Origin of the sequence: Blautia sp. JLR.GB0024 (assembly GCF_037000545.1) — a bacterium.
Taxonomy (GTDB): domain Bacteria; phylum Bacillota; class Clostridia; order Lachnospirales; family Lachnospiraceae; genus Blautia; species Blautia celeris.
Genome location: NZ_JBANBF010000002.1, coordinates 692058 through 749728 on the forward strand (window position 1 = coordinate 692058; position 57671 = coordinate 749728).

The following is a 57671-nucleotide window of genomic DNA, read 5'->3' on the forward strand; positions in this document are numbered from 1 at the left end:
TTTCTGATGTTTTCTCTTTTCGTTTTCATAAATAACCTCTTTTCTAAAGGAAAAACCGCTGATTTACGGCTAAATCCAGTCACATTTTATCACACTTATGAGTAAATACAAAGCAGAAATAAATATTTTTTCAAAAAAAATAAAAAAAGTTGTTCTAAAAAAAGTATAGCCAGAATAAATATGATATAGACAAAATACAAGTCAGAGGAAGGGGTAAATAATTCAATGGCAGATAAAATAATTGAAAACAATCAGGTATCCATCATGGGAGCCATCGCATCGGAGTTCGAGAAAAGTCACGAGGTATATGGGGAAGGATTTTACATGGTGGATGTGCTGGTCAAGCGTTTGAGCGGTTCCGAGGACAAAATACCGCTTATGGTTTCCGAGAGACTGGTGGATGTGACACAGAGCTATATCGGCGAGTACATACAAGTGCAGGGTCAGTTCCGCTCCTACAACAGGCATGAGGAGAAGAAAAACCGGCTGGTTCTCTCTGTGTTCGTGCGGGAACTGACCTTTGTGGAGGAAGAGGACGAATCCATAGAGACCAATCTCATCGAACTCAACGGATATATCTGTAAGCCTCCGGTCCACCGCATGACTCCGCTGGGCAGGGAAATTGCAGACATCCTGCTGGCTGTCAACCGGCCTTACGGAAAATCCGACTACATACCGTGTATCTGCTGGGGCAGAAACGCCAATTTCGCCAAATCCTTCGAGGTGGGCGGACGCCTGCATATCTGGGGCAGGATCCAGAGCAGGGAATATATTAAGAAGCTGAGTGAGACAGACACAGAAAAGCGGATTGCCTACGAGGTGTCCGTAAGCAAGCTGGAGTATGGGGAGACATACAGCTAAAACGGCAGAATGACTGCCTCCGAAATAAAAGAAGCCTGAGATTCCAATATTGCATTATTTGGCCATGTGTAGTAATATATACACAACTCTTAAATAAAGCGTCATAGAATCCGCAAGAGGTGTAATGTATGGAAAATGAAGGATTAGTGCAGATATACTGTGGACCCGGCAAGGGCAAAACCAGTGTGGCCATCGGGCAGGCAATACGCGCTGTCGGCCACGGGAAGACTGCCATTGTCATTCAGTGCCTGAAAGGAAGAGCAACTTCCGAACTGGATTACCTTTCTGTTCTGGAACCGAATGTAAGACTGTTCCGGTTTGAGAAGAAGGATAAGTATTACGAAGACCTGACCGACGAAGAGAAGCAGGAAGAGAACTGCAATATCAGGAATGGCCTTAACTATGCCAGAAAGGTATTGGTTACGCAGGAATGCGACATGCTGATTCTGGACGAAATTCTGGGAGCAGTGGAATTCGGTATTATAACCGAGGAAGAGGTGGAGGAACTGATTCGGACCAAGGATGAGGAGACAGAGCTGATCCTGACCGGAAATGTGGTTCCGGACCGTCTGAGGGAGGCAGCCGACAGGGTGGTTTCTCTGGAGGTTATAAAATAAAGGCTGCGCAGGCAGCCCAAAAGTTGCAGTTGACACAGGAAGAAAAAGCAGGAATGCAGACATAAGGAGGAGAAAAATGGCTATTTTTACAGGTGCAGGTGTGGCGATCGTTACACCTATGAAAGAAAATGGTGATGTAAATTTTGAAAAACTGGGAGAAATCCTGGAGGAACAGATTCAAGAGGGAACGGATTCCATTGTAATCTGCGGAACTACAGGAGAGTCTTCCACACTCACCCATGAAGAACATCTGGAGACCATTAAATACACAATCGACAAAGTGAATAAGAGGATCCCGGTAATCGCAGGAACCGGCTCCAACTGTACGGAGACAGCAATCTACTTATCCACAGAAGCTGAAAAGTATGGTGCAGACGGAGTTCTTCTTGTAACTCCTTACTATAATAAGGCTACTCAGAAGGGCCTCATTGAACATTACACGAAAATTGCCAATTCTATCAAGATTCCGGTGATCCTCTACAATGTGCCGAGCCGTACCGGCATTAATATCCAGCCTAAGACGGTTGCATATCTGGTGGAACATGTGGAGAATATTGTAGGTATCAAGGAAGCTTCCGGCGACATCGCGCAGGTTGCTGAGATGGCTGCCCTGACAAGAGGAAAGCTTGATATCTATTCCGGAAACGACAACCAGATCGTACCGCTTCTTTCCCTGGGCGGAAAAGGTGTTATCTCTGTGCTTTCCAACGTTGCACCGAGATTCACACATGATATGGTAGCAAAATATTTGAACGGAGACATAAAGGAGAGCTGTGATATGCAGCTTGATGCCATGCCTTTGATCAACGCTCTGTTCTCGGAAGTTAACCCGATCCCTGTAAAAGCCGCCATGAACCTTATGGGCATGGAGGTAGGTCCGCTTCGCTCACCGCTGACTGAGATGGAGGAGGCCAACAAGGAAAAACTGAAAGAGGAAATGGTAAAGTTTGGTCTGAAGCTGGCATAAACCAAACCATATCCGATTCGTAAAAAGACGGTAACTGTGAAGACCTGTGAAATCATTACGAAAGAGGAAAAAAAGATGATCAGAATAATTATGAGCGGCTGCAACGGCCATATGGGTCAGGTCATATCCGGACTTGTGAAGGATGACCCGGAGGCAGAGATTGTGGCAGGCATTGACCTTGTAGATAACCGTGACAACGGATATCCGGTGTTCACGAATATAAATGACTGTGATGTGCAGGCGGATGCCATGATCGATTTTTCTTCCGCCAAAGCCACGGAAGCTGTCCTGGCCTACTGTACGGCTAAGAAGCTGCCTCTGGTTCTGTGCACCACAGGGCTTAGCGAAGAGCAGCTTGCACAGGTGGCGAAGGCTTCCGAGAGCACAGCAGTGCTTCGCTCTGCCAATATGTCCCTGGGTATCAATACGCTTCTGAAGCTGGTGCAGGAGGCCGCAAAGGTTCTGGCCGGTGCCGGCTTTGATATGGAGATTGTAGAGAAGCATCACAACCAGAAGGTAGACGCGCCCAGCGGGACAGCGCTGGCACTGGCAGACAGCCTGAATGAGGCTATGGACAACCAGTACCACTATGTATATGACAGGAGCCAGACGCGCGAGAAGCGTGACGCTAAGGAAATCGGTCTGTCTGCTGTCCGCGGAGGCAGCATCGTGGGAGAACACGAGGTGATCTTCGCAGGTCCGGATGAGGTGATCGAATTCAAGCACACAGCCTATTCAAAAGCCGTATTCGGCAAAGGCGCTGTTGAGGCTGCCAAGTTCCTGAAGGGAAAAGGCCCGGGCATGTACAACATGAGCAATGTGATCAATGGATGATTTATAACGGCAGGTGTATACTGCCGCTGTTGTGGACGCATTTTTAAAATTAAATTTTGAACCGCCGTAAGACTGTACAGATGCAGTGTTGTTTTACGGCGGTTTTTCCATTTTCTCCGGTATATGCGCGCATACATAAATTCTCACGGAAACGCACATATTAATCGTGACAGTAAAAGGTGCGAGGTGCCTTTTATCGTTAAGTACAAAGAGGAAAAGGAGAAACAACCATGCGTAAGATGAAGAAACTTTTATTAAGTGTCCTTCTGGCAGGTGTACTGTGCATGACAGCCGGCTGCGGTGCCACAGACAATGGCGGCAGCAACGCAGCCACAGAGGACAGCAAAGCCGGTGACAACAAAGCCGGTGACAATAACGCCGGTGACAACAAAGCCGGTGACAACAAGGCAGACGACAACAAGAACGGAAACAAGGACGCCAATACCAATGATAACGGCGCAGCCAATGACACAGGTACAGGAAGCGGAGAGGCCGGCACAGGCGACGGCATGGTAGGCGACCTGGGAGAAGACATCAAAGACGGTGTGGAAGACCTGGGCGATGATGTGAGAAACGGAGCAGAGGATGTAGGCGATGCAGTGGAAAATAACGCTGGCAATGCCACAGACAACAATACCGGAAATAATACCAACAATACGACCACAAACACTCCGTAATCTTTGTATGCGGCAGATACACCGGGAAACCGGGTATCTGCCACTACATATAGTATATGGAAAAGTAAGGAAACAATACTCTATACAAAAAACTTATAAAGGTTAAAATTTTCTAAAAACTGTTGAACAAACGCGGGAATATTGATATAATAAGAATACATTACAGGAGTAAAGGTCCTGTAAAATACACGTTAAAGGGGTTGGACATCATGAAGTTTATTATAAGCGGAAGAAACATCGATATTACGGACGGATTAAGAAGTGCGGTAGAGGACAAGCTTGGAAAGCTGGAAAAATTCTTCACAGATGACACCGAGATTCATGTAACACTGAGCGTAGAAAAAGAACGTCAGAAAATTGAGGTGACTATTCCAGTAAAAGGTAATATCATCCGCTCTGAACAGGTGAGCAACGATATGTATGTCTCCATCGACCTGGTAGAAGAAATCATCGAAAGACAGTTACGTAAATATAGGAAAAAAATCATCGACAAAAAACAAAACGCAGGAACCTTCCAGCAGGCATTTATCGAGAAGGATTTTGAAGATGAGAACACCAATGAGATTAAGATCATCCGTACCAAGAAATTCGGATTCAAACCCATGTATCCGGAAGACGCATGTGTACAGATGGAACTTCTGGGACACAACTTCTTCGTATTTTTGAATGCTGAGACGGAAGAAGTGAATGTTGTCTATAAGAGAAAAGGAAATACTTACGGACTGATCGAGCCGGATTTTAGTGAATGATCAGTAAGTAATAAAAAGGCTTCGGAGAAATCCGAAGCCTTTTTTGACGGAAACATTGGTAAGATTATTTTGAAATATTAAATTCAGCCGTCTCCTGAGCGGTCTTAAGTTCATCATCCAATGAAGCGTTCTCCTGTATGACATTTGAAAGAGCAGTGCACATGGCATCCCTGGCATCGTAGTAGAAGGGGCTGGTTACACTGGATGGGATCTCAGAGGAATATTCAACAATTTTTTTGTAAATAGCATCATTGCCAAAAAAGTCAACAGGCTGTTCATAAATTGATGAATCCCCGGCAGGCAGCCATGTAGACAGAGCGCCTTTGGACAGGATGTCATCGTAAAGTTCCTGACTTCCTGCAAAAGTAGATTTAAAGAAATCCTGAGCCAGTTTTTTGTTTTGACATTGGGAGGTGATCGCCCATGTTGAACCGCCGTTGCTGGAATAATTAGTTGCGTTTGGTGCGCTGTCAAGGCGCGGAAGGTTGGTTACAGCCCATTTTCCTGACTGGTCTTCTTTGGCTTCAACGGAAGCTATGATCCAGCAGCCATTCATGGCGCTTGCAACAGTGCCGTTGTTGATGGAGGCAATATACTGGTCCCAGCCGGGCATTTCTTCCAGGGTTTTGTCCTTTACCATCTGTACATAGATTGACATACATTCTTTTAGGACATCATTCTGATCCAGATTCGGGCTTCCATCTTCCAGGAAGAGCGAGGCTCCGCAGGACTGCAGCATCATCATAATGATATCAGGAGTTGCGGATTTTGCCGTAAGCATAGGCTGTCCCGTCTTCTCTTTTACTATTTTAGCTTTTTCCATATAATCAGACCATGTAATATCTGTAAAATCTTCCACTGTGAATCCGGCCTGTTCCAGATAATCCGTGCGTATGCAGTTAACAGCAGTTCCGCTGTCAAAAGGGATTCCCATATTTTTTCCGTTTACTATGGAGTAAGAGGTCTTGGCTGCGGAAAACTGGGAGAAATCAATACCTGAGTCTGTTAAATCGGTAAAAATTTCGGGATAATTCTGTGCGAATTTCTGAAAAGAGGCATCCTGAATCAGGAATATGTCCGGCAGAGCGTCCAGCTCCCCTGCGTTAGCAATAGTGGTAAGTTTTGTCTCAATATCCTGGGACTCAATTTCTGTAATATCCACATGAAAACCCTCGTGTCCGTCTGCTGCGTATAATTCGGCGGCTTTGTTGATGGCGTAAATGTTAAAGTTGGGGTCCCATGTCCAGACTGTCAATGTATTGTCAGCAGAAATATCGGAAGACGTGTCTTCCGGGGTATCACTATTTGAAGTGTTTTCTTCCGGGGCGGATGACGGAGCCGGTTTTTTGCCGCAGGATGATGCTGAAAAAACCATAAGACCGGTGAGTATGACTGCGATTATTTTTCTTTTCATTGTAAAAACCTCCTATCTCTACAACAAATATCCGTTTTAAGTTATTCTGCCTCCATAACCTCTTCTAGGATCATGCACTGGCGGGGAGACATGGAAACCAGGCCTGACTTTCTGCATTCGCTTATGATGTCATAATAGAATCTATCCAGATTTACATTTACGGCTTCATTATTGTGATTCATGAGGAATGTATACTTTTTTCCTTCTTTGGCGCGGAAGGCTATTTCCACATTTTCAGGCAGGCTGTATATTGGAATGTTCAGACTGCAGCAGATGTCTGTCAGCAGTTTCCGGATAAATGCATGCTCCGGACTTGTACCAATGTAATAGGCATGTCCGTCACCATAAGCGTTGACGGTCACACATGGTGTGTCACGGTAAAAATCATCTCCGTAAAGACCAATAACGCTTGCCGTTTCCAGGCGGATGAGGTCACAGATTTCTCCGCATTCGTATCTGGAACCATCATTTAAAACGATACTGTTTTTCATATCAGGGTACATACCGTCTATCTCTTCAACCCAAAGACCAAGAATATCGCGGAAAGCACCCGGGTAGCCGCCCAGTATTACATTGTCCGTTCTGTCTGTAATACCGCTCAGGAAAGTGGTGATAAAGGTACCGCCTGTGTTTACATAGTCTTTTACTTTTTCTGAAAATGCAGGGGAACACATATAAAAACACGGTGCGGCGATCAGATCATATTTCTTGTCCATGCAGGTAGATTCACAGACGATATCTACGGATATACCCATTTCGTAAAACGCGCGGTAATATTTCAAAACCTGGTCATAATATTTCAGATGGCAGTTATGGATCGCTGACCCCTCGATGGCCCACCAGTTTTCCCAGTCAAACAGGATTGCAGCTCTGGCATCCGGCATAGCGCCCTCCACAGTATCTTTCAACCGTTCAAATTGTTCACCAAGAAGAATCAGTTCGGCTCCCATTCTGGTGTCCAGTCTTCCGCTGTGGGGAACCATGGCGCCGTGAAACTTTTCTACACCGCCTCTTGATTGTCTCCACTGGAAGAATAGGTTGCTGTCAGCGCCGTGGGCCGTACTCTGCCAGCAGATATCGGCAACTTCTCCGGGACGCTTCACAGGGCCGTAATCTTCCCAGGAGATATTGCCCGGATTTTGTTCCATCATATAAAAGGGCTGTGATTTCATGGAGCGCATCAGGTCGTGGATAAAGGCTGGTTTATACATGGGAGTATGGATCGTGGGATAGTTATCCCAGGAAATTACATCAATCGCTTTGGAAACTTCCCAGTAATCATAAGTCTTTACCAAATCAGAAAAATTGTTGGTGACGGGGAGGCTGGAGTACTTCCGTATCTCTTTTTTCTCATTTTCAATACAGGAACGGACACTGCTGCTCATAAAACGCATGTAATCAATGTACTGTCCCTGGAAACAGGCCACATCCCGCCCTGCCAGCTGGTTCTTTTTAATATCTGTGAGATAGCTGGGGGGAAGTATTTGGGAAAAATCAGTATATGTATGTCCCCAAAATGCAGTATTCCATGCAGTGTTGACAGCATCAATGTCCTCATATTTCCTTTTAAGCCAGTTGCGGAATTCCTCTGCGCAGGCCGGACAGTAGCAGTAAAAATGGTATTCGTTATTGATGTGCCACAGTTTTACGGCAGGGTGATGCCCATAACGTTTTGCTAATTCACCGGCGATCCTGGCAGAATATTTTCTGTATACGCTGCTGTTGGGACAGATCTTTTCACGGGACCCACCCTGGACTCTGCGTCCTTCAATATCCACATGCATAATATCAGGATATTTTTGTTCCAGCCAGTAAGGCATTGCTGTTGTGGGGGTTGCAAGAATAACATCAATATGTTCCTGGTATAATCTGTCAAGAATTCGATCCATCCATTCAAATTGAAATACACCGTCTTCCGGTTCCAGCTTCGGCCATGCAAAGACACCCAATGTAACGCAGTTTACATGCATTTCTTTCATGAAACGGATATCTTCCTCTATCGTTTCGGGTTCCCATTGTTCTGGATTATAGTCTCCTCCATACCACATAATTTTCTCCTCCTTTTTACGATGAAATATGATTCTTTGGTGTACCATTTATTAATTGGTATACTAAAATGATAATACCAATGAGGATAAAAATCAACCAAATATTTATAAAATATGTACCAATAGTGTGGGCAAAAAATTGTTTAATTGTAACATATAACAGTCAAAACAGAATGTGCTGTTGCTTAATATGGTACATTATTGGTATAATACTAAATAAATGACCATGTTTTGGAAATGATAGATGGAAAATGAATAAGGAGACCTTAGATGATCGATAAAGATAAAAACAAACCAATTTATAAACAATTAGTGGATGAGATTCTGGAAGATATTAAACAGGGAAGATTAAATCCTGAGGATAAACTGCCTACAGAAAGGGAATTGGCCGAACGACTGGGGATTTCCAGGGGAACAGTTAAAAAAGCATATAAGGAACTGGCTGATAACGGAGTGATCGAAGTAATACAGGGAAGCGGCTCGTATATCCATAATAATACAATAATGACTGGGAATGAGAAAAGGATGGCCGCAATTGAGCTGCTGGATGACCTTCTTGATACACTGGAAGACTGGAATTTTTCAATTTCGGAAATCCTCAATCTGATGAATATAAGCCTTGCAAAGAGGGAGGGAGGAAACGGAGGACTGCGTGTGGCAGTGATTGACTGTAATGCGGAGTCACTGGAAATCTTCAAAAAGCAGCTTCTTTACATACCGGATATCAGCATATCGGCTTTTTTAGTGGAGACAATTCTGCTGGATGATAACCCGCAGGCACTGCTGTCCAGTTATGATTTGATTCTAACGACAACCACACATTATGAACAGGTGGCGGAGCACATTGGAGAACAGAAAAATATTCTGGTGAAGGTCGCCGTAGCACCCAGCAGAGATACCATCGTGAATATTTCCAGACTGGATCCTTCTTCATCCGTTGGTATTTTCTGCAGAACCAATAAGTTTGCACAGATTATTACAGATCAGCTTGCTTATTTCCTGCCAAAACTGAAATCTGTCAGCACCCACTTTGAGAACACCTTGTCCGTGGAGGCAGACGGCATGCTGCTGGGACAATATGATGCCATTGTCATTAATCCTGATTCCATATTGCTGGAACAGCGGATAACAGACGGGCTGCTGGAACAGTATATTGCGAAAGGCGGAAAGGTCATACCGTTCCACTATTTGATTGACAATGGCAGTCTGATTTATCTGGAGGAGCGGATAACGGCAGTCCTGAAAGAAAAGCATTTGGGCCGGGACATGGAGCAGTCCCATTGAGCACCCGCTTTTTTTTGTTGTTTTCAAAGAAAGAAAGTGTTACAATGTAAAGTAATGTGGAATAATATCCACGAAAATAGGTTTCCCTAATTTACGGAAAATCTGTTGCAGTCTGAAAATTGGAAAATTAGGAGCATAAAACATGAGTTTAGTTCAAAAAATGTTTGGAACCCACAGCGAGAGGGAATTAAAGCGTATTACTTCCACTGTGGACAAAATCGAAGCTCTGCGCCCCACCATGCAGGCGTTAAGTGACGACGAGCTGCGCGGTAAGACCAGAGAATATAAAAAACGTCTGGAAGAGGGAGAGACACTGGATGACCTGCTGCCGGAAGCATTTGCCACGGTGAGAGAAGCTGCAAAACGTGTGCTGAACATGGAGCACTACAGAGTGCAGCTCATCGGCGGTATCATTCTTCATCAGGGCCGTATAGCCGAGATGAAGACCGGTGAAGGTAAGACCCTTGTCTCCACACTTCCCGCATATTTGAATGCGCTGGAAGGCAAAGGCGTACACATTGTAACCGTCAACGATTACCTGGCACACCGTGATGCGGAGTGGATGGGCAAGGTGCATGAGTTCCTGGGACTGACCGTAGGTGTGGTTCTGAACTCCATGAAAAATGACGAGAGACGTACCCAGTATGCATGTGATATCACGTATGTGACCAACAACGAGCTGGGATTTGACTACCTTCGTGACAATATGGTGATCTACAAAGAACAGCTTGTACAGAGAGATCTGCACTATGCCATCATCGATGAGGTTGACTCCGTGCTGATTGATGAGGCCAGAACACCTCTTATTATTTCCGGACAGAGCGGAAAGTCTACCCGTCTCTACGAAGTCTGTGATATTCTGGCAAAACAGCTGGAGCGCGGTGAGGCCAGCGGGGAAATGACGAAGATGACAGCCATCATGGGTGAGGAGATCATCGAGACCGGAGACTTCATTGTCAATGAGAAGGACAAGATCGTCAACCTGACTGAGCAGGGTGTCCACAAAGTGGAGAAATTCTTCAGCATTGAAAACCTGGCTGACCCGGAGAACCTGGAGATCCAGCATAATATTATTCTTGCACTTCGTGCCCACAACCTTATGTTCCGCGACCAGGACTATGTGGTAAAAGATGACGAGGTCCTGATCGTAGATGAGTTCACAGGACGTATCATGCCGGGACGCCGTTATTCAGACGGTCTTCACCAGGCGATTGAAGCGAAAGAGCATGTGAAGGTGAGAAGAGAGAGCAAGACACTTGCCACTATTACCTTCCAGAACTTCTTTAATAAATACAACAAAAAATCCGGTATGACCGGTACTGCCCTCACGGAGGAAAAAGAGTTCCGTGACATTTACGGCATGGACGTTATTGAGATCCCCACCAACAGACCGGTGGCCCGTATCGACAATGACGATGCTGTTTATATGACTAAGAAAGAAAAATTCAATGCCGTTGTGGAGGCCATCAAGGAAGCCCATGCCAAAAAGCAGCCGGTGCTTGTGGGTACCATCACAATCGAGACCTCCGAGCTTTTAAGCCGCATGCTGAAACGCGAAGGCATCCAGCACCAGGTATTGAACGCCAAGTTCCATGAGATGGAGGCTGAGATCGTAGCCCATGCCGGTGAGGCGGGTACGGTTACCATTGCCACCAATATGGCCGGCCGTGGTACGGATATTAAGCTGGACGATGTGTCCAGAGAGGCAGGCGGTCTGAAGATCATCGGTACAGAGCGCCATGAGTCAAGACGAATTGACAACCAGTTACGAGGCCGTTCCGGACGTCAGGGAGACCCGGGTGAATCCCGCTTTTACATTTCCCTGGAAGATGATTTGATGCGTCTGTTCGGTTCCGAGAAGCTGATGTCCGTGTTCAAATCCCTGGGCGTTGCGGAAAATGAACAGATTGAGCACAAAATGCTCTCCAGTGCCATCGAGAAAGCACAGAAGAAGATCGAGGGCAACAACTACGGAATCCGTAAGAACCTGCTGGAATATGACCAGGTTAACAACGAGCAGCGTGAGATTATTTACAAAGAGAGACGCCGGGTTCTGGACGGAGAAAACATGAGGGAATCCATCTACAAGATGATCACCGATACCGTGGAACACGCGGTTGACATGTGTATCTCCGATGACCTGGATTCTGAAGAATGGGATCTGGGAGAACTGGACAGCGTTCTTCTTCCCACAATTCCGCTGGAGCCGATCACAAAAGAGAAAGTAAAAGGTCTGAAGAAGAACCAGTTAAAACAGAATCTCAAAGAAGAGGCAGTCAAGCTCTACGAGGAGAAAGAGGCAGAGTTCCCGGAACCGGAGCAGCTTCGTGAACTGGAGCGTGTCATCCTTCTGAAGGTGATCGACCAGAAATGGATGGACCACATTGATGATATGGACCAGCTCCGCCAGGGTATCGGCCTGCAGGCATACGGCCAGCGCGATCCAAAGGTAGAGTACAAGATGCAGGCTTATGAAATGTTTGACACCATGATTTCCGCTATTCAGGAGACCACCCTGCGTCTGCTGTACCACGTAAGGATCGAGCAGAAAGTGGAGAGAGAGCAGGTTGCCCAGGTGACAGGTACCAACAAGGACGAATCAGGTCCTAAGAAACCGGTGCAGCGCGCAGAGAAAAAGGTATATCCAAATGATCCCTGCCCCTGCGGAAGCGGTAAGAAATACAAACAGTGCTGCGGCAGAAAGCCGGTTTAAACAGTACGCACAAAAGACCACAGTAAGATACGGGGCTGTTACATCCGGAAATTATCCGGGTTGCAACGGCCCCGGTATATGTCAGCACACGGGTATGTATGAAATACATCCTATGTGAGCAGGAAGGTGAGAAAATGGGACAGATGGTGGATTTCACCATGGAGCGCGAGGGTCTGGTAAAACCCGGCGACCGCGTAGAGCTGAAGGAAGACAGGGCCAGCACCATGTCGGGTATGATGTATTATTATACCATCAAGGATGCCATTGCCATGTCCAGTAATCTGAAACGGCCGCTCACAAAGCTTGCAGGCACTGTGCGCAGGGTCGAACAGCAGGTATCCATTTACATGGTGACTGTGGAGATCGACGAAGAATAAAATCTAAAAAAATATTCACAGAAAGAGGTGAAGCTAAATGGTAGAATTAGACCAGTTCAAATATACTTTGAACAACTACACAGGACCATTAGTGGAAGTGAGGGATTCACTTTAACCTGGCTAATAAGGAAAAGCGGGTTGAAGAATTAGAGAGGGAAATGGAGGCACCGGATTTCTGGGATAACCCGGAGCGGTCCCAGAAGATGATGAAGGAGCTGAGCACCCTCAAAGAAGATATAGAGATTTATAACAAGCTCCAGAACCAGAAGGAAGAGATCGAGTTGATGATCGAGATGGGATACGAGGAGAACGATGCCTCTGTCATCCCTGATATCCAGGAAATGCTGGATGAATTTATCACAGATTTTGAAAATATCCGTGTGAAAACACTGCTGTCCGGAGAATATGACAAGGACAATGCTATTGTCACCCTTCACGCAGGTGCAGGCGGAACCGAGTCCTGTGACTGGGCCAGCATGCTGTACCGTATGTATATGAAGTGGGCTGACCGTCACGGTTTCAGTACAGAAGTGCTGGACTATTTGGACGGCGACGAGGCCGGGATCAAGTCCGTAACCTTCCAGGTCAACGGCGAAAATGCTTACGGTTATTTGAAGTCCGAGAAGGGCGTACACCGCCTTGTCCGTATCTCACCCTTCAATGCGGCAGGAAAACGGCAGACTTCCTTTGTGTCCTGCGATGTGATGCCGGATATTGAGGAGGATGTGGACGTTGAGATCAAGGATGATGATCTGAGGATAGACACCTACCGCTCCAGCGGTGCAGGCGGACAGCATATCAATAAGACCTCTTCCGCCATACGAATCACCCACCTTCCCACAGGAATCGTGGTGCAGTGCCAGAATGAGCGGTCACAGTTCCAGAATAAAGACAAGGCTATGCAGATGCTGAAAGCAAAGCTGTATCTCCTGAAGCAGCAGGAGCAGGAACAGAAGCTCTCCGGCATCCAGGGTGAACTGTCTGATATCGGCTGGGGCAGCCAGATTCGTTCCTATGTCATGCAGCCGTACACCATGGTAAAAGACCACCGTACAAACGAGGAATCCGGCAATGTGGATGCGGTTATGAATGGTGCCATTGATAACTTTATCAATGCTTATTTGAAGTGGATTGCCTTGGGAAATAAGAAAAACAGTTGATAAAATTGCCTGAATGTGCTAATATCTTTTGGAGACATACAAATGTATTTCAAGAACAAACAAAGGGGAAGAAAATGTCGGACAATAAAAGGTATTTTGTAGTAACAGAAAAAGCAGTGCCGGAAGTCCTCCTGAAAGTAGTGGAAGCCAAGAAACTACTGGAATCCAAGAGGTCTGTTACGGTGCAGGAAGCAGTGGAAGCTGTGGGTATCAGCAGAAGTTCCTTTTATAAATATAAGGATGATATCTTTCCTTTTAAAGAGAAAACCAAAGGACAGAACATTACATTCATACTTCAGATGGATGACGAACCCGGGCTGCTCTCTGCGGTCCTGAAGACCATTGCCCAGTATCACGGCAACATTCTGACCGTTCACCAGAGTATTCCGATCAACGGGATTGCCAGTCTGACCATCAGCGTGGAAATCCTGCCCACACAGGGGGATGCGGAGACCATGGTGGATGAAATAGAGCACATTGAGGGCGTACATTATCTGAAAATCTTAGGCAGGGAGTAGAAGCATGATACAGATAGCAGTATTAGGATACGGAACCGTAGGTTCAGGAGTAGTGGAAGTTATCAACACCAATCATGAGAGCATCAACAAAAAGGCCGGCGAGGAGATCAACATCAAATACGTGCTGGATCTCAGAGAATTCCCGGGAGACCCGGTGGAAGATGTTCTTGTGCATGATTATGAGACGATCATCAATGACCCGGAAGTACAGATCATCGTTGAGGTTATGGGAGGCGTGGAGCCTGCTTATACCTTTACAAAGCGTGCGCTGGAGGCAGGAAAATGTGTCTGCACCTCCAACAAGGAGCTGGTTGCAAGACACGGACTGGAGCTTCTGGAAATCGCCAGAGAAAAGGACATCAACTATTTGTTTGAGGCAAGCTGCGGCGGCGGGATCCCCATTATCCGTCCACTGAACTCTTCTCTGACAGCGGACGAGATTGACGAGATTTCCGGTATTTTAAATGGAACCACCAACTATATCCTCACCAAAATGGCAGAGGAGAATGCTGACTTTGAGGATGTGCTGAAAGAAGCGCAGGAGAAAGGATATGCAGAGCGCAATCCGGAAGCGGATGTGGAAGGCTATGACGCCTGCAGGAAGATTGCGATTCTCTCCTCACTGGCATTCGGATGCCATGTGGATTACGAGGACATTTATACAGAGGGAATCACCAGAATCACTGTGGAGGATGTAAAATATGCCAAAGGTCTTGGTATGAGCATCAAGCTTCTGGCAACCAGCAAGAGGGAAGACGGCAGATTCTATGCCATGGTAAGCCCGGTGCTTGTAGGCCAGGACAGTCCGCTCTACAGCGTAAACGGTGTATTCAACGCCATCTTCATACACGGCAATGTGCTGGGTGACGCCATGTTCTACGGCAGCGGCGCAGGCAAGCTCCCCACTGCAAGTGCAGTGGTGGGCGATGTGGTTGACTGTGCAAAGCATCTGCACAGAAATATCATGATGAGCTGGAGCAGCAAACGTCTGGAACTGATGGACATCAAGGATGTGGAGCATCCCTTCTTTGTCCGCATCAAGGGCAGCATGACAGGCGATATCGGCAGCGTGGAAGAAGTATTCGGAAAAGTGAAGACTGTGGGCGTGCCTGACGTTGCAGGTGAATTCGGTTTTGTCACGGCTCCCATGAGCGAGGCGGAATTCGAAGAAAAGGCTGCCGGGCTTCCGGATATCATCACAAGAATCCGTATGCGTGCATAGAGGTGTTAAAAATGAAATACGTTTTAATGTTAGGTGACGGTATGGCAGATGAGCCCCTGGAGGAACTGGGCGGCAGGACACCTCTGGCCTATGCCAATACTCCGGCAATGGATGAACTGGCATCCATGTCGGAGATCGGTATGGTGAAAACCGTACCGGAGGGCATGAATCCCGGAAGTGATACAGCTAACCTGTCAGTTCTGGGCTATGACCCGAAAGTATATTATTCAGGACGTTCTCCTCTGGAGGCGCTGAATATCGGTGTGGATATGAAGGACGGGGATGTTGCCATCCGTGCCAACATTGTCACACTCTCCGAGGAAGAGGAGAACTACGAGGACAAGAGGATATTAGACCACAGCTCCGATGAGATCAGCACAGAGGATGCCGCAGTGTTACTGGAAGCGGTAAAAAAAGAACTGCAGAATGAGATTTTCCAGTTCTATGTGGGAACCAGCTACCGCCACTGCCTGATCTGGGCAAAAGGCGATGTGGTGCCTCTGACACCGCCCCATGATATCCGCGGAAAAGAGATCAAAGAGTACCTGCCCAAAGAGCAGCAGCTTCTGGATATGCAGAAAAAGAGTTACGAGATCCTGGCCCGTCACCCGCTCAATGAAGAGCGGAGGAAAAAAGGCCTGAATCCGGCAAACAGCCTGTGGTTCTGGGGTGCAGGAACAAAACCTGCTTTGTCTCCCTTTGAGGAGAAATTCCACAAAAAGGGCGCCATGATCTCTGCGGTTGACCTGCTGAAGGGAATCGCTGTGGGCACGGATATGTACAACATAACCGTGGAAGGTGCCAACGGCGGCCTGCATACCAATTATGAAGGAAAAGCCCAGGCGGCTGTGGACGCACTGCTGAAAGAGGGATATGATTTTGCATATATCCATGTGGAGGCTCCCGATGAGATGGGCCATCAGGGCAGTGTGGAAAAGAAAATAAAAGCAATCGAATACCTGGATGCAAGAGTGATCGCCCCGGTAAAAGCAGCGCTGGACGCTTCCGGCGAGGCTTACCGCATGTTGATCCTCCCGGACCATCCGACACCAATCTGTGTGAAGACACATACATCGAACCCGGTTCCTTATCTTCTGTATGACAGCCGGAGACAAGAGTCTCATGACTGGAAATATAATGAAGAAGAAGCCATGGCGGGGGGAAAACTGGTGGAAAAAGGGCATGAGCTGATGGGATATTTGTTTGAATACTGATGAGAATATTTGGCGGAATTACGGCTGTTTAGTCGTGTTTCCGCCATTTTTAATATGTTGTTATTTATGGTGTCGATGCAGGAAAGATTAGATTGTGGATGAGAGAAAAATGAAGTATAATAAAGCAAATAAATGGGTAACTGTTGAGCGCATTTACAGTTACGAGTATAAATCCATATAAAATCATATGAATTGGATAAAATAGAAATATCAATTATAAATTAGATATAGAAAATGGGAGGTGGCAGCAATGGATTTCATTTCGGGTGTCTATATAAGAAGCTTTAGAGGAATTAAGTCTTTGAAATTAGAAAATCTGGCACAAATTAATATATTGACTGGAGATAATAACTGTGGGAAAACCAGTGTTTTGGAAGTACTCAGAAGTTTTGAAGAACCTGGAAGCTTTCGGACCTGGCGTTCCATGATCAGGAAAGAGACAAGGTATACTATTGGATGGGGAATATCATACTATGAGGGATTTTATGATTTGTTCGATATTAATTCATCAGAAAAAGCAGTAGATTATATAATTGAAACAGGAAGTGAGAGGGTAAATATTGAATTGACTGCAGTCGAGACAGAAGAAGAATTTACAGAGGAGGAATATAGTCAATTACAGGGACTTTCTGCATCTAAAGAATATAAAGAAGAAAATCTAACGGAAAATCTGCAGATTGTACCAAAATTGGAAATGAAGATAAAGATCAATGGTAAAGTAGCGGAACAGGATGTCCTGTATGAGGGACAAAGAAGATATATGCCTGTTAGGAAGAAGGATTCAGAAAACTATAGTGAACGCAGGAATATTGTATATATTGCTCCATTTAGTCATACGGACAGTATTATTTTTTTAGACCAGGTATTAAATAATCCCGAATTGTACGAAGAGATGCTGACAGTATTGAGAGAATTTGATGATAACATAGTAAGTATCAATTATAGTATTGATGACAGCAGAGGGGCTGCCAGAGGTGTATATAAAATATTGACAAAATCGCTGGAAAAGGCATTGCCGCTTAATATGTACGGGGATGGCATGAAAAAGGCAGTATTACTAATGAGTGCGGTGATTCGTGCGAAAAATGGTGTGTTATTGTTAGATGAATTTGAGACTGCGATTCATACCTCAGCCATGGATAAGGTATTTAAATGGATCCTGGAAAATTGTATGAAGTTAAATGTGCAGGTTTTTTTGACATCTCACAGTAAAGAGGCGATTGATAAAATGTTGAAATGCGCTCCGGACATAAGAAAGGATATGGCAGTGTATACGCTCTATAAAGAAGGTGCAGAGACATCAGTCCGAAGGTTGTCAGCAGAAAAAGCAATTGAAGTTCAGGATGAAATGGGGTTGGAGCTAAGATAAGATGAAGAGCATAATTTTGTGTGAGGGGTCTACGGATTTTGTCCTATTGCAATACTTTATGAGAAAAGTATATGGATGGGAAGATAAAAAGACGAATGAGCAGGCAAGAAGTAAATATATCAGATATATCCGCACTATGTTTAAAGATGCTGACAGTCTGAGTATCGGCGGATGTGGAGGTTCCAACAGGATACTGCCGGGGTTTGATCATATAATGGAATACAATAGCCTATCAGCAGAATCGGAGTCGTATGATAAGGTTGTTATAATTACAGACCGTGATGAATGTGAGACAGAAAGAGTCTTTATAGAAAAATTAGAAAAAATTCTGCAGGAAAGAAATATGAAAGCGCAGGAGTGTGTAAATAATAAATGGGTTGGTTGTCTGTACAAAAATGGGCACGGTAAAGAATGCGTGTTTTCTTTATTGATTTTGGTAATCCCTTTTGAGGAAACCGGAGCAATGGAGACCTTTTTAGTAAATGCAATTTCACAAAATAATAGCTATGATGCTGGTATAATAGAAAATTGTAACACCTTTGTAAGTAATATTGATAAAGAAAAAAGATATTTAACAAAACGCCGTTATATAACAAAGGCAAAGTTTGATGTTTATTTTTCAGTCAGGACTGCTGCGGAACAATTTATGGAACGTCAGAATATTTTGAAAAATATTGAATGGGAAAAATACATAAAGATACAGAAAGATTTTGAAAAATTAGGAGATTTGTAGGAAACATATGTTTTTGTCAGCCATCCCAACTTTTATAGGAGTGGGATGGCTTTTATTATATTAGACCTATGGGGGTTAATCCCTCTCAAACCCATTCTGCCTGTAACACACCACAAATAACCCAACAGCCAGCACAGCCTCCACCACCATGATCACAACACTCCCCGCCTGCAGCACACTGCCTTTATCAGCGGCAATATCCATGATCATATCCATAAGTATCCCGGTAAAGAAGAATTTGGAAATGGTGGACAGAATTTCAATAAAATTGGAGAACATGGGAACCATCATGAGTACCAGCAGGACCGGTGTGGTGATCGTACCCGCACTCACCTGGTTTTTGGCAAAAATACCAAGCAGCATACCGATGATACAACTGATCAGAGAAGATAAGATTGTCACCACGGAATACAGCACCAGGTTTTTACCGCTGATAATATAACCGCTGACCGGCATCAGCACATAGTTCAGAATGACAGTTGCCGCGAACACAGGCAGGATGCAGCCGATGAAATACTCCATTCCGTTTACAGAGGAGGTCATCAGGACCCGGAGTGTTTTCTTTTCCTTTTCCTCGGCCAGCAGCAGGCTGGTACAATATATGCCGCACATACCGATGTTCATCACCAGTCCCATGCTCAGCGCATAGGCATTCATGGACTCGGCAGAGGAGCCTCCGTTTGCCATCTTTCCATAGAGGATACGCATCAGCAATGTGAAGCCCAGTGCGAATAACGGCATGATGATGCAGTTTTTTCCCATAAATGCCTTTGTCTTTACCTGGGCAATGGCCATGATCTTGTTCATATGTAAAGTCTTCATGATAACTCCCTCCCTGTGACATTTAAGAATACGCTTTCCAGTGTCGGCTCGCAGGAGTGCAGTGTTTCCACCTGGTTCTCTGTCATCCAATTATGGATCCGGCCTATGTTCTCTTCGTTCTGTTCCAGCAGATGTTCCGTTCCGTCATGCAGCCGCACTGCGTATTTTTTGATTTTATTATGTTTGAGGCAGATGTCTTTCGGCGTGCCGTATTCTACGATAACGCCTTCGTTTAGCAGTGCCACATGGTCACACATTTTTGTGGCTTCCTCCATATTGTGGGTGGTCAGGAAAATAGCCATGCCCTGTCTTTTTAATTCCAGCAGCATTTTATGTATCTCTATGGCTGTGGACGGGTCCAGGCCTGAGGTGGGTTCATCCAGAAACAGTACCCTGGGGCTGTGCAGCACGGCTCTTGCCAGAACAAGACGCTGGGTCTGGCCTTTAGAAAGCTTGCCTGCAGGCTTGTTTTTCTGTTCGTACAGGCCAACCTGTCTGAGCACTTCGTCAATCCTATCCTTTTTTACTCTCAGTATTTTTGCGAAATGCTCCAGATTTTTATAGACTGTCAGATATTCATAGATTCCGCTGTTGTCTGTGACGATTCCAATCTGTTCGTAAATGGTTTCATCGATGTCCCTGGAATTGATCCCCAGGATATAGGCTTCGCCGGAGGTCTGTTTTAACTGTCCGGTGATGATTTTTATGGTGGTGGTTTTGCCGGCACCGCTGGGTCCGAGAAATCCCAGGATTTCGCCTTCATGCAGCCTGGCATCAATGTTTTTCAGCACAGGTTCTGTTTTATACTTTTTTGAAATGTGTTCCAGTCTGATATATTCTCTACTCATATGGGTTCCTCCTTGTTTTCTGTTCCGAGAATATCATTTCCGGAGGAGGATTTGTCCTTTCCTTCCTAAATGGTATCCGCTGCTTCCCAAACGGCAGAACTGTGCTGATTCCGCAAAAAAAGAACGCACGATCAATTCATGCGTCCCAGTAATTTTGACTTTTCTTTTCTTGATACTGCGCAGATCTCTCCGCCCACTGTGACGGTATTGTGCCGCAGGTCTACCTTCTCGATTTTATCGATTGCCACCAGGTAAGAGCGGTGGATTTTCATAAACCGGTCATCCAGCTCTTTTTCAATATCGCTCAGACTTCCCAAAAACTCCATTCGTTCATGTTTTCCATGCAGAATCACAAAATGCGGTTTGGAGGAAGTTTCAAAGAAATAAATATCCTTAAGCGGAACATGCCGGATGGTATCGCCTGTCTTAAAGGTATAGTATTCCACCGGGTCAGCTTTTTCTTTTACAAGTCGGCTCTGGATGGAGGACAGGCAGCGGGCAATGGAGGCGGAAAGCCCGTCTGTCATGTCTTTTACAATATAGTCAAAGGCCTCCACATGATACTGAAAGGTCTTGTAAGCCAGATCACCGAAGCTTGTGATATAGATAATGGTGCCATTGGGGTCAAGCTCCCGAATCTTCTTTCCGAGAAGAAAACCGTCATATTCCGGATGCTTCAAATCCACATCTAGAAAGTAAATATTTCGTTTGTCCTGCATCTGTCTCAGTTCCTCCAGCAGGACAACCGGACTGTCGCAGCTTTGTGCTATCTGCATGTCATACTGCATGATGAGTATTTGGTTCTCAATATGTCTGGCTATCTCCTTACGGATTCTATCGTCATCATCGCATAACAATATCTGAATCATGAATCATATCCTCCAATTCTGATCTCCTGGTAAAAACGTCCGCTTTTGCAGAATGCGGCGCAGCTCACATTCTGATACTGCTGTGTGATCTCCTGATAACTGTAAAGTCCCAGTCCACGGCCTTTTCCTTTTGTGGAATATCCTTTTTGAGAAATACGGTTCATGTCAATCTCCCCGGATATTGGGTTGCTGATAAGGAAAACCACCTGGTGATTCTGGGCGGTGAGTATGATGTCAATGTCCCCGCGGGTTTCTTTCACCGCTTCTATGGCATTGTCAGTCAGAATGCCCACACAGCGCAGAAGATCCTGGAGTTTCATGTGGCAGCTTCTGACAGGATACAGAACCTCCACATGGCAGGGAATGTTAAGAGCGTGCATCTGGGAGATTTTTGTCATGAGCAGGCTTTTTAATTCTATGATTTCAATATTCATCATCTGGTTGGCAGACTGTATTTTGGCACCAATGCTCTGATCAAATTCGTCCAGCATGTTGTGCATATACCGCTCCAGCGCCTCTGTTTTTCCCTCTTTTATGTCAAGATACATGCCTGACATCATATTTTTAAAATCGTGGCGGTACAGGCGCACATCTTTCTGGATTTCCTCTAAGTTCTGAATATAGGCGGTCTGCTGGGCAATGATGCTCTGCTGTGCCTTTTCATTTTCATCATGAATGATGTTTTTGGTAAGATAGCGGAAAAATGCGGCGGACAAAAACAGCAGACCAAGTCCCACAACCGCCAGCGTGTTGTTATAATCCAGATGAAGGATTGAAAATATAAGAAGAATATGCGGCGAACCGGACAGAAGGAATCCGATCAGCGCTGCCATAACGCAGTACCGTTTCTTTTTCAGGCAGCGTTCAATGAAGGAACAGGCATCTATTTTCGTGATTATTTTTCCTATAAAATAGGTGAAGATAATCAGCAGTGTGATGGAGATGCACTGGTTTTCCAGGGAACCCAGTGCGTACTGCTTCGGAATGAAAAAGAAAGTGATCAGATACGTCTGGTAGTAAATAAAATATGCAAAGGTCCCGGCAATGGCCGTTTTCGCAATATTGCGCTCAATGACCAGATAAATGGAGATCAGATTGAACAGCAACGCTGTCATATCCAGGAAATAAGACAATATTGTGATCGGTATAAAAGTAAAGATCTGTCCGGCAGCCCCAAGATAAACCATGGGGGAAACAAGCAGGTCCAGGATGAGAGCAGCAAGCAGAAGCTTTGGCCAGGGGACTCTGCGCCCGAGTATTCTGCAGCTCAGATAATGGATGACAACCTCCGTAAAATAGCTGGCTGCAGTGTAAATCATGATTGCGTATATCATATGTATGTTCCTTATATAATTATTTGCTTATCCAGATTCAAGTATATCTGTCAAGATTCAAAGCGTCAATATGTTTTTTATTCTGCTGTCTAGGCCCCTTCCCTGCCCATTTGCCAAACAGCGGATTTTGTTATATACAAACCTTGTGGTATACTATAAATATACATAACAAGACACGGAGGATAGCCATGAGATCCAAAATATTAGTTGTAGAAGACGAGGCGGCGATCAACGATTTGATTTGCCTGAGCCTGGAAACCGCGGGATATGAAACGGTATCCTTCCGGGATGGAGGGAAGGCCGGAGTGTTTCTGGAGGATTGCCATGCAGAAGACTGCGATCTGGCACTGCTGGATATCATGCTGCCGGGAAGGGATGGGTTTGAACTTCTGCCCCTCTGCAGACAGAGAAAAATACCGGTTATATTTCTCACTGCCAAGGGGGAGATAAACAATAAAGTGAAGGGCCTGAGAGAAGGTGCCGAGGATTACATAGTAAAGCCCTTTGAAATCCTGGAACTGCTGGTGAGAATAGAAAAGATCCTGGAGCGCTGCCACAAGAAGGAGGATGAGATCCATATGGGCGGTGTGATCATCTATCCCAGGGAGCGCAGAGTGGTAAGGGACGGCGGGGAAGTAGTCTTAAAACCTATGGAGTTTGACTGTATGATGCTGTTTGTGAAAAATAAAAACATTGCGCTTACCAGGGATCAGATACTGAATGAGCTGTGGGGCATCCGTTTTGAAGGGGAGACCAGGACCGTGGATGTCCATGTGGCCAGAATCCGCAAAAAACTGGGGTGGCAGGATATCATCAGGACAGTTCCCAGAATCGGTTACCGGCTGGAGGTGACAGAGTGAAGATTCGGACAAAAATCTGTCTGGTCTGTGTGGCTGCCATGCTGGTTATGTCTCAGTGTTACTCTGCATTTATGCTCCATGTCTCTTTGAAGACTCAGCTTGCGCAGATTTATGCGTATGAGAGCAATACGTTTCATAACAAGCTGAAAGAACTGGATACCCGTATGCGGAATTTTGGTATTGCTGAGACGGACACTGAGATACAGGAGAAAATCATGCAGGATGGCATCAGGCACTATCTGGGACTGGAATATGCGGTTTACCGGGACGGAGAGGAAATATACAACCCCACGCCATATGATTTCGGGAAAAACGGCGACAGCTATCCCTCCTATTATGAAGTACAGATAGACGGGCGCTATCTTTTGATCATGGGCAGCACATACGATCCCGGTGGGGAAAATACCTACGACATTTGGCATTTTAATGATGTGACAGGCATCCATGAAAACAGTTGGAAAATGTTTCTGAAAGGACTGGCAGCCGCATTTCTTTTAACCGCTGTTATTGCGGCGGGCATGGTGTTGGTCATCCGTGTCATTCTGCATCCTCTGTACAGTCTGAGAGATTCGGCAAATGAAATCGCGGGAGGAAATTACGCGTTCCGTATACCAATAAAAAAGATGGATGAGGTGGGGGAGATCAGCGGGAATTTCAACCGCATGGCAGAGAAAATTGAGGAGCATGTGGAGACATTATCCGATACCAATGAGAAACAGAGGCAGCTTCTCGGCAGCCTGGCGCATGAGCTGAAGACGCCCATGACGGCAATCATCGGATATTCTGACATTCTCCTGAAAATGAGCCTTTCGGAACAACAGAAGGAAAAAGCCCTGCAGTATATCGGAAGTGAATCCAGACGTCTGTCCAGGCTCTCCGCCAAAATGCTGGAACTTACAGGTCTGTATGAGGAGGAGCCCGAAAGTCTGGAAATGAGGCATACATCTGTAAAAGTGCTGCTGGAACGGGCAGAAGCTCTCATATCCTTCCGCCTGCAGGAGAGGGCACAGATATTGGAAATCCGCCTGGCAGATGATGCACTGTGTCATGATATGGATGAAGATCTGATGACCAGCCTTCTTCTGAATTTGCTGGACAATGCCTGCAAGGCATCTGATGAGGGACAGAAAATATATCTGGAAGCGGACAGCCGGGGAATCTATGTGAGTGACTGCGGTATCGGCATTCCCGAGGAGGAGCTGACAAAAGTAGAGGATGCCTTTTATATGGTGGACAAATCAAGAGCCAGGGCGTCAGGAGGTTCCGGCCTGGGACTTGCCCTCTGCAGAAGGATCGCAGAGCTGCACCATGCGGAAATGAGGATAGAGAGCAGGCAGGGAGAAGGGACAAAAGTCAGCATTTTGTGGAAATAAGCAGAGATTGTAACTATTCAGCCAGCTGAATCGTTACGGGTATTCGCCCATTAAAAATCGCTTCGCGATGGGGCGAATACCTGCCGCCACTACTCTTTTGCACGGTCAGCGCAGTAAATGCGCAGACCTGACTGAACAGTTACCAGAGATTTACAAATTGGTTACAAATCGGCGAGGTTTTTTTACATGAAGCAGGTTAATATGGAGTTAGGAAGCAGAGACAAGCAGGAGGAATGACAATGAAGAAATCTAAAGTCTGCATATTGACTGGTATAACAGCCGGGGCTTTGCTGCTGACCGGCTGTCGGGAAACACCCGATTCTGTGATCGTAAAACAAAAGGGCGAAAAGGCAATTGAGAAATATGAAGAAGAGAAAACAGATACATCTTCCGGCGAAGCATCCCGGAATATCAGGGAAAAACTGAGTGTGCCGGAAACCTTCAGTGAGGACATAACAGCGGAGGACGGAAAGATTATCATCCATACCGATGCTGCGGTGGAACAGCCGGACACCACAGGATTTTCCACTGTGGAAGTAAAGGCTGTGCCGCTGACACAGGAGTTCATGGATACCATTACAAATGGCCTGTTCCCTGAGAAGAAAATGTATGAACCGGAATACTATTACGGAATGACAAAAGAATACTACCAAAACAAGATCAATGAAGTGAGGGCCCTTATGGCGCAGGACAGCGCAGAGTCGGAATCCGGGGAGGCACTCACACAGGAAGATCTGCAGCAAATGCTGGAAGAATACGAAGCTGCATATGCGGAGGCACCTAAGAGCTTGGAAAAAAAGGAGACGGCCCCTCTGCTGACCGAGAACGGCACGGGAGACCCCAGGTTCAGCGGTGTTGCGGAGGATGAAAATGGACGGCCGTACAGTTATTTTGTCAAAGCCTCAGCGGACGAACCGGTCAGTGTACAGGTCAAATATCTTGGAGATACAGAAAACGCATCTGACCAGGCATTATGGAGCGATTATACACCTGCGTCTCAGTATGTCCCGGAGGAGCTGGGAACAGAGGAGAAAATAAAATCCGCTGTGGGTATTTCCTATGAGGAGGCAAAGAAGACCGCAGACGAAAAAGCTGCGTCCATAGGCATTTCGGATATGTCCGCTGACGCATGGGATTATGCCATATGCCGTGATATAGAAAGAAGTGACGAGGTTATCAAAACTGGGTTTGTGTTTTATTATACAAGGAAAATAGACGGCTGCCCTGTTACCTATACAAGTGCGATCGGGGGAGGCCTTGAGGATATGGACAGCACCATTGAGCCCTGGACATATGAACATCTGAGTATTGTCATCTCTAAGGAGGGATTGGAGGAACTGTCATATGGCAGCCCCTATGAATTGGGGGAGGTGCAGGTGGAAAATGTAAAGCTGCTGGACTTTGAGGAGATTGCGCAGATCTACTCCCAGATGATGCAGTATAAATTATCAGGGGAACTGGAGGGCGGATACATAAAATCCTGTAAAGTGAATGTGAACAGGGTAACACTGGGATATTCCAGAATTTACAGCCCGACCCAGGATAACCGAAGCGGTGTGCTGGTCCCTGTGTGGGATTTCTTTGGCAATTATGAGAGGACACTGAATGAGGGGGAGGGCCCGGCAGATAAGGATACGGAGCGATACAACAGTCTTCTCACTATAAACGCTGTGGACGGTACTGTGATAGACAGGGGACTGGGGTACTGATGAGAGATTTGGGGAAAATAAAAGCAATGGTCCGTTTTCATTTTCTTGGTTTCTGGAAAAATCCACGGATTCTCATCACCTTTCTTTTAGCTGTGGTACTGTGCTTTTTGCTCAGTGACCGGGTACTTCGGGTGGCAGCGCATTTTGAGACAACCATGCAGGGAGCGGAGCCGTTCATATGGACGTTCGGAGACGGTACAAATGTACTTCTGGCCTCTCTGCTGCTGATTTTAATGTTTTCCGATGTTCCGAAGCTGAGCCCGGTGACTCCCTTCTATCTGTCCAGAATGAAACGGATACAGTGGATGATATCCCAGTTTCTCTATATTGCAGCGGGAACTGCCCTGTATGTGGCATTCATTATGTTCGTAACCGTCATTCTGTGCCAGAAATACACCTATCCGGGAAATGTATGGAGTGAGACAGCAGTGAGAATCGCATATTCCGGGCTGGGAGATTCCCTGGGAATCCCTGCAAGCGTGAAGGCCATGGAGAGCATTACTCCATATGGATGTATGCTGCAGACTGTCTGTCTTATGCTCCTCTATTCCTGGACCCTCTGCTTTCTCATGCTGGCAGTCAATATAAGGTTCGGCAGATCACGGGGAATGTTTGCGGGAATATTCTACAGTCTGTACGGATTTCTTCTGGAACCGGAGACCATTGCGGGTATACTGGGGCTGGAGAAGCAGCAGCGCTACAAGGTCAATATTCTGGCAGGCTGGATAAGTCCCTTAAATCACGCGACCTATCCGGGGCATACGTTCGGCTATGATGATCTGCCCTCTGTCTTCCAGTCCGGTGCGCTGTTCCTGGCCTTTCTGGTCCTGTTATTTCTGCTGGCTGGCAGGGCGCTGAAAAGCTATAATTTTACTTTTATGGGGTACTGAGTATGGATGGGAAACGTATGATAGGGCGCAGAACCACCTGGCTGGCTGTGATTCTGGGCGTTATGGGACTGGTCATAGGGACGAAATTCCCTGAGTTTAACAGTTCTCTGACAGGTGGGAGCTGGTATAAAATGGCGGAGAAAGCCCTTACCTCTAAAACCGTGGTCTTTTTTGTGCCCATAGTAGCGGTTCTGCCGTATGGGGATGTATGGATTGGGGAGAAAACGTCAGGTTTTCTGCGGTTCTATGTGACCCGGAAAGGGAAAAAGGAATATACGGCTGACAGGCTGTTTACAACTATACTCAGCAGCTGTTTTGCATGGACATCAGCGATTGCTGTAACGCTGCTGTTTTATTTTGCGCTTTTTTATCCCATGGAGGTGAAATCTGAGTGGAAGTGGGTGATGCTTCTTCCGCTTCTTCAGTCCGCGGCAAGACTGCTTCTGGTGGCTGCTGTACTGGCGGATCTGAGCGGAATCATGGCGGTTGTGTCCGGCTCTGTGTATATGGCATATGGGATTCCGTTTGCAGGATATTACCTTCTGACGATTCTGCATGAACGTTATCTGGAAAGTGTCTATGTCATAGACCCACAGTCCTGGATCAAGGGGGCAGGGGATTGGGGAAAGGACAGTATGGGAATCTGGCTGTTTTTAATATTGCTGGTGTTTCTTACAGCGGCATTGTATGGAGGACTGTTATATGGCAGATGCAGAGAACTCTGATTATGTAGTGGTAGACCGGGTGACAAAGAGATTCGGTGAGGAAATGGTTCTGAAGGAGACGACCATGACGATGAAGCGGGGAAAGGTGTACGGGATCGTAGGAAATAACGGTTCCGGCAAGACTGTACTCATGAAATGTATCTGCGGCTTTCTGCCTGTCACATCGGGGAGCATTTGTGTGGGGCAGAAATATATAGGAAGAGATACGGATTTTCCCGAAAGTCTGGGTCTGATCATTGAGACACCCGGATTTCTGACAGAGTATACGGGGAGAAAGAATCTGGAAATTCTGGCTGATCTGAAACGCAAAGTCTCCGGAAAGGGCATTCGGGAGTGCCTGCAGAAGGTAGGGCTTGACCCGGATCTGAAAAAGCCTGTGTCGAAATATTCCCTGGGTATGCGGCAGAGACTGGGGATAGCACAGGCAATAATGGAAAATCCGGAATTTCTGATTCTGGATGAGCCGTTTAACGGTTTGGATAAAAAGGGGACGGCTGATATCAGGGCCATCCTGCTGGAGTTGAAAAAACAGGGCAAAACAATTTTGCTGGCAAGTCATAACAGTATGGATATTGATATTTTATGCGACGAAGTCTATGAGATGGATGCAGGTGTCCTCCGGCGTGTGCGGGGAGGAAAAGAGAAAAATGGGGAGGTGTGCGTATGTTAAAGAGAATACGGAAATCGGCAGTGTTTCTGCTCACTTTCTGTATGATGCTGCAGAACAGCCGGACAGCATACGCCGGGACGGATCAAACTGCGCCGGAGCCGGCGCGGCAAATAGAGCAGAAAGGACAATCAGGCTCGGACGGTCAGGAGAGCCAGTCATCCCAGGAGGACCGGTTATCCCAGGAGGGTCAATCATCCCAAGGGGGTCAATCATCCCAAGAGGGTCAGTCGTCCCAAGAGGGGCAGTCATCCCAGGAGGGTCAGTCGTCCCAGGAGAGTCAGTCATCCCAGCAAGGCCACCCGGCCCAACAGGTTCATCTGGGAATAGACAACACCCATGTATATGCAGGCATGGAACATTCATATGGCGAAGGATACGTCCCAACCGAAGCAGACAATAAAATAAGCCTTGTTGTTCCCTTCACTGCTGACGGTGCCCTCAAAGACAATACCCTGACAGTGACTGTCGGATTTAAAGAAATAAAAGAGACACCATTTCAATTAAAGAATTATCAGGCAGATGTTAAACTGCAGACCTTCACTTTCAAAGAGGAACAGGCAGATGTCTACCTCTACACCGTGGATCTATTCCTGCAGGAGGAACGGCATGCAGGCCAGTACCCTGTCAGTGTGCAGGCGCGGGGGATTGACGGTGAAGGAAATCAGGTCACTCTGGAATATGTGATATTTACGAATGTAACAGGAGCCGGAAGAAATCAGCAGGATAAAGAACATCCGGAAGATCCGGAAAACCAGGAGATTCCGGAGGCAGAAACCGGCGGAGAAGGCAAAATACTGCCGACTGAAGCCGGTGGAGATACCATGGCACCTTCCGCAGGGAGCGGAGAGGAGTCTGTAGTACATCAGCCCAAATTCATCCTGGAAGAGAGCAGCCTTGACGGTATCGTTTTAGATGCCGGCAGCAGCCGGGAGATGCAGGTTACTTTCCGTAACAAAAGCAGCGAATTTGCTGCCTGCAACGTGAAAGTTTCTCTGGCAGCCGAAGGGGAGGAAAGTAATCTGATTTTTGGCCGTACATCCGAATATTTTGAAAAAGTACAGCCCGGCAAAGCCATCACATTTACAGAGGAACTCCGGATACAGACAAATGCCCCCCAGGGAAATGTGCCGGTGAAGTTCTCTTTTGAGTATGAAGATGAAAAAGGAACCGCCTACATGGGTACGGAATCTCTTGTACTGCAGATAAGGCAGCCCGCCAGGGTGTCGCTGTCCAACTGCAGCATTCCCTCCAGTGTATATTCCACAGATACCATTTCCACGGACATGCAGATTCTGAACCTGGGAAAAGCTCCTGTATATAATGTAAGAGTTTCAGCAAAGGGGGCCGGGATTTTCGCGCTGCAGACGTTTTATGCAGGTACTCTGGAGGCAGGACAGAGCATACAGGGCAGCATGGAACTCTATGCAGGGGCAAAAAATATGGAATCCATCAACGATACACTCGCGGGAACAGATGAGGAAAAGTACGGGAAAGTAGACGGAGCCCTGGTACTTGCGTACGAGGATGTATACGGCCAGACCTACAGCCAGGAGGTAAACTATAAAACAGAGATACAGCCGCCCAAAATTCTCAGCCTGAAACCGGAGAAAAAAGAACAGGAGACGAATCAATGGTGGGTATCTGTCCTTGTATTGGCCGGTGCGGGCCTGCTGGGCATTCTTTTGATTCAGACATTAAGGATCAGAGGGCTGAAAAAGAACAATCTCAATACACATTAGAAGGGCAGGGAATCCGGTGAAAAGCAGTAAATTACAGGGGAGTATTTTTAAAATAAAGATTCTGGCTTTTGCCGGCATTCTGCTGCTGATCTGGTGCGGATACCGGCTGATAAAGACCGGCTTGGAGGAGCAGCAGGATTATGAATTTCTTGCAGTCAGCGAAGAGCAGGAGATACCGCAGGAATTTTTAGAAGAGCTGGCAGAGAGAAGAGGCGTGACAGTTGTTTCCGCAGTGTTGGATGTGCCTGTCCGTTTAGAGATAGAGGGATACCGGATGGAGGTGACAGCAGAAGCCGTGGATATGGAGACATTTCCGCTTCACATTGAGGAATGCCTGACCGGGCTGGAGACCGGAAGTAAAATACCTGTCTTTTTCACTGCCCGGAGTCTGGATAACCTGACGGACAGATATTCCTATGCCATTACAAAAAGCAGAAAAAAAGAACTGCAGAACCGTGCGCTTGGAATGACTGTCTGTATAGCCGGAGCCGCTGCCGGCCCGGTGAAAGATGCTGCTTCAGACAGCAGCGGTAATACCGAACAGAACCGGCAGGTCCCCGCAGGGACGGAAGGAATCCTGGCCGCCCGTGTCAGGGGAGAGGATGGGCAGATCTATCTTTCTTATGAGAGCGGCAGGAAGCTTCTGGAAGCAGAAGGACAGAATGTCCAGGTGAAAAAGGTTTACATAAAACTACACGGAAAATCAGCGGCGGACGCCCTCAAAAACAGTCTGCTAAGTGCCGGACTCAGAATGTGACACACAGCCTGCCGAAAGCAGTTTTCAAACATTTTCCAATCTAAAAAAAGCGTGAGACCACAACCAGGATCTCACGCTTTTGTCCGTGTACCGAATATAACCATCCATGCAGACAACACTGCCTACAGGCAAAAATTGCTATTCAGAGAATAAATTTGATAAATATTGCTATCTTCCGAAATCAGCGGTATGATATATACCATAAGCCCGCCTGTCTGCAGAGAGCCTAATAGCGCCCAAAAGGATTGCTGAAGCTGTCATTTGGCTGTGGGGCAGGTTCCGGTCTGGGAGCATCCAGTTCTCCGGTCACATCCATGTAGAATACAGTACCGGCGGCCCTCATATATGGTGTCAGCCACAGAAATCCCACATAGCAGGAGAGCACACACAGCAGCATAAGAGGAATGAAGCTTAAGTCCATGCAGAGAAGGCGTCCTTTGTTTCCCTTCATAAGCCGCAGGCTTTCCTTCATTGCTTCCATGGCACTCATCTCGGTGTTGTCGAGGAGCAGATAGTCTGCAAGGCCGAAGAACAGGCCCAGTATCATGTTCACAACCATATTCGCCAGACTGCCGAATAGCATAAGGAGCAGAACCCCGTTGTCAGACATATTCTTATTCAGATAATTCGGAAGGTCAAAGGGCAGGGCAAAGACAAACTGTATCACCAGAAGGATCAGATGTACGATGATAAAACGGTCAGGGTGATGGGAGAAGGCAAAGAACAGGTCCTTCACCGCGAACGGCTCCTGACGGCTGATATTGAGCATCAGCTTGGCATAACCCGCGCCCACAACCGCTACCAGCAGGGAGACCATATAGTTCAGGAGCTGTGTAGTCACGATCCCCAGAACGGTGGCAGTGCTCATGGTGTTCACGATCAGCATGGAAGGCAGAAGACTGCACAGAACCATCAGAAGCAGTGCAGCCATGGGAGTGCCGTATCTTCCGGAGAGATTTTCACGGGCGATAAGCTTTATAGCAGCAGAATTTCTTTTCATAAAATAAAATCTCCATTCTTTCGTATTTAAGGAAATGGCCGGCTGTTCCGGCACGTTGTCATGACTATTATAACATAACTAAACGAGGTTACAAGAGGGTAAAATGGAACCGCGAATGAGTAAAAAAGAAGAAAAAAGCCTCTATATCCTGGGATGGATGCTGCTCGCAGCAGCAGTACTTCTTCTGGGGATCACAAAGGGTTTACATATGCAGATGAAAATCTTTTCTCTTCCCTGCGTCTTTCGGGAGCTGACAGGTTACTACTGTCCGGGCTGCGGGGGCACCAGAGCCTGTGCTGCCCTTCTGCAGGGAAAAATCGTGAAATCCTTTCTCTGCCATCCTGTGGTGCTGTACACGGCCGTCATCTATGGCTGGTACATGATCACACATACAATAGAATATCTGACCAGGGGAAAGCTGGCGGCGGGGATGCGGTACCGCGACCTGTATCTCTATTTAGCAGCCGCCATCATACTGATACAGTGGGTAGTGCGGAATCTCCTGAAACTGATATGGGGAATTGATATCCTGTAGTAACTGTGAAGGTACGGAACAGTTACATATTGTAAAAGCGTCCGGCATCGGAGCAGGCTCCGGTCAGACGCTTTTTCATGCAAACAATTTCATCAGATAAAATTATCACCCTCATCCGGTGCCGGATAATAGTGATCCTGGTCCCCGCCGGAATCAGGCAGGTCTTCTCCACCGTAGGGGGAAGTGCTGTTATCATAAGAACCGCCGCCCGGATTGGTGTTGCGGTACAGATAATCCTGCAGGAAGTTATAAATGTCATCCTCTGTATACTGCTCCGGATGAGTCAGTATATGCAGATACTGGCTGACAAAAGTGCGCCCTTCCACAGTGGAAAGCATGGTGGACGCAAAGAAAAGTATAATGGCAGCCACAATAGCAATTCCGGCGGAGGAAAGCGCCATACCGGCCTTCGCATTACCGGGACGTGCATACGTGCCCTTAGATATCACACCGAATAAAATGCCAAGTCCTCCGAACAGAAGTGCCAGAGGCGGAAAACAGCACATGGATACCAGGGAGAGGATTCCCATGGAGAGGGAGGCGGAGGCAAAACCGGGACTGCCTTGATAGATATGCTCTGCCGGCGGTTCCGGGTAGATGACCGGCCCCTGTGAGGGTTCCTGTCCGTATCCCATCTGCTGGTTATTTTCGTCATAAGGATTATTCATATAATCAAACCTCATTTCATGTATTTTCAATTGTATCATTACATTTTTCTCGTTTGTCAAACTACATTCTATCACGGATAGGAGAATTGGGCAAGACTGGGTTACTGTACACAGCTGCTGGAAAATATAAGCGGTAGTCACAAATAGGATATAAAAGGGCAGGATAAAACACTTTACAATTGAACATGGAACTATCCGATGCGCGATATGTAAAGTGAGGAATGGATGAACCATGAGCAGTGCTTATGATAAATTGTTAAATCGGTTGAATGCGTACAGGAAAATGCAGAACATGAGCCAGGAGAGCATGGGCAGTGTCATGGGAATTACGCAGAGTCATTACAGCAAGGTGGAGAACGGAAAGAAGATCATCTCCGGTGAGGAGCTGCATAATCTGGATATGAACGGCATTGATGTAGATTACCTGGTCTCCGGTATAAAAAGTCCACGCACAGTCCTGGATGATTTGATGGAAGCCTGCGGCAGGGAGAAAAAGGCGGAGCTGCTTCAGCTTATCGTGTGGACCATACAGCAGGGAATGGAAAACGCACAGATCGGAGGAAGTGCGGCGGTGCGCTGCACCAGGGAAATTGAGCTTCTGAGGTATCAGGTCTTCCCCCATACTTCAGAACATACGGTTTGGTACAGAATCCGCATGGCAAATGAAATGACCCAGGGCGAGATGGCAGAGGCGCTGGATGTGAGCGTGAAGCGCTACAGGGAGATTGAAAAAGGAAATACCAGGGCAAGCGCCGAGGTGGTGGCTGCGCTCTATGAGAACCTGGGCTACCTGCCGTCCATCATACTGGAGGAGGACGTGGTCAACCTGTCCAGCTTGAACCTTATATGGGAAGAATTTGAAGAAGAACTGCAGAAGGAACTGGAGGCATTTATCCGGAAGGGATGCGGCCTGTGGGAATGCAGACCGGGCGGGAGATCGAAATAGATCCTCCGCCTTTTTTTATATGTTGCTGCTCCTTCCGTATCCGGAAGCGCATTTCGCCATGTTTCTTCTGATGAAGCAGATTTTCTTTCCATTTCGTATGACGCATGATATGATAAATAAAAGTAACGGTTCCGTATACCGGATAAAAATGGGAGGTTATAAATGGAATACTATTGCGGAATAGACCTGGGCACTTCCAGTGTAAAAGTCATGCTTCTGGGCGCCGACGGTACTGTGGCGGGCACAGAGTCGGCAGGATATGACATCAGGAAACACTCACCCTGTGAGGCAGAGCAGGATATGGAATATCTCTGGCAGCGGACAAGGCAGAGCATAGCGGCACTGCTTGGAAAATATCCGGAGGCCGCGGCTCATATCCGGGGTATCAGCTTTTCCGGGCAGATGCACGGCATGGTGGCAGTGGATAAGAACGGAAAGCCGGTGCGGGACGCCATTATCTGGGCAGACCAGCGCTCCGGGGATGCCATAGGGCATATCTGGGATACCATATCTGAGAAGGAGTGGAAGAGGACTACCTTAAACACACCCTGTACAGGATTTCTCATCGCATCCCTGCTCTGGATGAGGGAGAATGAGCCGCAGCGGTATGCGGAAACCGCCCGTATCATGCTGCCAAAAGACTATATCCGGTTCCGCATGTGCGGTGAGATCGCCACAGATGTGACGGATGCCTCCTCCACAGGCATATTTGAGGTGGAAAAAAGACAGTGGGCCTGGGAGCTGATCGACAAACTGGGCCTGAGGCGGGAAATGTTTCCCTTCTGCGGGGAATCTTATGAGCAGGCAGGCCGCGTCAGCGGTTCCTGTTCCCGGGAAACGGGGCTTGCAGAGGGAACCCCTTTATTTTTAGGAGGCGGCGATTCCATGATGCAGCTCGCCGGAAACGGAATCATCAGGCCGGGGATACTCTCCTGTAATATCGGGACCGCAAGCCAGGTGGCCTGTGCCCTGGACAGACCCATACACGACACAGAATTCAGGACCAATACCTTCTGCCATACAGGCAGCGGACTGTGGGAGATACAGGGTTCCTCCCTGACCGGAGGCGTGGCGCTGAAATGGCTTCGGGACAACATACTGCATATGTCAGACTTTGGGGAGATGGCAGACCTTGCCGAGACAGCACCTGCGGGAAGTGACGGGCTTCTTTTTCTTCCTTATCTCAGCGGGGAGCGCTGCCCCTATAATGATCCAAATGCGCGGGGAATCTATTTCGGCATGAGTCTGTATCACAGCCGGGAGCATCTGATACGGAGCACCATGGAGGGTGTGATCTTCGGACTGAAGGAATCCCTGGAGATATTCAAAGGCATGGGCATCCGGTTTGACAGGGTGACAGCATCCGGAGGCGGTGCCAGGGGACGGCTTTTCAGAGAAATCCAGGCAGATGTATTTGAGGCGGAGATCCACACGGCAGGGGAGGCGGAACAGGCCTGTGTGGGCGCTGCCATGACCGCTGCAGTGGGCTGCGGTGCGTTTTCCTCCTACGAGGAGGCGTGCCGTGCACTGCTGCGTCCGGGGACAGAGGTGACGGTTCCTGACAAGGAGCGTGTTAAAATATACCGGGAATGTTTTGCACGTTTTCAGGAGCTGTATCAGAAGAATGAAACGCTGTTTTCTTGACAAATCCCCTTCCTATTGATAAGGTGTTATAGTACCGGCCGGTAAGCGGTTCAATTGGCTGAACAGCTGCCGGGTTTGGATCAAGGAAAGTAACAGTTCAGTTTGTCTGAATTGTTACCAAGGAAAAAAGGAGAAATACATGGATATCATTTTAGCATTGACAGAAGAACTGAAAGTGGAGAAGTGGCAGGTGGAAGCTGCCGTTAAACTGATAGATGAGGGAAACACCATACCGTTTATTTCCCGTTACCGTAAGGAGGCCACCGGCGCGCTGAATGACGAGGTGCTGAGAAATCTGTACGAACGCCTGAATTACCTGCGGAACCTGGAGGATAAGAAGACCCAGGTGCTCGCCAGCATTGAGGAGCAGGGCAAACTGACAGAGGAGCTGAAGAAGCAGATCCTGGCAGCCCAGACCCTGGTGGTCGTGGAGGACCTGTACCGCCCGTATCGTCCGAAGCGCCGCACAAGAGCCACCATTGCCAAGGAAAAAGGCCTGGAACCCCTGGCAAATATCATTTTGCTGCAGATGACAGACAAGTCCCTGGAAGAGGAAGCAAAGGCATTCTTATCCGAGGAAAAAGAGGTCAAAACCCCGCAGGATGCCATTGCAGGGGCAAAAGACATAGTGGCAGAGAGCATTTCCGATGAGGCGGACTACCGAATCCGCATCAGGGATATGACGGTGAAGAAGGGAAGGGTGGTTTCCGCTGCCAAGAACCCGAAGGAATCATCTGTCTATGAGATGTACTATGAGTATGAGGAGCCTATTGCAAAGGTGGCGGGCCACAGAGTCCTGGCCCTGAACCGCGGGGAGAAGGAAAAAATCCTCACCGTGAAAATTGAAGCTCCCACAGAGGATATCATCCGCTACCTGGAAAAACAGGTGATCACCCGCAGTAACCCCAACACCACACCTGTTTTAAGGGACGTGGTGGAGGACAGCTACAGCCGTCTGATTGGCCCTGCCATTGAGAGGGAGATCCGCAATGATATGACAGAGAAGGCAGAGGACGGAGCGATCAAGGTGTTCAAGAAGAACCTGGAACAGCTCCTCATGCAGCCTCCTATTGTAGGACAGGTCGTCCTTGGATGGGACCCGGCCTTCCGTACCGGCTGTAAGCTGGCAGTGGTAGACCCCACCGGAAAAGTGCTGGACACGGTAGTTGTCTATCCCACAGCCCCCACAACCCCGGCCAAAATCACCGCGGCAAAAGAGACTGTGAAAAAACTCATCCGCAAATACAACATCACACTGATCTCCCTGGGCAACGGCACCGCTTCCAGAGAGTCTGAGCAGGTGATCGTGGAAATGCTGAAGGAGATAACCGAGAACGTGCACTATGTCATCACCAACGAGGCCGGAGCCTCCGTGTACTCTGCCAGCAAACTGGCTACAGAGGAATTCCCCAACTTCGATGTGGGACAGAGAAGTGCCGCATCCATTGCCAGACGCCTTCAGGACCCTCTGGCAGAGCTGGTGAAGATCGATCCGAAGTCCATCGGTGTAGGTCAGTATCAGCATGACATGAACCAGAAGAAGCTGGGCGAAGCCCTGTCCGGCGTTGTGGAGGACTGTGTAAATAAGGTGGGCGTGGATCTGAACACCGCCTCTGTATCGCTTTTGGAATACGTGTCCGGCGTCAGCAAAGCCATCGCGAAAAATATCGTGACCTACAGGGAGGAAAACGGCCGTTTTGAGGACAGAAAACAGCTTTTAAAAGTAGCCAAGCTGGGGCCGAAAGCCTTTGAGCAGTGTGCCGGCTTCCTGCGCATCACAGGCGGGAAGAATCCTCTGGATGCCACCAGTGTCCATCCCGAGAGCTATGAAGCAGCAGAAAAATTCCTGGACAGTATGGGAATGAAGCCTGCGGATATCTTTGGCGGCAATGCGGTATATTATGTGAAAGACTACAAAAAGATGGCGGAAAAGCTGGGCGTGGGTGAGATGACCCTGCGGGACATTGTAAAAGAGCTCACCAAGCCGGGACGTGATCCCCGTGAGGAGATGCCGAAACCTGTGCTGCGCACAGATGTCCTGGATATGAAGGATCTGAGAGAGGGCATGGTCCTCAAAGGAACGGTGAGAAACGTGATCGATTTCGGAGCATTTGTGGATATAGGTGTGCATCAGGACGGTCTGGTGCATATTTCCGAGATGACAGAGCGCTTTATCAAACATCCGCTTGAGGCAGTCAGCGTAGGTGACGTGGTGGATGTGAAAGTGCTCAGTGTGGACTTGAAAAAGAAGAGAATTTCCCTTACCATGAAAGGTATCTGAGAATTACTTCTTACACGTGGCTGTACTGCAGGACATGGAGTGAACAGTAAAATCTGAGGAAAACAGAAAGGAAGCGTCGAGAATGAATGCAAACAGAGTAAGGATTGAAAAGCTGCAGGAAGAAATGGCAGCAGCGGGCATGGACATGTATCTGGTATCCACCGCGGATTTTCACCAGTCTGAGTATGTGGGAGCATACTTTAAAGTGCGGGCCTGGCTGTCAGGATTCACCGGTTCCGCGGGAACCCTGGTGGTGACAAAGGACAGCGCGTATCTCTGGACAGACGGACGGTATTTTATCCAGGCGGGCAAAGAGCTGGAGGGCACCGGAGTGACCCTTATGAAGATGAGGGAGGAGGGCGTCCCCACAGTGGACGAGTTCCTGGAAAAAAATCTTCTGCAGGGCAGCTGCCTGGGATGTGACGGAAGGACCATCAGCGTCAGCCAGGGAAAGGCTTACGCGGAAATGATGGAAAAGAAACAGGGCCGTTTTCTGTGCCAGGATGACCTGGGAGGTAGAATCTGGAATGACAGACCGGAAATGTCAAAAGAGCAGGCATTTCTTGTGGATGTGAAATATGTGGGCAGATCCAGAGAAGAAAAACTGGCAGATGTCCGCAGCATCATGAGAGAAAACGGCGCTGACATCCATCTTCTCTCCAGTCTGGACGATATTGCATGGCTTCTGAATATCAGAGGTAATGATATTGAATGCAATCCCGTGATCCTCTCCTATGTGATCCTCACAGAGAAGGATGTATTCTTCTATGTGCAGGAGGAGGCTGTTTCCGCTGAGATCCGCAGTGAACTGGAGAAAGCGGGAATCACGATCCGTCCGTATTATCAGGTATATGAGGATGTGAAGAAGTTTGCTGAGGAAAATACCGTGCTGCTGGATGAGGCAGTTGTCAACTATACTCTCTTTGAAAACATTCCGTCCGGCGTTAAGACTGTGAACTGCATAAATCCATCCAAGCCCATGAAGGCCATGAAAAATCAGGTGGAGCAGGAAAATGTGCGCAAAGCCCATATCAAGGATGCAAAGGCCATGTGCAGATTCATTTACTGGCTGAAACAGAATGTGGGGAAAGAGGAGATCACAGAATACAGCGCGGCAGAAAAGAGCTACGAGCTGCGTGCCCAGGACCCTGATTTCCTGGATCTGAGCTTTGGCACCATCTGTGCCTACGGCCCTAATGCAGCCATGTGCCATTATGCGCCCACAAAAGATGCCTGCGCCAAAGTGGAGCCGGAAGGATTCTTCCTCATTGACTCCGGCGGACAGTACTGGCAGGGGACCACAGATATCACAAGGACCATTGCGGTTGGAGCGCTGACACAGGAGCAGAAGGAGCATTTCACACTGGTGCTCAAGGGAAATATCCGTCTTGCAACTGCAAAATTCATGTATGGAATGGGCGGTGCCCATCTGGACTGTCTGGCAAGAGGCCCTCTGTGGGAAAGAGGTCTTGACTTCAACCACGGCACAGGACACGGTGTGGGATTCCTGCTGAACGTACACGAGGGACCCCAGAACATCAACTGGAACAGCGCCATCCGTCCGGGCGGCTATGTACCACTGGAGGAGGGCGTCCTGATTTCCGACGAACCGGGACTGTACCTGGAAGGCAGATACGGCATCCGCTGTGAAAATCTGCTCATGTGCCGCAAGGGCGGGAAGAATGCCTACGGTCAGTTCATGGAATTCGAGGTCGTGACACTGGTTCCCTTTGAGCGGGAAGCCATTCTTCCGGAACTTCTCGGCCAGGAGGAACTGAAATGGCTGAACGCCTACCACAAACATGTGTATGAAACCATAGCGCCGCTTCTTGACAGTGAGGAGGAGCGTGAGTGGCTGAGGGAGGCTACGGCTGAGATTTAAGGGATTGAGGTGAGATTATGGGACCGGTAAAGGATATTGCACTTGGCATACAGGATTACCGCAAGATCAGGGAGTATAATTACTACTATGTAGACAAAACACGTATGATAAGCGAATTTTTGAGGCGTGGGGCAGAGGTCACTCTGATCACGCGTCCGCGCAGATTTGGAAAGACGCTGAATATGTCTATGCTGGCAGAATTTTTGGATATTACAAAAAGCTCAGAAGGGATTTTTGAAAATACAGAAATTATGCAGACCTGTTTTGCAAAGGAAATGAATCAGTATCCTGTGATTTTCTTATCCTTTAAGGATGCAAAAGGCAATAGAAAATTACTGGTAAAACAGGTAAAACTTGCACTGCTGGCTGAATACCAGAGGTTTTCCTGTATATTTACCCATCTTCCCCATATTGAACAGGTGATATATGAGAGGACACTTCAGGAACTGCTGGATTATAATACGGGAAGTCTGTCAGGAATAGACAATGCACTGTATTTTCTATCAAAGACCGCCTGTAATTATTATGAGAGACCTGTGATCCTTCTGATCGATGAGTATGATACCCCGTTTTTGGAGGCGCATATTAACGGCTTTTATCAGGAGGTGCACAGTGAACTTGCAGTTATGCTGTCTTCTGCACTGAAGGGCAACGAGTACCTGCACCTGTCACTGCTCACAGGGATTCAGAGCGTGGCAAAAGAAAATATCTTCTCCGGTCTGAACAATCTTCTTGTTTGTACGGTCAAGGATCCTGAATTTGCTGATTGTTTTGGATTTACGACTGCGGAAACAGTATCTCTTCTGCATTATTACGGTCTGGAACTGGATGATGAAGTGAAGGCAATGTATAACGGATATTCCTTTTCCGGAGTAGATATCTATAATCCCTGGTCTGTTCTCAATTATGCACAGCGCAGGATACTGGAACCCTACTGGGTTAATACGAGCGAGAATAAAATGATCCGATCAGCAATGGAACAATGCGATAAACTGTTTTTCAGGAATTATGATAAGCTGATTGAGACAGGAACGCTGACAGCCTCGGTTCAGCCAGAGAATTCATTTTATGAAATGCCCGGTACATCCTCACTGTGGGGGCTTTTGCTGAATTCGGGAATGATCACGATCGTAAAACGGCTGGATCCGGGATATTATCAGATACGCATACCGAACAAAGAGGTAAGATCAGCTTTTATCGGCCTGACAGAATACGCATTGCAGATACAGGAAGGTTCTTTCAGCAATCTATTCGGTGCACTGCGCCAAGTACACAAAGGATGAATCCTGTGATCTGAAATGCCTGGCAGCGAAAGCTTTGGAGCAGATTGACCGGAGGCACTATACCTTTGGACTGGAGGGCAGTGTGCTGTGCATCGGACTGGCACACCGTGGAAAAAGTGTGGAAGCGATGTGGGAAATGAAGTAGAGCATAAAACGCTTATATCTGTATTTGGTTATGGATATAGGCGTTTTTTAAGAACCCTGTACCGTCGCCCAACCACCAAAACGGTACAGGTATGTGTCACCACCTGGAGGAAAAGATGAAAATACGAGAGTTACTTTTGATCACCCTGTCAGCAGGCCTTATCCTGCTTTCCGGGTGCGGCGCAGAGCAGAATCCTACAGTTACAGAAGAGGGAGAAGATTCCTATGCCAGAGCCTCCCTGTTCTGTGATGTGAATTTCTGGGAACCTCCTTCCTGGAGCACAGAGGAGGGAACCATCACCGGGGATATTACCGAAAAGACGGGCCTTGCCCTGGACATTACCGTACCACCCCAGAACGCGGATGCCCAGCTCAGCCTGATGCTTCTCAACGATGATCTGCCGGATATCATCTCCCTTACCAATGAGACCACGATCAGCCAGCTCATCACATCAGGGAAAGTCTGGGATCTGGAAGAGTTTTTAAAGCGTTACTGCCCGGAGTCCCATCTTCTGAAATCATTTCCGGAGGATATTAAGAGAGAGCTGATCAAACGGGACGGGGGCTGGTATGCCTATCCATCCCATATGAATTCCCAGGATTCCAGAAAGATCTGGAAGCCGAGTTCAAAGTTTTACGAGGACTGGACCAATTATAATGACAATAACGCAATCATCTGGAACAGGGAGCTTTTGGAGAAAGCAGGACTCACCGTGGAAGAGGTACAGACAGAGGAGCAGGTTCTGGCAGCCTGGGATAAAATGAAAAATATGCATCTGGATGTGGACGGAGAAGCAGTGATCCCTCTTCTGGTGGACGGAAAAGGCTACATTGACCCCACAGTGAAATTCCTGGAATATACCTTTGGCGCCGAACGGGTGGATGAAAATGGAAACTACCGGGATATCCTGCTGCAGCCTCAGGCAGAGCATGCACTGCTGTTTTTAAATGAAGCCATACGGAACGGCTATGCAGCCCCGGAACAGCTTACCTATGAAAATACCAAGATAAAGAGCCTGATGGCTGGCGGAAACGTGTTCTGTTTCATAGGAAATGTAGCCAACAGCGGGATTGATTTTACAAAATGGGTTTCCTCAGGCCCTGTCTTATCCTCCGGGGGGGAGACACCGGTGCTGGGCAAAAATCTGAGAGCACCTACAGGCTGGCTGAGCACATTTGTATCAAAAGACTGCAGAAACCCGGAACAGGTAGCGGCATGGATCGATTATATGACCAGCGATGAGGGACTGCTGTTCTGGAGCTTTGGATACGAAGGCAGCGATTACCGCCTGGATGATGACGGCTATGTGGTACAGAGTGAAAAAGGGGAAGCCGCGTCTCTTGATTACGGACAGACCGGGCAGGGAGCCTGGTGGATGTTCGATAATTTTTCCTGGGAGAGAAGCATACTGCCCGAACCGGAGGAGGACAGCAGTACGGCAGCGGAAAAAGAGGTATATACAGCCTTTGGCAGTCATGACAGGACCGTGTCCTATGATGAGTCCCTGCTCCCTTTAACCGCAGAAGATATTCCTCCGGAGAGTGACGAAGGGATATTGGATGCAAAGATCAGAGCCTATGAAAAAGAACAGATACCGCGTATTATCCTGGCAGGGAGCCGGGAGGAGGCAGCGGCCCGGTACAGCGAGATGACAGAGACTCTGAAGCGTATGGGGATTGAGACATTGGACGCCTATAAGAATGAGATATATCAGAAAAACTGCCGGGAATACGGCGGTAGAATAGAGAAAGTAAACGTGGAATGAGGGAGAGAACAGCAATGAGGAAGAGATTAAAGGACAGTCTGTGGCTTCAGCTTATCGCGTTCACTGCTCTTATTATGTTCTTTTTACTGGCAGCCTACGCGGTTACCGACAGCTATTCCGGCAAGATACTGCGGGACCGGACCATAGACCTAAACGATAAGATACTGCTCCAGGTAGAAGGAAAAATGGAGGATTTCCATGATACACTGAACCATGTGGCAACATCCATGGCCTATGCGCCCACAACATACGATTATTTTACCATGGACCCGGTGGCAAGAGTCATGGTCTCAGAGGATCTGTCAGAGATATTTTCCAACACGGTTTTACTGGAAAGTGACATAGCCGGGATCTATCTCTATGATACTTCTTTGAATCAGATTGCTGCCATGGGAAAGGCGGCAGATAACCCGGATTTTGTCCAATCGCTGAAGAAGCAGATGGAATTTGGCGATATATTTTATCTGAATCAGGCGGGGGTTCCCTTTTATACGGTTTATTTTCCCGTCTATGATCTGAACAACAGGCAGTACGGCATTCAGACCGGAATGTGCGTTATGATGATGCGGACAGATAATCTGTCCGGGCTTCTGGAGGATTCCCAGGCCACAGAGAATACACAGGTGTTTCTGCTTGACGGAAACAACCAGATCATAGCGTCCAGAGGGAACAACGGCCTGGAAGAACTGGACAGAAGTATGATGAGGAGCACGGACGAATTCTATGTAAAAGTGCGCAGTGTACGCATGGACGGGTGGAAAGTGGTCAGCCGCATACCGGAGAGTGAAATGAACAGCAGCATGGATGACGGCAAGAAATTCGTGACCATAGCCTATGTGCTGGCATTTGCGCTGCTGATACTGCTGGTATGGTTCTGCTATAAGCGGTTTGTGGGGCCTCTTCACCAGGTTGACCTGTTTATCCAGAAGATAGTAGACAGGCCGGAGGAGAGAATGGAGATCGGCAGGGAGGATGAGATCGGCACGGTGGTGCAAAGCCTGAACCATATGCTGGATGCCAGGCAGAAAATGAATCAGGAGATCCAGGAGTCCCAGAGGAGAATGTACGAGGCGGAGATCGCCAAAAAGCAGCTTCAGGTCCTGGCTTACCGCAATCAGATCAATCCTCATTTTCTGTATAATACCTTTGAATGCATCTGCTCTATGGCGCTTTACTATGAGGTGGATGACATTGCGGAGATCACCATGGCGCTGTCCAAGGTTTTCCGCTTTGCCGTAAAAGGAGAGAACATTGTCAGTGTGGAGGAGGAAGTCAGCTATATACGGGAGTATGCCAAGATCATAGATTACCGTTTCATGGGAAAGATTGATGTGGACATTGAGATGGAGGACGCGGTGAAGGAAAAGCGGGTGATCAAACTCATGCTGCAGCCTCTTGTGGAAAATGCAGTGTTCCACGGCCTGGAACAGAAGCTGGAGGATGGAGAGGTGAATGTATCCATACACATGCATGGAGAGGACCATATTATGTTTGTGGTGGAGGACAACGGCTGTGGGATTGAACCGGCAAGGCTTGTGTGGATGCGTGATAACCTGGACAGCAGACCCACGGGACAGAAGGGAATCGGGGTGGCCAATATCTATCAGAGGCTGAAACTGTTTTACGGGGATGATGTGGTCTTTCAGATCGAGAGCAGACTGGGAGAAGGAACCAGGATCACAATTATAATACCGGATGAGCTTGAGCCTGTTTGAAGAAAGGAGAAGGGAATATGTACAGGATTTATCTGGCAGATGATGAAACATGGGTAGTGATCGGTCTGAAAAAGCAGATTGAGAAATCAGGGCTGCCGTTTCAGGTGATCGGTGAGGCGAACAATGGGGTGGCGGCCATGGAGGAAATTTTGGAGAAAAAGCCTGACATTCTGATAACGGATATCCGCATGCCGGGACTGAACGGCCTGCAGTTACTGGAAAAGCTCAGGGAAAAAGGAATCGCTGTGAAGGTGATCTTCATCAGCGGCTATGCGGAGTTTGAGTACGCCCAGTCCGCGCTCAGAATGGGGTCTTTTGACTATCTGCTGAAACCGGTGGAACAGGAGAAATTAAACCAGGTTCTGATAAGGCTGCTTGCCGCCTTCAGACGGGAGCGAGGAGAGGAGGAGGAGACTGCCCCGGAGGAACCCATCAACTCCTCAATGATGAATCAGATAATCCGGGAGATACAGGAGAGATATACGGAAAACATCACACTCTCCGGTCTGGCGGAAGCACACGGAATCAGTACAGGCTATCTGAGCAGCCAGTTAAAGGCAGAGCTTGGCCTCTCCTTCTCGGAATACATTACCTCAAAACGTATCCAGAAGGCAAAGGAACTGCTGGCGGATGAAAGTCTCTCCGTGGAGTCCATTGCAGAGCAGACGGGATACAACGATTACTTCTATTTTATTAAAGTGTTTAAGAAAAACACAGGAATCTCCCCCAGCAAATACAGGAAGAATCTGTAGGAATGGACAAATTATGACAATATTTTTACCGGGAACCAAAAAAAGTACCAAAATAAAAAAATATTTACATGTGCATATTGTGATTCACACTTTATAATATAGATAAATCGATTGGTGAATATGACAAAGCAGCAAGCGAAAAGATTTTTCTTGTAGAAATCGGTTTCATATATTATACTGAACATAATATGCCATGGCCCGAAAAGGTATCCGGCAGTTACCTATTAATAATATATGAACAGGTGAGACAATGGGAAAAGAAAGAGTAAGTATTTATCATATCGCAAAGGAAGCAGGAGTATCCCCGGCGACCGTTTCCAGGGTTTTGACAGGCAATGCCAATGTCAGCACAGAAAAGCGGATCAAGGTGGAGGCTCTGATCAAGAAGTATGATTTCCGGCCGAATGCCATGGCGCGCAGTCTGAGCAGTACAAAGACGAAGCTCATGGGTTTCCTGATCCCGGATATCAGAAACCCCTTTTATGCAACACTTGCCGTGGCCTGTGAGAGGGCTGCCAACGAGAGAGGATACAGTCTGATGCTCAGCAATTATCTGAATGATATGGAGCTTCAGGAGCAGAACCTGCAGAAGATGATCGAGATGCGGGTGGATGCACTGATCATGATCGGAGGCAAAGTGGACGAGATGGTATCAGACGAGGAATATGTGGAGAAGATCAACCAGATCACAGACACGATCCCCGTGGTGATCACAGGTAAACTGGACGGCAGTGACTGCTATCAGGTTAATATAGATCAGAAGAAGGCAATGGAGACCGCAGTGGATCATCTGATCTCATTGGGGCATGAGAAGATTGCTCTCATCGGAGGCCGCAGAGATGTAAATTCCACTTATACGAAACGGGTCACTTACAGAAGCTGTCTGAGAAAGTATGGAATCGAATTTTCTCAGGATGATATTGTGGAGACACCGGAGTATTCCGTAGAGTGCGGACTGCAGGTGATGGATGGGATTTTTGACAGCGGGAAGCCGCTTCCCACCGCAGTTATCGCGATCAACGATTTTATGGCAATGGGCATCGTGCAGTCGATTCGCCGCCATGGGCTTTTAATACCGGAAGATATCTCGATTCTAAGCTTTGACGACACGTTTATTGCGGAGGCCGAGACACCGCGTCTGACAAGTGTGGGATATAATTACGACAGATTTGCAAACACTCTGGTGGATACTGCCATTCTGGCCATAGAGGGAAAGAATCCGCCGAAAATGCAGCTCATACCGCCTAAGCTGATGATCAGGGAGTCCACAGCAGAGAGATAACAGATTAAGAGACAGCATAAGATATTCACCGGATACAGTGGTAAAATAATAATCTTATTGAAACGGGTTTCAATAAGAGGGGTGTGAGGTTCGTTGAGTTACATAAAAACATCTGCTGCAAAGGAGCAGTTGTAATAAAAGATAACAAGAATAGGAGGAAATGTACGTGCGTTCAACCTAGAAAAAGCAGTAAATCAGCCATTTATTGAAACCGATTTCAAAAAGAGGAGGAGAATAATGTGAAAGCAACGAAAAATAAAACAGGAACAGCAGTTATGGCGGGCAGGAAAAAGCCTTTCTGGAAAAAGGTAAAAGATAACAGGACCCTGCTGTTGATGTGCCTTCCTGCCGTGGTGTTTTTTATAGTCTTTAATTACTGCCCCCTGCCGGGTGTATACATAGCATTTACAAACTATAATTTCCGTGATGGGATTTTCGGAAGTCCTTTTGTGGGGCTGAAGAACTTTGAATTTCTGATCCAGTCAGGAGAACTGTGGAAACTGACCAGAAATACCCTGCTTTATAATGTGGTATTTATTGTTCTGGGAAATGTGGTGCAGATCACGCTGGCTGTTATGCTGAATGAAGTGCGCAATAAATATTTTAAAAAAGTATCCCAGACGATCATGTTCCTGCCGTACTTTATCTCCGTAGTATTGATCGGAGCCATTGCGTTTAACATCCTGAATTATGACACAGGTGCGCTGAACACCCTGCTCCGCGAGACGGGCGGTGATCCGGTCAAGATTTACAGTATGGCCGGTATATGGCCTTTCATCATTATCTTCTGCCAGATGTGGCAGCAGACAGGATACGGTTCCGTCGTCTATTTTGCAGCCATCTGCGGAATTGATTCCGGTATGATGGAAGCTGCCGAGGTGGATGGGGCAACAAGCTGGCAGAGAATCCGCTATATCATCCTGCCAAGCCTGAAACCTACCTTTATCATTCTTCTGCTCTTTGCGCTGGGCGGTATCATGAAGGGAAACTTCGGATTATTCTGGAACCTGGTGGGCAATAACTCACAGCTCTTCCAGTCAACGGATATTATCGAGACATTCGTTTACAGGACCATGACGACGCAGAACAACTTCTCAACATCATCTGCGGTGGGGCTGTACCAGTCCATTTTCGGATTTGCCCTTGTAATGTTCAGCAACTGGCTGGTAAAACGGATCGATCCGGATTACGCATTATTCTAGGAGGTGGGTTAAGTGCAGAATCAAAATAAGACAAAGATAAAACAGGACACCAGTACCCTGGTTGTGAAAATAATTTCGTATCTGGTGATCACAGCGTTTGCGCTGATATGCCTATTGCCGTTTATTCTGATCATATCGGCTTCACTGAGCACGGAGAGCGTCATTATGAAGGAAGGCTTTGGCCTGCTTCCGAAAGAGTTTACGCTGGATGCGTACACCTGGGTGTTCCGTTTCCCGAAAATGATACTGGGCTCTTACGCAGTTACCATTCTGCTTACAGTCTGCGGAACCCTGGTGGGGCTGTTCGTCATTGCCATGACCGGATATGCCCTGCAGAGAAAGGATTTTCCTTTTAGAAATGCGATATCCTTTTTTATCTACTTTACAACCCTGTTTTCCGCAGGTATGGCGCCCACTTTTATCTGGGTATCCAGGTACCTGCAGTTAAAGGGAACCTATTTTGCCGTGTTCTTCCAGCTTCTCATGACACCGTGGCTGATCATTCTGATGAAGAACTTTGCAAAATCAGTACCGTTTGAGATAACAGAGTCCGGCAAGATTGACGGAGCCGGGGATTTCAGGATTTTTATTTCCCTTGTTCTGCCCATGCTGAAACCGGCGCTGGCAACGGTTGGCCTGTTTCTGGCCCTGGGATACTGGAACGAGTGGTATCTCTCCTCCCTGTATCTGGGTTCAGAGGTGGATTTCAAACCGCTGCAGTATTATCTGTACAATATCATTAACCAGGCAGCCGCGCTTAAGAATTCCATGGCCGGCGCAGCCGTCACTGTTGCGGACCTTCCGTCCAATACGCTGAAAATGGCAACTGCAGTGGTGGCAACAGGCCCGATTGTATTTTTATATCCCTTTGTGCAGAAATATTTTATCTCCGGTATCACCGTAGGCGCTGTAAAAGGATGACAGTATTATATGTATGATATGAATTTCCCGTATAGGGATTTATATGAATCAATTATAATGAGTGGAGGATCAAAAATGAGAAAGAATACGACAGTAAAACGTACTCTGGCCCTGACAATGGCAGTATTGATGGGAGCAAGCCTGGCTGGCTGCGGAAGCAAAAGTGAGGGTGCAAGTTCCAAGGTAAAGGAGGACGGAACCATTGACACTTCCAGCCATGAGGTGATCAACATGCTGGTTCTGGGAAACAAGCCGTCCAACGGCAGATGCGAGGAAATGTTAAAGGAACTGAATAAAGTTCTGACCGACAAGGTAAATGCAGAGCTGGAGCTGACTTATGTAGAATGGGCTGACTGGCAGACACAGTATAATACCCAGCTTCTGAGCGGCGATGCCTCTCTTGATATCATCACAACCGCCACAGACTGGCTGTATGGATGGGAAAACGCACAGAAGGGAGCATTCCTGCCGCTGACAGATGACATGCTGAAGACCTACGCGCCCAAGACCTATGAGCAGGTAGAGGCAGACGGTGACTGGGATATCTGTAAATTAGACGGTGAGATCATGTTCATTCCGGAAGACAACTACACCCAGTACACAAACCATGGAATGATGTACCGGGGCGACTGGGCAAAAGAGGCCGGAATCCCGGATGGCACCATCACAAAATTCGATGAAATGACTACATATTTCAAATGGGTAAAAGAGAACAAACCGGATGTGGTTCCGTGGGATGCGGGAAAGAACAATCTGGGAAGCCTTCTGGAGCCTTATATCTTATCAAACACAAATTACCGCCAGCTTGTAGGATGTAATGCAGGTAACTATGAATTCTGGTTTACATCCAAAGAAGATCCTTATACTGTTTCATCTCCGTATATGGAGGATGACACCATCTATGAAGCAGCGGAGCTGATGAAAGAGTGGAATGAGATCGGCGTATGGCGTGAGGATGCCTTGAATTATGACGGGGATACCAGAGTAGAAATGTATGCAGGTACCTGTGCAGCAGACCAGCACCACAGCCAGACCTACTATACACAGGTAAAACCCAACATGGATGTAAAACAGCCGGGTTCTGATGTGAAGATGTATTACTGGGGACAGGAAAATAACAATGTGGCAAAACCCATCAAGACCCACGGTGCCGCAGCCATCAGCGCCAATTCCAAACATCCGGAGAGAGCTCTCATGGTTTACGATCTGCTCCGCAACGATGAGGAATGTTATCGCTACATCAATTATGGTGTGGAAGGAACTGACTATATTGTAACAGATGACGGCAAACTGTCATACCCGGAAGGATGGGATGAGGCCACAGACAAGCTGGACGCAAACTTCTGGTGCGGACGTAACGACGACCTGGAGCTGCCAAATGAGAGCTGGTGGGACGGAACGCAGGATATGATCGCCAATTACGACAAGATTGCATATGACTATGAATTTGAGAACCTGATTATTGACAAAAACGCCATCGAGACACAGCAGGCAGCCATCGCAAACGTATTGTCCGAATACCTTCCGCAGCTTGGATACGGAAAATATGAGGATCCTGCAAAGGCAATCGACGAGATGAGAGAAAAACTGAAAGCAGCCGGTTATGATGAAGTAAAAGCATCAATCCAGAAAAATATTGATGATTTCAAAGCAGAAAAGTGATAAAATCATAAGCAGGAAGTTTTTGTAAATAAGCATGGGAATACCAATACCGACGCAGCTGAGAGTGCCCGGCATTTGGCATTCCCATTTGCTGTATGAACAATGCAAAGTTCAGAAAGGAGCAGGAAGTGGAAAAATTTGAGATAAGGGAAGATTTTTATCTGGATGGAAAAAAGATCAAGATCATTTCCGGAGGAATGCATTATTTCCGTGTGGTACCTGAATATTGGAGGGACAGACTGGAAAAATTAAAAGCGCTGGGATGCAATACAGTGGAGACCTACATTCCCTGGAACCTGCATGAGAAGGAGAAGGGACAGTTTGATTTTGACGGTATTTTAGATATTACCCGCTATGTGAAGACAGCGCAGGAGCTGGGGCTGATGGTGATATTAAGGCCGTCCCCGTATATCTGCGCGGAGTGGGAGTTCGGCGGACTTCCCTATTGGCTTTTAAAAGAGGACAACATGCGTCTGCGCTGCATGTATGAACCGTATCTGAAGCATGTGAGGGAATACTACGAAAAGCTCTTCCGGGTCATCGCACCGCTGCAGATCACCCAGGGCGGACCGGTGATCATGATGCAGGTGGAGAACGAGTACGGTTACTATGGCGATGACAGGGAATACTTGGAGTACATGAAGAACCTTATGATCGACTGCGGATGTGAGGTACCCCTTGTCACATCAGACGGCCCGTGGGGGGATGCCTTTGACTGCGGAAAAGTCGAGGGCGTACTGCAGACCGGAAATTTTGGCTCAAAGGGAAAAGAGCAGTTCTCCATTATGCGGGAGAAAATAGGAGACAAGCCCCTTATGTGCATGGAATTCTGGGTGGGCTGGTTTGACAACTGGGGTGTGGAGTGCCACCAGACGGGAGATCTGGAGGAACATGTGAAGGATCTGGATGAAATCTTATCGGAGGGTCATGTCAATATCTACATGTTTGAGGGCGGCACCAATTTCGGTTTTACCAATGGCTCTAATTATTACGATGTACTGACCCCTGATGTAACCTCCTACGACTATGACGCACTGCTGACTGAGGATGGCAGGATCACGCCGAAATACCAGGCATTCCGCCAGGTGATCAGCAAATATGCAGAGGTTCCGGAAGTTGCTCTGAGCACAGAGATAAAAAGAAAAGATTACGGTACCCTGAAGGTATCCAGAAGGACAGGTCTCTTCGGAAATCTGAAAAATATTGCAGAACCTGCTGCAAGTGTATACCCCCAGTCCATGGAAAAACTGGGACAGGGATACGGATATATCATGTATGAAAGCCCTTTGAAATACGAGGGGCCAATCGAGAAGATACGTCTCTGGGGCGCAAACGACAGGGCAAATATGTTCGTGGATGAGAGGTCGGTACTGACACTGTATGACAGAGAGCTGCTGACAGAATATGAGTTTGAAAGCCCGATACAGAAGGGAGAAAAAATCTCTATTCTCATGGAAAATATGGGGCGTGTAAATTTCGGACCCGCGCTGGAACAGCAGCGCAAGGGGATTGACAGAAGTGTGCAGATCAATGGACACCAGCACTATTATTGGACAGAATACTGCCTGCCCATGGAGGATTTAAGCGGGCTGGACTTTGATGTTCCGGTAAACGAAGGAGAGCCGGGATTCTATGAGTTTACATTTGAGGCGGAGGAGACAGGGGATACCTTCCTTGATTTCTCAGGATGGGGAAAAGGCTGTGTTCTGGTCAATGGATTTAATATAGGCCGTTTCTGGGAGATTGGTCCGCAGAAGCGCTTATATATACCGGGACCGCTTTTGAAAAAGGGACAGAATACCATCCTTATTTTCGAGACAGAGGGGAAAGCGCCGGGCACGATCGCCCTTTGCGAAGAACCGGATCTTGGCTGACAAAAAGAGGTGCCTGCAGTAAATGTATTATGAGATCAACGCAAATATCCTGCCTCAGATTCGCCTGGTGGACACAGCGGTATTGGAACCGCCCTATGTGCACAGAAGGCGGCAGCCGGATGAATATATTCTTTATATCATGAAGCAGGGAGTGCTGTATCTAAAGGAAGACCAAAAGGAGTATGAGCTTCGGCAAGGAGACATACTCCTTTTAGATACAGACTTTGTGCATGAGGGGATTAAGGCCTCAGAATGCGAGTATTTTTATATCCATTTCCGCCATCCGCAGATATGCAGAAGGGATGAGGACCAGGAGTTTATGGAAAATCTTCTGAAAATCCGGGGCTGTTGTCTGCAGCAGGACAGCGGTTCCTACAAAAGGTACCGGGATGACTGCCTTTGGCTGCCGAAATTCGTCTCCCTGGGAAAAAAGAGCGGCTATCTGCGGGTGCTGCAGTTGATTCAGGAAGCCATGGAGCAGCACAGGAACCAGATGGAAAATTACAAGACAGCCTGTGAATGCAGGTTTATGGAGGCACTGGTGACAATCTCCAGGGAGGCATTGTCTTCCTGGACGGTCAGGCCCACTCATGGGATTCCATCCTCCTATCACAGAGTCCATGAGCTGCTGAATTATCTCAATGAAAATTACCACCGGCAGATATCCGGTGCAGGGATCGAGGAGGAATTTTCCTGTAATTTTGATTATCTGAACCGGGTGTTCAAAAAGAATATCGGAAAAACTATTTTCGTCTGCCTCAACGAGATACGGATACACCGCGCCATGGAACTGCTCGCAACCACATCCATGAAGATATCCGCTGTGGGATACCGGGTGGGATTCAGGGACGACGGGTATTTTTGCAAGGTGTTTAAAAAATATACGGGGATATCACCGGGGCAGTATGGGACTATGGCGGGGGTGCGGCAGTGTGTGGGGAAGAAGAAAGAGACAGCAGGAGATCGCTGATAAGGCGATATCCTGCTGTTTATATAGGATTAGTTTTTAAGTTATTCAGCGAGCAGGAATAAGAACTTAACAATGGTATTAAATACGTTCCCAATCACCTAAGGGTTTATTGGCAGAGAAATTATATAATCGCCTATAAATTATATTATTGACTTTTTTATATTGATATCCAATAATATCTTTTTTAGGTAACACGGTACTATCAATTGATGACGCGGTATTTATTGAGAAATCATAAGAAGAATTATTAATGGCGGGGCAAATTGACAAGATAAACATAGAGCTTGTTAAACAAATAAGTATTCTTTTTTTCATTTAAAATCCCTTTTCTCATAAATAGGCAGGTCTTTAAAATCATTTGGAACTTGTGTTAAATCTTCTGTAGTATAAAAATATTCTCCATTAAGATATAAATCAAAAAAATTTCCATTTTTTAAGTAATAAGAGTTGTCCTTTTCTAAATAAAATACATCATCTCCATTCTGGTCGTATTCCGGTAAATTACGCGCTTCAAAAACGAAAGTGAAGGAAAATATGAAGAGTATTACTGCAAATGCAATAAAGGTATTTGACTTTTTTTTATGTTTCCATTTTTCTATATAATAAAATCTTTGCCGAAGGTTCTTTTTATTCGACAAATTACATAAGGCGTAATAAGAAGTTTGATCCATCACTTGTTTTCTGTTACTTTGGGCATGTCTCAATGTTTTTAATATACTGTTGGCGTAGTCAAGTCTGTTTTGGGTTGGAACTATAGCTTCCATTGAATGATCTACATATAATTCCTGAATTTGTTGTAACATGGATGGTAACAAAATGGATACACATACATTCCACCAGTGAATACAGGAAATAAAATCCATAATGACTTTTATCCCCCAGTCCCGATGTTTAATATGTATTAATTCATGTAATAAAACACAGTAAAGTTCCGTTTCTGTAAACTCAATGTTAGGTAGTAATATTACCGGATGAAAGAGGCCGAAAGCAGCAGGGGTGGATATCCCTTCCATTTTGATCACTTCAATGTTATGATTTTTACTTTTAAAAACATTTAGAAATGCTCTTTGATACACCTGGTTGATATTATTTGATGATAATCTGGGCATTTGAGAAATTTTTTGTTTTAAGCGATAATACCCAACGGATTTTTTGATAAATAAGAATGATCCTATAACAATCCACATGATGATTATTAAGTCCAAGACAGAAAAAGAATGATGGTTCTCATAAGTGACAGGGGTCATAATTATTTTCTGTATTGCCGGTATTATCACTAATGATTCATATGTCTTAGTTAGTCCGGGTTTATATATATCCAGTGGAAAACACCCTCTTATGATGGTTAAAATCATTAATATATAAACACTTAGAATCCCCACTTTTTTTAATAAATAGTTCCATCTTAATGCAATGTAAAGGATAATACTGAGAAGGGACATGGATATAGAACACGTTATTAATGCAGGTAACGATAACTCCATATTTTAGCTCTCCTTTGACTTAAGATTATCAAGTAGTCTTTCCATCTCATCTATAAACGCAGCATCTAAATGTTTGCCATTAGCTAGTGTAGAACAGTATTGTAAAATCCCATCTTGAGGGGTGGGACTTTCAATAATCATATGCATTAATTGTTTTTGTGCCTCATAATCTTCTTGTTGTATTATGGGTATATATCCCCTCCCTGTTCTTGTTGCTGTTTTAATAATAGAGTCTACCTTAATATACCCCTTTGATGTAAGTGTTTTTAAAACCTTTACAACCGTGTTTCTGTTCAATTCCTGATTAGTCTTTAAGATGTCAGAAATTACGCATGGGTGCCCTATACCCCAGATTGTATACATGACAGCTTCTTCTTTTTCAAAAAGTGATATCATATTATCCTCCTTTCCTTATAAGAATAAGATATATTGCATAAAGTGTCAATATAAAAATTGATAAAAATATACAAAGTTTATAAAGGTAATTTAATTACATTATATTAATATTGACGAGTTGCTATTAATATGGTATTGTCAATACATGATTATATGTAAAACGGATTATTTAATATATTCGAGAAAGAGGGGATTCCATTGTACAGTATATAGTATTTAAGTGAGTAACCAATATATATCTGATATCGTTTACGAAAGGAGATAGACATTATGAAGAATCGTGCCAAAAGAATCATAGCAATCGGGTTATTGCTTTCAACGGTATTTACATGTTCCATCCCCGTATATGCAGGCAAAGAATATTTTGCATTCACAACGAATGCTGTTGATAAAAGAACGGCGCCGGGGAAAAAGAGTGATTTGGAACAAGCAGCATATGTTACCACGACATATCATTCTACTAATAAATCCGTAGCGATTAATGTTGATAACGGCAGTATATATGGTGTGGCGACAGGCAGTTGGTCTTTTTCGTCTCCTACGAAATCAAAGAAATTAGGATATATGGGATATGCCAATATGAAGGATACGTTCTATATTCACTACGATCCCATGGGCGGTGTGGGCACAACGATCAGAGGACAGTATAATCCATGAATAAGAAGAAGTTGATTTTAAGATTTATCATATTATATGCGATTTTGGGAGCGGGGCTGATTTCTTGTGGCAGTAAGGAACAGCTCTCTTCAGTGGATTCAGAAAAAGAAGCAAAGACAAATGCCAGTCAAGAGTCAAAAAGTGCATTCTTTGATTCATCGGTCACTGCATTCACAAGAAAAGAAGAAAACATCAGTATAGATGCTGATGTGGTGATTCCGGATGCAGTAAAGGAAAACACGGTTTACTGTGCATCGGGAGAACCTCTGCCTTTGAGTGAAATGAGTGAAGAGATAAGAAATGATCTGCTTCCGCCTGATATTTCCCTGCAGTTTGATCATGAAGACGACAGCGCCTTTTTTTCTCTGGAAAATTTAGAGGATATAGATAATGCATTTGTCCTTGCTTATAATAATTCCTGTGAATTTATAGTAAATTCCGGATTATATCAGCATTACTCCAACTGCATTGTCACAGAAACCTTTGCAGAAGAATATAATGCAGATTTATACCAGAAGAAAGAAAATCTGGATTTCATGAGCCAGGCAGATGCTGCAGATACTGTCCGCCGGCTGTTTAAAAAGTATGGCATCAATCTGGGCGAGGTGGTAACTGCTTATGTTATGGATCATGAGACCATGCAGCAGGAAGAGGATACAACAGATATCAGCGGAGAAGCAGACCCCTCCCTGAAAAAAGAATCCTGGTCTTCGGCAGATGATACCTATTATTTTTATTTTCGGCAGGAATATAACGGGATTCCTATTATCTATAATCTTTACACGGGCCAGGGATTTGAAGAGGGTGAGGAGGCCACAGTTATGCTGAATCCATCCGGCATAGTAGGGGCTGGTATTCAAGGATGTTATGCATGGACACAGACAGATGCGGTGGATTTAATATCACTTGATAAAGCGGCCGACACATTTTTTGAAAACTATAAGGGCCTTGTCGGTACCTCCTATGAGGTAAAACGGATTTCTTTCATGATGGATATAATTCCGGGGAAGGATTATACGGCAGAATTAAGGCCGGTATGGGTTTTTGACACGACAGTTTCGGGTGAGGATTATTCTTTTGAAAGTAAAATAGTTATAGATGCTGTGAATGGTCAGGAATTGACAGTTTAATCGGACTGCTCAGTTGGAGGTTGGGGCAGACAGCTTTGGCGGCTTTTGCACTCAACCTCCCGGGCATAGAAGAAATATTTAGAACTCTGGGTTTATATAAAACAGGAGAATTATATGGGAATTT

53 protein-coding genes (2 of these 53 cut by a window edge) are annotated in these 57671 nt (G+C 46.6%); 42 read left to right on the top strand and 11 right to left on the bottom strand.

Features of this window, described 5'->3' with window-relative positions; translation table 11 throughout:
* On the bottom strand, positions 1 to 29 hold the 5' end (the start) of the coding sequence (gene typA / locus V8Q34_RS07185; protein ID WP_033139087.1) for a translational GTPase TypA. 1801 nt of this gene lie to the left of the window's left edge; the window shows 29 of its 1830 coding nt (coding positions 1–29); it begins with the start codon at positions 27 to 29; its stop codon lies beyond the left edge, outside the window.
* A 196-nt stretch (positions 30 to 225) separates the two neighbouring features.
* Between typA and V8Q34_RS07190 the strand changes: the two genes are divergently transcribed.
* From V8Q34_RS07190 to hpf, 6 genes are all read left to right on the top strand, one after another.
* Positions 226 to 861 (top strand): single-stranded DNA-binding protein, encoded by a 636-nt coding sequence (locus tag V8Q34_RS07190; RefSeq protein ID WP_033139086.1) that lies wholly within the window; start codon positions 226 to 228, stop codon positions 859 to 861.
* Between the two features lie 128 nt (positions 862 to 989).
* Complete coding sequence (locus V8Q34_RS07195; RefSeq protein ID WP_033139085.1) at positions 990 to 1478, top strand: cob(I)yrinic acid a,c-diamide adenosyltransferase; 489 nt, start codon at positions 990 to 992, stop codon at positions 1476 to 1478.
* Between the two features lie 76 nt (positions 1479 to 1554).
* Positions 1555 to 2445, top strand: coding sequence for a 4-hydroxy-tetrahydrodipicolinate synthase (gene dapA, locus V8Q34_RS07200; protein ID WP_033139084.1), 891 nt, complete (start codon positions 1555 to 1557; stop codon positions 2443 to 2445).
* A 75-nt stretch (positions 2446 to 2520) separates the two neighbouring features.
* On the top strand, positions 2521 to 3279 hold the full coding sequence (gene dapB, locus V8Q34_RS07205; RefSeq protein ID WP_033139083.1) for a 4-hydroxy-tetrahydrodipicolinate reductase: 759 nt from the start codon (positions 2521 to 2523) through the stop codon (positions 3277 to 3279).
* A gap of 230 nt (positions 3280 to 3509) precedes the next feature.
* A complete protein-coding gene (locus V8Q34_RS07210; RefSeq protein WP_335835147.1) occupies positions 3510 to 3956 on the top strand; it encodes a hypothetical protein in 447 nt (148 codons plus the stop codon).
* A gap of 209 nt (positions 3957 to 4165) precedes the next feature.
* The gene (gene hpf / locus V8Q34_RS07215; protein WP_033139286.1) at positions 4166 to 4705 is read left to right on the top strand and encodes a ribosome hibernation-promoting factor, HPF/YfiA family; all 540 of its coding nucleotides are present in this window, start codon (positions 4166 to 4168) and stop codon (positions 4703 to 4705) included.
* Between the two features lie 64 nt (positions 4706 to 4769).
* On the opposite strand, the gene V8Q34_RS07220 is transcribed toward hpf, so the two are convergent.
* Positions 4770 to 6119 carry an ABC transporter substrate-binding protein gene (locus V8Q34_RS07220; RefSeq protein WP_335835148.1) on the bottom strand — a complete coding sequence of 450 codons (1350 nt, stop codon included), beginning with the start codon at positions 6117 to 6119 and terminating at the stop codon, positions 4770 to 4772.
* 41 nt (positions 6120 to 6160) lie between these two features.
* Positions 6161 to 8167: a beta-galactosidase gene (locus tag V8Q34_RS07225; protein WP_335835149.1), complete on the bottom strand. Its 2007-nt coding sequence runs from the start codon at positions 8165 to 8167 to the stop codon at positions 6161 to 6163.
* Between the two features lie 270 nt (positions 8168 to 8437).
* On the opposite strand from V8Q34_RS07225, the gene V8Q34_RS07230 reads away from it, so the two are divergent.
* The 9 genes from V8Q34_RS07230 to V8Q34_RS07270 all read left to right on the top strand — a co-directional run bounded on the left by V8Q34_RS07230 (position 8438) and on the right by V8Q34_RS07270 (position 18757).
* Positions 8438 to 9451, top strand: coding sequence for a GntR family transcriptional regulator (locus V8Q34_RS07230; protein ID WP_033139283.1), 1014 nt, complete (start codon positions 8438 to 8440; stop codon positions 9449 to 9451).
* A gap of 142 nt (positions 9452 to 9593) precedes the next feature.
* Positions 9594 to 12164, top strand: coding sequence for a preprotein translocase subunit SecA (gene secA / locus V8Q34_RS07235; protein ID WP_103731365.1), 2571 nt, complete (start codon positions 9594 to 9596; stop codon positions 12162 to 12164).
* Positions 12165 to 12298: 134 nt separating this feature from the next.
* Positions 12299 to 12541 (top strand): hypothetical protein, encoded by a 243-nt coding sequence (locus tag V8Q34_RS07240; protein ID WP_033139281.1) that lies wholly within the window; start codon positions 12299 to 12301, stop codon positions 12539 to 12541.
* Between the two features lie 37 nt (positions 12542 to 12578).
* Positions 12579 to 13701 (top strand): peptide chain release factor 2 gene (gene prfB / locus V8Q34_RS07245; RefSeq protein ID WP_103731364.1). Its coding sequence is split into 2 segments (ribosomal slippage): positions 12579 to 12653 and positions 12655 to 13701, totalling 1122 coding nucleotides; the frame shifts between segments, so codons are not numbered across the junction.
* A 74-nt stretch (positions 13702 to 13775) separates the two neighbouring features.
* Positions 13776 to 14219 (top strand): ACT domain-containing protein, encoded by a 444-nt coding sequence (locus V8Q34_RS07250; RefSeq protein ID WP_033139279.1) that lies wholly within the window; start codon positions 13776 to 13778, stop codon positions 14217 to 14219.
* A 4-nt stretch (positions 14220 to 14223) separates the two neighbouring features.
* Positions 14224 to 15441: a homoserine dehydrogenase gene (locus V8Q34_RS07255; RefSeq protein WP_033139278.1), complete on the top strand. Its 1218-nt coding sequence runs from the start codon at positions 14224 to 14226 to the stop codon at positions 15439 to 15441.
* Positions 15442 to 15452: 11 nt separating this feature from the next.
* A complete protein-coding gene (locus tag V8Q34_RS07260) occupies positions 15453 to 16655 on the top strand; it encodes a cofactor-independent phosphoglycerate mutase (protein WP_227209977.1) in 1203 nt (400 codons plus the stop codon).
* Positions 16656 to 16905: 250 nt separating this feature from the next.
* The gene (locus tag V8Q34_RS07265) at positions 16906 to 18024 is read left to right on the top strand and encodes an AAA family ATPase (protein WP_227209978.1); all 1119 of its coding nucleotides are present in this window, start codon (positions 16906 to 16908) and stop codon (positions 18022 to 18024) included.
* A gap of 1 nt (position 18025) precedes the next feature.
* The gene (locus V8Q34_RS07270) at positions 18026 to 18757 is read left to right on the top strand and encodes a DUF3226 domain-containing protein (RefSeq protein ID WP_227209979.1); all 732 of its coding nucleotides are present in this window, start codon (positions 18026 to 18028) and stop codon (positions 18755 to 18757) included.
* 75 nt (positions 18758 to 18832) lie between these two features.
* On the opposite strand, the gene V8Q34_RS07275 is transcribed toward V8Q34_RS07270, so the two are convergent.
* From V8Q34_RS07275 to V8Q34_RS07290, 4 genes are all read right to left on the bottom strand, one after another.
* A complete protein-coding gene (locus tag V8Q34_RS07275) occupies positions 18833 to 19579 on the bottom strand; it encodes an ABC transporter permease (RefSeq protein WP_033139275.1) in 747 nt (248 codons plus the stop codon).
* Positions 19576 to 20427 carry an ABC transporter ATP-binding protein gene (locus V8Q34_RS07280; protein ID WP_227209980.1) on the bottom strand — a complete coding sequence of 284 codons (852 nt, stop codon included), beginning with the start codon at positions 20425 to 20427 and terminating at the stop codon, positions 19576 to 19578. The genes V8Q34_RS07275 and V8Q34_RS07280 overlap by 4 nt, the downstream gene beginning before the upstream one ends.
* 131 nt (positions 20428 to 20558) lie before the next feature.
* On the bottom strand, positions 20559 to 21296 hold the full coding sequence (locus tag V8Q34_RS07285; protein ID WP_033139273.1) for a LytR/AlgR family response regulator transcription factor: 738 nt from the start codon (positions 21294 to 21296) through the stop codon (positions 20559 to 20561).
* Entirely contained in the window at positions 21293 to 22630 is a 1338-nt protein-coding gene (locus V8Q34_RS07290; RefSeq protein WP_227209981.1) for a sensor histidine kinase, read from the bottom strand. The genes V8Q34_RS07285 and V8Q34_RS07290 overlap by 4 nt, the downstream gene beginning before the upstream one ends.
* A gap of 188 nt (positions 22631 to 22818) precedes the next feature.
* Here V8Q34_RS07290 and V8Q34_RS07295 point away from each other — a divergent pair, with 188 nt between their 5' ends.
* The 8 genes from V8Q34_RS07295 (at position 22819) to V8Q34_RS07330 (ending at position 31353) form a co-directional block, all read left to right on the top strand.
* Entirely contained in the window at positions 22819 to 23490 is a 672-nt protein-coding gene (locus V8Q34_RS07295; RefSeq protein ID WP_033139272.1) for a response regulator transcription factor, read from the top strand.
* Entirely contained in the window at positions 23487 to 24863 is a 1377-nt protein-coding gene (locus V8Q34_RS07300) for a sensor histidine kinase (protein ID WP_227209982.1), read from the top strand. The genes V8Q34_RS07295 and V8Q34_RS07300 overlap by 4 nt, the downstream gene beginning before the upstream one ends.
* Before the next feature lie 239 nt (positions 24864 to 25102).
* Positions 25103 to 26572: a DUF6034 family protein gene (locus V8Q34_RS07305; RefSeq protein ID WP_227211777.1), complete on the top strand. Its 1470-nt coding sequence runs from the start codon at positions 25103 to 25105 to the stop codon at positions 26570 to 26572.
* Entirely contained in the window at positions 26572 to 27462 is an 891-nt protein-coding gene (locus V8Q34_RS07310; protein WP_227211778.1) for a hypothetical protein, read from the top strand. Before V8Q34_RS07305 ends, V8Q34_RS07310 begins: the two co-directional genes overlap by 1 nt.
* A gap of 2 nt (positions 27463 to 27464) precedes the next feature.
* Positions 27465 to 28187 (top strand): hypothetical protein, encoded by a 723-nt coding sequence (locus V8Q34_RS07315; RefSeq protein WP_227211779.1) that lies wholly within the window; start codon positions 27465 to 27467, stop codon positions 28185 to 28187.
* Positions 28165 to 28857, top strand: coding sequence for an ATP-binding cassette domain-containing protein (locus V8Q34_RS07320; protein ID WP_148392467.1), 693 nt, complete (start codon positions 28165 to 28167; stop codon positions 28855 to 28857). The genes V8Q34_RS07315 and V8Q34_RS07320 overlap by 23 nt, the downstream gene beginning before the upstream one ends.
* Positions 28851 to 30596: a hypothetical protein gene (locus V8Q34_RS07325; protein ID WP_227211780.1), complete on the top strand. Its 1746-nt coding sequence runs from the start codon at positions 28851 to 28853 to the stop codon at positions 30594 to 30596. Before V8Q34_RS07320 ends, V8Q34_RS07325 begins: the two co-directional genes overlap by 7 nt.
* A 16-nt stretch (positions 30597 to 30612) precedes the next feature.
* Positions 30613 to 31353, top strand: a complete 741-nt coding sequence (locus V8Q34_RS07330) for a hypothetical protein (RefSeq protein ID WP_227211781.1) — start codon at positions 30613 to 30615, stop codon at positions 31351 to 31353.
* A gap of 226 nt (positions 31354 to 31579) precedes the next feature.
* On the opposite strand, the gene V8Q34_RS07335 is transcribed toward V8Q34_RS07330, so the two are convergent.
* Positions 31580 to 32353, bottom strand: a complete 774-nt coding sequence (locus V8Q34_RS07335; RefSeq protein WP_052099487.1) for a DUF975 family protein — start codon at positions 32351 to 32353, stop codon at positions 31580 to 31582.
* A 103-nt stretch (positions 32354 to 32456) separates the two neighbouring features.
* Here V8Q34_RS07335 and V8Q34_RS07340 point away from each other — a divergent pair, with 103 nt between their 5' ends.
* Entirely contained in the window at positions 32457 to 32888 is a 432-nt protein-coding gene (locus tag V8Q34_RS07340) for a DUF2752 domain-containing protein (RefSeq protein ID WP_052099486.1), read from the top strand.
* A 92-nt stretch (positions 32889 to 32980) separates the two neighbouring features.
* Here V8Q34_RS07340 and V8Q34_RS07345 read toward each other — a convergent pair whose 3' ends face one another.
* Entirely contained in the window at positions 32981 to 33556 is a 576-nt protein-coding gene (locus tag V8Q34_RS07345) for a DUF4190 domain-containing protein (protein WP_052099484.1), read from the bottom strand.
* Positions 33557 to 33788: 232 nt separating this feature from the next.
* On the opposite strand from V8Q34_RS07345, the gene V8Q34_RS07350 reads away from it, so the two are divergent.
* The 15 genes from V8Q34_RS07350 (at position 33789) to V8Q34_RS07420 (ending at position 53880) form a co-directional block, all read left to right on the top strand.
* A complete protein-coding gene (locus V8Q34_RS07350) occupies positions 33789 to 34502 on the top strand; it encodes a helix-turn-helix domain-containing protein (RefSeq protein ID WP_081960352.1) in 714 nt (237 codons plus the stop codon).
* Between the two features lie 162 nt (positions 34503 to 34664).
* Positions 34665 to 36146 carry a xylulokinase gene (xylB, locus tag V8Q34_RS07355; RefSeq protein ID WP_335835150.1) on the top strand — a complete coding sequence of 494 codons (1482 nt, stop codon included), beginning with the start codon at positions 34665 to 34667 and terminating at the stop codon, positions 36144 to 36146.
* A 139-nt stretch (positions 36147 to 36285) separates the two neighbouring features.
* Positions 36286 to 38427, top strand: a complete 2142-nt coding sequence (locus V8Q34_RS07360) for a Tex family protein (RefSeq protein WP_335835151.1) — start codon at positions 36286 to 36288, stop codon at positions 38425 to 38427.
* 82 nt (positions 38428 to 38509) lie between these two features.
* A complete protein-coding gene (locus V8Q34_RS07365) occupies positions 38510 to 40309 on the top strand; it encodes an aminopeptidase P family protein (RefSeq protein WP_103731188.1) in 1800 nt (599 codons plus the stop codon).
* Between the two features lie 17 nt (positions 40310 to 40326).
* Positions 40327 to 41592, top strand: a complete 1266-nt coding sequence (locus V8Q34_RS07370) for an AAA family ATPase (protein ID WP_335835152.1) — start codon at positions 40327 to 40329, stop codon at positions 41590 to 41592.
* Entirely contained in the window at positions 41564 to 41737 is a 174-nt protein-coding gene (locus tag V8Q34_RS07375) for a hypothetical protein (RefSeq protein ID WP_156120853.1), read from the top strand. The genes V8Q34_RS07370 and V8Q34_RS07375 overlap by 29 nt, the downstream gene beginning before the upstream one ends.
* Positions 41738 to 41852: 115 nt before the next feature.
* Complete coding sequence (locus V8Q34_RS07380) at positions 41853 to 43502, top strand: extracellular solute-binding protein (protein WP_103731190.1); 1650 nt, start codon at positions 41853 to 41855, stop codon at positions 43500 to 43502.
* Between the two features lie 14 nt (positions 43503 to 43516).
* Entirely contained in the window at positions 43517 to 45217 is a 1701-nt protein-coding gene (locus V8Q34_RS07385; RefSeq protein WP_187370577.1) for a sensor histidine kinase, read from the top strand.
* A 17-nt stretch (positions 45218 to 45234) separates the two neighbouring features.
* Positions 45235 to 45969, top strand: a complete 735-nt coding sequence (locus V8Q34_RS07390) for a response regulator transcription factor (protein WP_054350702.1) — start codon at positions 45235 to 45237, stop codon at positions 45967 to 45969.
* Between the two features lie 250 nt (positions 45970 to 46219).
* On the top strand, positions 46220 to 47251 hold the full coding sequence (locus tag V8Q34_RS07395; RefSeq protein WP_335835153.1) for a LacI family DNA-binding transcriptional regulator: 1032 nt from the start codon (positions 46220 to 46222) through the stop codon (positions 47249 to 47251).
* Between the two features lie 239 nt (positions 47252 to 47490).
* Entirely contained in the window at positions 47491 to 48453 is a 963-nt protein-coding gene (locus V8Q34_RS07400) for an ABC transporter permease (RefSeq protein ID WP_225305252.1), read from the top strand.
* A 12-nt stretch (positions 48454 to 48465) separates the two neighbouring features.
* The gene (locus V8Q34_RS07405) at positions 48466 to 49374 is read left to right on the top strand and encodes a carbohydrate ABC transporter permease (protein ID WP_033141525.1); all 909 of its coding nucleotides are present in this window, start codon (positions 48466 to 48468) and stop codon (positions 49372 to 49374) included.
* A 75-nt stretch (positions 49375 to 49449) separates the two neighbouring features.
* Positions 49450 to 51036, top strand: a complete 1587-nt coding sequence (locus V8Q34_RS07410; protein WP_033141524.1) for an extracellular solute-binding protein — start codon at positions 49450 to 49452, stop codon at positions 51034 to 51036.
* 128 nt (positions 51037 to 51164) lie between these two features.
* Entirely contained in the window at positions 51165 to 52910 is a 1746-nt protein-coding gene (locus V8Q34_RS07415) for a glycoside hydrolase family 35 protein (protein WP_335835154.1), read from the top strand.
* Between the two features lie 22 nt (positions 52911 to 52932).
* Positions 52933 to 53880: an AraC family transcriptional regulator gene (locus tag V8Q34_RS07420; protein WP_335835155.1), complete on the top strand. Its 948-nt coding sequence runs from the start codon at positions 52933 to 52935 to the stop codon at positions 53878 to 53880.
* A 311-nt stretch (positions 53881 to 54191) separates the two neighbouring features.
* Here V8Q34_RS07420 and V8Q34_RS07425 read toward each other — a convergent pair whose 3' ends face one another.
* Together V8Q34_RS07425 and V8Q34_RS07430 are read right to left on the bottom strand one after the other, a co-directional pair.
* On the bottom strand, positions 54192 to 55364 hold the full coding sequence (locus V8Q34_RS07425; protein WP_335835156.1) for a M56 family metallopeptidase: 1173 nt from the start codon (positions 55362 to 55364) through the stop codon (positions 54192 to 54194).
* Between the two features lie 3 nt (positions 55365 to 55367).
* Positions 55368 to 55760: a BlaI/MecI/CopY family transcriptional regulator gene (locus V8Q34_RS07430; protein WP_335835157.1), complete on the bottom strand. Its 393-nt coding sequence runs from the start codon at positions 55758 to 55760 to the stop codon at positions 55368 to 55370.
* Between the two features lie 270 nt (positions 55761 to 56030).
* On the opposite strand from V8Q34_RS07430, the gene V8Q34_RS07435 reads away from it, so the two are divergent.
* The 3 genes from V8Q34_RS07435 to V8Q34_RS07445 form a co-directional block, all read left to right on the top strand.
* Complete coding sequence (locus V8Q34_RS07435; protein WP_033141520.1) at positions 56031 to 56417, top strand: hypothetical protein; 387 nt, start codon at positions 56031 to 56033, stop codon at positions 56415 to 56417.
* Positions 56414 to 57547, top strand: coding sequence for a hypothetical protein (locus V8Q34_RS07440; protein ID WP_335835158.1), 1134 nt, complete (start codon positions 56414 to 56416; stop codon positions 57545 to 57547). The genes V8Q34_RS07435 and V8Q34_RS07440 overlap by 4 nt, the downstream gene beginning before the upstream one ends.
* Before the next feature lie 114 nt (positions 57548 to 57661).
* Positions 57662 to 57671: the 5' end (the start) of a hypothetical protein gene (locus tag V8Q34_RS07445; RefSeq protein WP_335835159.1), read on the top strand. It continues 758 nt past the right edge of the window; the window shows 10 of its 768 coding nt (coding positions 1–10); its start codon is at positions 57662 to 57664; its stop codon lies off the right edge, out of view.

Excerpts from the sequence above, each read along its gene's own strand:
- V8Q34_RS07190 (WP_033139086.1), top strand. The coding sequence starts at position 226 with ATGGCAGATAAAATAATTGAAAACAATCAGGTATCCATCATGGGAGCC.
- V8Q34_RS07195 (WP_033139085.1), top strand. The coding sequence starts at position 990 with ATGGAAAATGAAGGATTAGTGCAGATATACTGTGGACCCGGCAAGGGC.
- dapA (WP_033139084.1), top strand. The coding sequence starts at position 1,555 with ATGGCTATTTTTACAGGTGCAGGTGTGGCGATCGTTACACCTATGAAA.
- dapB (WP_033139083.1), top strand. The coding sequence starts at position 2,521 with ATGATCAGAATAATTATGAGCGGCTGCAACGGCCATATGGGTCAGGTC.
- V8Q34_RS07210 (WP_335835147.1), top strand. The coding sequence starts at position 3,510 with ATGCGTAAGATGAAGAAACTTTTATTAAGTGTCCTTCTGGCAGGTGTA.
- hpf (WP_033139286.1), top strand. The coding sequence starts at position 4,166 with ATGAAGTTTATTATAAGCGGAAGAAACATCGATATTACGGACGGATTA.
- V8Q34_RS07220 (WP_335835148.1), bottom strand. The coding sequence starts at position 6,119 with ATGAAAAGAAAAATAATCGCAGTCATACTCACCGGTCTTATGGTTTTT.
- V8Q34_RS07225 (WP_335835149.1), bottom strand. The coding sequence starts at position 8,167 with ATGTGGTATGGAGGAGACTATAATCCAGAACAATGGGAACCCGAAACG.
- V8Q34_RS07230 (WP_033139283.1), top strand. The coding sequence starts at position 8,438 with ATGATCGATAAAGATAAAAACAAACCAATTTATAAACAATTAGTGGAT.
- secA (WP_103731365.1), top strand. The coding sequence starts at position 9,594 with ATGAGTTTAGTTCAAAAAATGTTTGGAACCCACAGCGAGAGGGAATTA.
- V8Q34_RS07240 (WP_033139281.1), top strand. The coding sequence starts at position 12,299 with ATGGGACAGATGGTGGATTTCACCATGGAGCGCGAGGGTCTGGTAAAA.
- V8Q34_RS07250 (WP_033139279.1), top strand. The coding sequence starts at position 13,776 with ATGTCGGACAATAAAAGGTATTTTGTAGTAACAGAAAAAGCAGTGCCG.
- V8Q34_RS07255 (WP_033139278.1), top strand. The coding sequence starts at position 14,224 with ATGATACAGATAGCAGTATTAGGATACGGAACCGTAGGTTCAGGAGTA.
- V8Q34_RS07260 (WP_227209977.1), top strand. The coding sequence starts at position 15,453 with ATGAAATACGTTTTAATGTTAGGTGACGGTATGGCAGATGAGCCCCTG.
- V8Q34_RS07265 (WP_227209978.1), top strand. The coding sequence starts at position 16,906 with ATGGATTTCATTTCGGGTGTCTATATAAGAAGCTTTAGAGGAATTAAG.
- V8Q34_RS07270 (WP_227209979.1), top strand. The coding sequence starts at position 18,026 with ATGAAGAGCATAATTTTGTGTGAGGGGTCTACGGATTTTGTCCTATTG.
- V8Q34_RS07275 (WP_033139275.1), bottom strand. The coding sequence starts at position 19,579 with ATGAAGACTTTACATATGAACAAGATCATGGCCATTGCCCAGGTAAAG.
- V8Q34_RS07280 (WP_227209980.1), bottom strand. The coding sequence starts at position 20,427 with ATGAGTAGAGAATATATCAGACTGGAACACATTTCAAAAAAGTATAAA.
- V8Q34_RS07285 (WP_033139273.1), bottom strand. The coding sequence starts at position 21,296 with ATGATTCAGATATTGTTATGCGATGATGACGATAGAATCCGTAAGGAG.
- V8Q34_RS07290 (WP_227209981.1), bottom strand. The coding sequence starts at position 22,630 with ATGATATACGCAATCATGATTTACACTGCAGCCAGCTATTTTACGGAG.
- V8Q34_RS07295 (WP_033139272.1), top strand. The coding sequence starts at position 22,819 with ATGAGATCCAAAATATTAGTTGTAGAAGACGAGGCGGCGATCAACGAT.
- V8Q34_RS07305 (WP_227211777.1), top strand. The coding sequence starts at position 25,103 with ATGAAGAAATCTAAAGTCTGCATATTGACTGGTATAACAGCCGGGGCT.
- V8Q34_RS07310 (WP_227211778.1), top strand. The coding sequence starts at position 26,572 with ATGAGAGATTTGGGGAAAATAAAAGCAATGGTCCGTTTTCATTTTCTT.
- V8Q34_RS07315 (WP_227211779.1), top strand. The coding sequence starts at position 27,465 with ATGGATGGGAAACGTATGATAGGGCGCAGAACCACCTGGCTGGCTGTG.
- V8Q34_RS07320 (WP_148392467.1), top strand. The coding sequence starts at position 28,165 with ATGGCAGATGCAGAGAACTCTGATTATGTAGTGGTAGACCGGGTGACA.
- V8Q34_RS07325 (WP_227211780.1), top strand. The coding sequence starts at position 28,851 with ATGTTAAAGAGAATACGGAAATCGGCAGTGTTTCTGCTCACTTTCTGT.
- V8Q34_RS07335 (WP_052099487.1), bottom strand. The coding sequence starts at position 32,353 with ATGAAAAGAAATTCTGCTGCTATAAAGCTTATCGCCCGTGAAAATCTC.
- V8Q34_RS07340 (WP_052099486.1), top strand. The coding sequence starts at position 32,457 with ATGGAACCGCGAATGAGTAAAAAAGAAGAAAAAAGCCTCTATATCCTG.
- V8Q34_RS07345 (WP_052099484.1), bottom strand. The coding sequence starts at position 33,556 with ATGAATAATCCTTATGACGAAAATAACCAGCAGATGGGATACGGACAG.
- V8Q34_RS07350 (WP_081960352.1), top strand. The coding sequence starts at position 33,789 with ATGAGCAGTGCTTATGATAAATTGTTAAATCGGTTGAATGCGTACAGG.
- xylB (WP_335835150.1), top strand. The coding sequence starts at position 34,665 with ATGGAATACTATTGCGGAATAGACCTGGGCACTTCCAGTGTAAAAGTC.
- V8Q34_RS07360 (WP_335835151.1), top strand. The coding sequence starts at position 36,286 with ATGGATATCATTTTAGCATTGACAGAAGAACTGAAAGTGGAGAAGTGG.
- V8Q34_RS07365 (WP_103731188.1), top strand. The coding sequence starts at position 38,510 with ATGAATGCAAACAGAGTAAGGATTGAAAAGCTGCAGGAAGAAATGGCA.
- V8Q34_RS07370 (WP_335835152.1), top strand. The coding sequence starts at position 40,327 with ATGGGACCGGTAAAGGATATTGCACTTGGCATACAGGATTACCGCAAG.
- V8Q34_RS07380 (WP_103731190.1), top strand. The coding sequence starts at position 41,853 with ATGAAAATACGAGAGTTACTTTTGATCACCCTGTCAGCAGGCCTTATC.
- V8Q34_RS07385 (WP_187370577.1), top strand. The coding sequence starts at position 43,517 with ATGAGGAAGAGATTAAAGGACAGTCTGTGGCTTCAGCTTATCGCGTTC.
- V8Q34_RS07390 (WP_054350702.1), top strand. The coding sequence starts at position 45,235 with ATGTACAGGATTTATCTGGCAGATGATGAAACATGGGTAGTGATCGGT.
- V8Q34_RS07395 (WP_335835153.1), top strand. The coding sequence starts at position 46,220 with ATGGGAAAAGAAAGAGTAAGTATTTATCATATCGCAAAGGAAGCAGGA.
- V8Q34_RS07410 (WP_033141524.1), top strand. The coding sequence starts at position 49,450 with ATGAGAAAGAATACGACAGTAAAACGTACTCTGGCCCTGACAATGGCA.
- V8Q34_RS07420 (WP_335835155.1), top strand. The coding sequence starts at position 52,933 with ATGTATTATGAGATCAACGCAAATATCCTGCCTCAGATTCGCCTGGTG.
- V8Q34_RS07425 (WP_335835156.1), bottom strand. The coding sequence starts at position 55,364 with ATGGAGTTATCGTTACCTGCATTAATAACGTGTTCTATATCCATGTCC.
- V8Q34_RS07430 (WP_335835157.1), bottom strand. The coding sequence starts at position 55,760 with ATGATATCACTTTTTGAAAAAGAAGAAGCTGTCATGTATACAATCTGG.
- V8Q34_RS07435 (WP_033141520.1), top strand. The coding sequence starts at position 56,031 with ATGAAGAATCGTGCCAAAAGAATCATAGCAATCGGGTTATTGCTTTCA.
- V8Q34_RS07440 (WP_335835158.1), top strand. The coding sequence starts at position 56,414 with ATGAATAAGAAGAAGTTGATTTTAAGATTTATCATATTATATGCGATT.